This window comes from Streptomyces sp. NPDC021562 (assembly GCF_040640875.1).
GTDB lineage: Bacteria > Actinomycetota > Actinomycetes > Streptomycetales > Streptomycetaceae > Streptomyces.
The window spans coordinates 1-46,884 of record NZ_JBFACN010000043.1; the positions used below are offsets into that span (position 1 = coordinate 1).

The window sequence follows — 46,884 nt, forward strand, 5'->3', positions numbered from 1 at the left end:
GGGGGGGCGCGCGCCGGCGCGGCCCCCCCCTCCGTGCCCCCCCCGGGGGGGGGGGGCCCGGGGGGGGGGGGGGGGGCGCCCCCCCCGCCCCCCCCCCCGCCCCCCCCCCCCGCCGCCGTTGGCGGCGGGGCTGTCAGGTGAGGGTGAAGTCGTCGGCGTCGACGGCGGACTGGCCGTACCAGCCGTGGACGAAGACGGTGACCGTGCCGCTGCCACCGGTCGTGAAACGCACCGTCAGCTGGTTCCAGCTCGTGCCGTTCGACCAGGTGCTCGCGGTGGCACCACCGCTGACACCGATGTACGCGTACGGCCCCTGCACCCAACCGGTCAGCGCGTAGGCGGTGTTGGGGGACAGGGTGACCGTCTGGTCGCACTCGCCGGTGCCGCTGGAGCTGGGGGTGACCTGCAGAGCGTGGCTCCCGCTGTGGACCGGAGCGGCCACCACCGAGCTGCCGCCCGTGCAGGTCCAGGGGGAGAGGGAGCCGGTCTCGAAGCCCGCGTTGGTGAGCGAGCCGCCACCGCCGCCACCGCCGCCGGTGGTGACCGTGAGCGTGTAGGTCGCGCTGTGGCTGCCGCTCGCGGCGGTGCCGGTGACGGTGATCGGATAGCTGCCCGCGGCCACGGACGAGCCGACGGCCGCGGTCAGCGTCGAACCGCCGCCGGACGTCACGGACGCGGGGCTGAAGGAGACGCTGACACCGGAGGGCGCGCCGGAGGCCGAGAGGGCGACGGACTCGGCGCCGCCGGAGGTGACGGCGGTGGTGACGGTCGCGGTCGCCGAACCGCCCCGCACCACCGAGGCATTGGCGGGGGACAGGGCGAGCGAGAAGTCGGTGGTGGTGCCTCCGCCGCCCGAGCCGCCCTGGTAGGGCACGAACGCGTCGGTGAACGCGAGACTGTTCTGGCTGATCTCGCTGCACGTGGGCAGCGAGTTGGCGGTGCCGCCGCAGGGCTGGTCCCGGTTGGCCGACCAGAACGACAGCCGCCCGACGCGGTTCTGCGCGGCGAAGCTCTCCACCGTCCGGGCGTCCGCGAGCGTGAAGGTGGACCCGTCGTCGTTCTTGCCGATCATCGGAGTGATGCCGAGGTCGGCGTAGGTGTAGCCCGGGTCGACGGACTGCATCTGCGCCAGGGTGGCCCGGGCCGCGGAGACGGCGGCCTGGCCCATCTCGGTGCCGGTGCCCGCGTAGTAGTCCATGGTCATGATGTTGACCACGTCGATCCTGAGGCCCGCGTTCTTCGCGGCCTTGAGGACGTTGACGCCGTCCGCGGTCAGCCCGCTGGTCAGCACCGGCAGGGTCATGGAGAACCGCAGGTTCGGGTTGGCCGCCTTCAGGTCCTTCATCGCCTGCATCTGCCGGGCCGCGGCGGCGGTGTCGGCGATCGCCGCGCCCTCGACGTCGAAGTCGAGCTGGGTGACGCCGTAGTCGTCGATGATCGCCTGGTATCCGGCGTCGATGCTGCTCTGGGTGGCGCAGGTCCAGGCGAGCGGTTCGCCGCTCGCCCCGCCGGAGGAGACGATGACGGACGCCCCCTCGGACCGCGCCCGGGCGATCTCGGGGTCGGTGTACGGGTCGTTGCCGACGGGGAGCGTGTCTCCCCAAATCTGGGTGCAGCCCTCGCCGAGCACGAAGGCCGCCGTGTAGGCCTTGAGCCCGTGGCCGGTGACGGCCGTGTCGAGCAGTCCTTCCTGACCGTTCGACATGTCGACGTAGGGAGCCACGGAGTAGACGCTGTTCGCCGCGGCGCTGCCGGCGGGGGCCAGCGCCACGGTGACGCCGGTGGCCGCGAGTGCGAGCGCACACGCGGAGGCCGCTAGTTTTGCCAGGTGCATGACATTGGCCCTTTCGGGATGCCCATCGGGGCGGAGGGGTGGGGGTGGGCCGGAGCGGTTTGGTACATACCAAAGCGCCGGGAGCCCCCTCCGTCAAGAGGACTAGACCAACGAGAGCCCGGCTCTGCCCGCCGATCGGTCGCCAGGCTCCGCCCGCCGAACGGCCGCCCCGTCTCTCAGGCGGACCGCTCCGGCACGGCCGCCTCGCCCCGGCGGAACATCACCAGGGCCGCCCATGCCATGGCGACCAAGGGGATGACACCCGAGACGATCACCTGGCCTCGGCTGGAGACCAGGGAGTTCGGGGTGCCGAGCAGATAGCCGAGGCCGATGCAGCTGCGGGACAGTGCCTGGAAGCAGGCCCAGGCGCTGCCGTGCACCTCGGCCGGCACCCGGGAGTGCACCGCGTTGCGCAGGCCGACGTTGCAGGCGCCGTTGCCGAAGCCCGCCAGCAGGAACAGCGGGAAGATCACCGCGGCGACCGGGAGGAGGCCGGCGAAGAGCAGGCCGAGCCCCATGCCCATGATGCCGCCGACGATCAACAGGGTGTGCCGGTCCGACCAGCCCGCGCGGCCCGCCAGCAGCGCTCCCGGCACGGAGCCCAGGGCCCAGGTGGCCAGGAAGAGGCCGAACACGGTGTCGTTGCCGTGGACGACGTCCCGCAGGTAGTAGACGCCCGCGACGTTCTCGATGCTGGTGGCCAGGATCGCCGCGGCCAGGGCCGGCATCAGCGTGCCCACCACCGGTGCGTCGCGCAGCGCCCGGTAGCCGTCCGCGAGCCTGGTGGCGGGGCGGCGGCCGATCGCCACGTCCACGGTGTCCGGGACGGCCAGCACGGTGCAGCCGGCCAGGACGAGGAAGGAGGCCGCGTCCACCGCGAGCAGCACGGGCGTGCCCCACAGGGAGTTCAGGAAGCCGGCCAGGGGCGGGCCCGCCAGTCCGGCGACGGACAGGCCCGCCGTCAACAGGCTGTTGGCCCGGCCCGTGTGCTCCTCGCCGGCCACGGCGGGCAGCATCTTGAACCCGGCGGCCACCGAGGCCACTCCGGCCAGGCACGACAGCGCGATCAGCGCCACCTTCACGTGGAACCCGCCGACCCCGGTGGCCGCGCCGAGGGCCAGCGCCTGGACCAGCAACGCCCACAGGCACACCGCTCGCGCACTGAACCGGTCCACCACGGAACCGATCAACGGCGCCGCGAGCACCGTGGGAATGAGCTCGGCGAGCATCACCTCGGTCACGCCGAACCGGATGTCCCGGTCCGCCGCGTGCAGCACCAGGCCCAGGGAGGCGAGTGTGTCACCCAGACGGGAGAACAGCGTTCCCGCGATGAGCACCTGTGCGGCGACCGGCATCCCGGCACCCGGGCGCAGCGCGGCGAACGGCGCTCTCCGCGTCTTTTCCGTGTCCAATCCAGTCCAATCCGTCCGCCTGCCGGTTCTATTCATCCCGCTCCCGCATCAGATTAGGCCCGCTCTCCCGCCGGGAGAGCGTTCACCGGCCACCGGCACGGGCCACTTCCCGGCCTTTGCGTGCCCGCCGTGACCGTGGCGGGGTCCTAATTTCTCAGCCCAGAACGGCACTTCACGGAAGGTCCACACATGTTCCACACCAACTCCCGCAGGTCCCGGGCCGGGAAGAGGTGCCCTGCTGTCCCGTGGAGAGCTGTAAAGCATGGTTTCCGGCCAATCGCAGCAGTTGCGGCGGCCTTGACCGCCGAAGCGGAAAGCGCCTTCTGTGTACGCGGAGTTGTGGGCATCGGCCGGACGAATGTCCGGAAAGGGTCGGGGAAATGAGCCGTGCAATTCCCTGAGGGTGGAGAAAAGGAACGAAACCGGTGTCTCGGCTCGAAAGCGAGGTGCCGTGAAAGGACTCGGTGCGCGGGTGTGAGTCCGGGACCCGCTCCTGGTCCCTGCGGACAGCCCGAACGGTCCTGGCGTCCGCCGGACGCGAACGGTCCTGGCGTCCGCCGGACGCGAACGGTCCTGGCGTCCGCCGGACGCGAACCGCGACCTGCCTGCCTGTGTCACGTCGAGACCCAACCGTTGCGAACGGCGTCCCACCGCCGCTGTGCCCGAATCGGGCCGCTTCGGCCCAGGTCACACCCCCGGGCGCCGCCGGCCTCCGCCCCGAAACCGGCTGTTCCCCCGGCCGCCCGCGTCGGCGCCCGTGCCGGATCTCTTGACGCGCCCCTGATCCGCGTATTAACTCACGTCCTAAATTAAGCCGTGAGGGGCTTCGGGGCCGACCTGTGTGAAGCCCTCTCGGGGTTCTCCACTCCCGGAAAGGCACAGCTGGAGCCATGCGCAGCATCCGAGCCGCGGCCGTAGGCGCCGTCACCCTGTCTCTCGCCCTCGCGGCCACGGCCTGCGGTGGCGGTTCGTCCACGGGGGGCGGGTCGAACGACTCCCCGAAGACGCTCACCTACTGGGCCTCCAACCAGGGCGCCAGCATCGAGGTGGACAAGAAGGTGCTCCAGCCGGAGCTCGACAAATTCCAGAAGCAGACCGGCATCAAGGTCAAGCTGGAGGTCGTGCCCTGGTCGGACCTGCTCAACCGGATCCTGACCGCGACCACCTCGGGCCAGGGCCCCGACGTGCTGAACATCGGCAACACCTGGAGCGCCTCGCTGCAGGCGACGGGCGCGCTGCTGCCCTGGGACGCGAAGAACTTCGCGAAGATCGGCGGCCGGGACCGCTTCGTCGACTCCGCCCTCGGCTCCACCGGCGCCGAGGGCAAGGACCCGGCCGCGGTACCGCTGTACTCGATGGCGTACGCGCTCTACTACAACAAGAAGATCTTCGCCGACGCCGGCATCGCCAAGCCCCCGGCCACCTGGGACGAGTTGATCGCCGACGGGAAGAAGATATCGGCGAAGGGCAAGTCGGTGCTCGGCGCCGAGGGCGGCAACGTCTCGGAGAACATCCATCACGTCTTCGTCTTCGCCAAGCAGCACGGCGCCGACTTCTTCACCTCCGACGGCAAACCGGACTTCACCAACGACAAGATCGTGGCCGCGGTGCAGCAGTACGTCGACCTGATGGCCAAGGACAAGGTCATCCCGACCGGCGACGCCGAGTACGCGCAGAACCAGTCGGTGAGCGACTTCGCCAAGGGCAAGCAGGCCATGCTGCTGTGGCAGTCGGCGTCCTCCAACCTCTCGTCGCAGGGCATGAGCGACAGCGACTACGGCATCGCCCCGGTGCCCGTGCAGTCCGGCACCCCCGGCACCGGCACCCAGGTCAACTCGATGGTCGCCGGCATCAACCTTGCGGTCTTCAAGAACACCAAGAACCTCGACGGCGCCACCAAGTTCGTCAAGTTCATGACGAGCGACGACGAGCAGAAGATCCTCAACACCGCCTACAGCTCCATCCCGCCGGTCAAGACGGCGCAGGAGGACGCGGCCTTCAACACCCCGGCCAACTCCGTCCTGAAGAACACCCTCGCCACCAGCGCCGCGGCGCTGCCCCAGGTGGCGGCGGAGTCACAGTTCGAGACCACCGTCGGTACGGCCGTGAAGAACCTGTTCGCCGACGCCGCCGCCGGCCGCGCCGTCACCACCGACTCCGTCAAGGCCGAGCTGGAGAAGGCCCAGCAGCAGATGCCGGCGGCCTGAGCACCATGACGACCACCACCACCGCTGTGCACGAACCGGCGCGGGTGAACTCCCCCGGGGCGGCGGGCGGCTCGGGCCGCCGCCCCGGGCGGATCCGCCGCATCGGACTGCCCTACCTGCTGCTCCTGCCCGCCCTGCTCCTCGAACTCCTCGTCCACCTCGTCCCGATGGTCATCGGCGTCGTGATGAGCTTCAAGGAGCTCACCCAGTTCTACATCCGCGACTGGACCACCGCCCCCTGGGCCGGATTCGACAACTACAAGCTGTCGGTCGAGTTCGACGCCCCCATCGGCAAGGCCCTGCTGCACTCGTTCTTCGTCACCGTCGCCTTCACCCTGCTCTCCGTCGGCCTGTGCTGGCTGATCGGCACCGCGGCCGCGGTCTTCATGCAGGACACCTTCAGGGGCCGCGGCCTGCTGCGCGCCCTGTTCCTGGTGCCGTACGCGCTGCCCGTCTACGCGGCCGTCATCACCTGGGTGTTCATGTTCCAGCACGACAACGGCCTGGTGAACCACGTGCTGCACGACCAGTTGCACCTCACCGACAAGCCGTCCTTCTGGCTGATCGGCGACAACAGCTTCTACGCCCTGCTGATCGTGTCGGTGTGGAAGGGCTGGCCGTTCGCCTTCCTGATCGTGATGGCCGGCCTCCAGAACATCCCCCGGGAGCTGTACGAGGCGGCCGCCCTGGACGGCGCGGGCCTGTGGCAGCAGATCCGCCGGATCACCCTGCCGTCGCTGCGCCCGGTCAACCAGGTCCTCGTCCTGGTCCTGTTCCTGTGGACGTTCAACGACTTCAACACCCCGTACGTGCTGTTCGGGAAGTCCGCGCCGGAGGCCGCCGACCTCATCTCGGTCCACATCTACCAGGCCTCCTTCGTCACCTGGAACTTCGGCACCGGCTCGGCCATGTCCGTGCTCCTGCTGCTCTTCCTGCTGGTGGTGACCGGCGTGTACCTGGTGTTCACCTCGCGCGGACGGAGGACCTCGGATGTCTAGCTCGCCCATGGCCCCGCCGCGGTCCTTCCTCTGGTCCCGGCGGATCTTCCTCACGCTGCTCACCGGGTTCGTGCTGATCCCCGTGTACGTGATGATCTCCAGCTCGCTCAAGCCGCTCTCGGACGTCACCGGCAAGTTCCGCTGGCTGCCGAGCGGGCTGACGATCCGCCCGTACATCGACATCTGGTCGACGATCCCGCTCGCCCGGTACTTCGTGAACTCGCTGGTCGTGTCGGTCGCGGCCACCGTCTGCTCGGTCGTCGTCGCGGTGTTCGCCGCCTACGCGGTGAGCCGTTACGAGTTCCGCGGCAAGCGCGTCTTCACGGTCACCGTGCTGTCCACGCAGATGTTCCCGGGCATCCTCTTCCTGCTGCCCCTGTTCCTGCTGTACGTCAACATCGGCAACGCCACCGGCATCGCCCTGTTCGGCTCCCGGGGCGGGCTGATCCTCACCTACCTGACGTTCTCGCTGCCGTTCTCGATCTGGATGCTGATCGGGTACTTCGACTCGGTCCCGCGGGACCTGGACGAGGCGGCGCTGGTGGACGGCTGCGGGCCGCTCGGCGCGCTGCTGCGGATCGTCGTCCCGGCCGCGATCCCCGGCATCGTCGCGGTCGCCGTCTACGCCTTCATGACCGCCTGGGGCGAGGTGCTGTTCGCGTCGGTGATGACCAACGACACCACCCGCACCCTGGCCGTCGGCCTCCAGGGCTACTCCACGCTCAACAACGTGTACTGGAACCAGATCATGGCCGCCTCGCTCGTGGTGAGCGTCCCCGTCGTGGCCGGCTTCCTGCTGCTCCAGCGCTACCTCGTCGCCGGGCTGACCGCCGGCGCCGTCAAGTGACCCCGCCCAGTTCCGAGAGGACCCACGTGACCATCGACCTCGCCGCACTCCCGCACGACTTCCTGTGGGGCACGGCAACCGCGGCGTACCAGATCGAGGGAGCCGCCGCCGAGGACGGCCGTGCCCCCTCCATCTGGGACACCTTCTCGCACACCCCGGGGAAGATCGCGGGCGACGACAACGGCGACGTCGCCTGCGACCACTACCACCGCTGGCGCGAGGACATCGGCCTGATGCGGCAACTGGGCGCCAACGCCTACCGGCTGTCGGTCGCCTGGCCGCGCGTGCTGCCCGGCGGGGACGGCCCGGTCAACGCCAAGGGCCTCGACTTCTACGACGAGTTGGTCGACGGTCTGCTGGAGGCGGGCATCACCCCGTCCGTCACCCTCTACCACTGGGACCTGCCGCAGGCCCTCCAGGACCGGGGCGGCTGGCCCGAACGCGCGACCGCCGAGCACCTCGCCTCCTACGCCTCCGTCGTCGCGGGCCGCCTCGGCGACCGCGTCCACCACTGGACCACCCTCAACGAACCGTCGTGCTCCGCCTGGATCGGCCACCTGGAGGGCACGATGGCCCCCGGCTGGACCGACCTCACGGCCGCCGTCCGGGCCTCCTACCACCTGCTCCTCGGCCACGGCCTGGCCGCGCAGGCGATCCGCGCCGCCGCCCCCGGCGCCCAGGTCGGCATCGTCAACAACCTCTCCACCGTGTTCGCCGCCACCGACCGCCCCGAGGACGCGGCCGCCGCGCGCCGCCATGACGGGCACGTCAACCGCTGGTGGCTGGACCCGGTGCACGGCCGTGGCTTCCCGGCCGACATGATCGAGACCTACGGCGTCGAACTCCCCGAACACCCGGGTGACCTGGAGACCATCGCCACCCCGCTCGACTGGCTGGGCCTGAACTACTACTTCCCGGCGTACGTCGAGGACGACCCGGACGGCCCCGCGCCCTACGCCCGTTCGGTCCACCGTCCCGGCGTCCCGCGCACCGGCATGGACTGGGAGATCGACGCGAGCGGCATCGAGACGCTGCTGCTGCGCCTCACCGAGGAGTACGGCGCCCGCAAGATCTACGTGACCGAGAACGGCTCGGCCTACCCGGACGTGGTCCGCCCCGACGGCACGATCGACGACCCCGAGCGCCAGGAGTACCTGGTCGGCCACCTCGCGGCCTGCGCCTCCGCGGCACGCAAGGGCGCCCCGCTGGCCGGGTACTTCGCCTGGTCGCTGCTGGACAACTTCGAGTGGGCGTACGGCTACGACAAGCGCTTCGGGTTGGTCCACGTCGACTACGACACCCAGATCCGCACCATCAAGGGCAGCGGCCACCGGTACGCGGACATCATCCGCGCCCACCGGGGACAGGCCCGCCGGGCGGCCTGACACACACCGCGGTGGGCGCGGACGAGGGGAGTACCGCGCCCACCGCACCTACGACCGTCATGCGTAAGAGCAACAACAGGCACCGGCACAGAGCTTGAACTGTCATGCCCACAACATCATCGCTCGGGAGACCCGCATGCCATCCCGTATTCCCCGCACCCTCCTCGCCGCCCTCGCGGCGGCCGCCCTGCTGACCTCCGGCACCGTCCTGGCCGCCCCGGCGTCTGCGGCGGCCACCGCCGCGACCTGGGACACCGACCGCGCGAACACCGCGTACGCGGCCAACCCGAACGCCGTCACCGCCTCCGGCTACGAGAACGCCGGCACCACCCCGGCCATGGCCTTCGACGGCAACGGCGCTACCCGCTGGTCCAGCAACTTCGCCGACAACGCGTGGATCGAGATCGACCTCGGCACCACGATCCGCATCGACAGCGTGGTCCTCGACTGGGAGGCCGCGTACGGCAAGAGGTACGTCCTGGAGGCCTCGAAGAACGGCTCGGACTGGACGCCCTTCTACACCGAGACCGCGGGCACCGGCGGCTCGGTCACCGCGCACACCTACCCGCAGGAGGTCACCGGCCGCTACGTCCGGATGCGCGGCATCGAGCGCGCCACCCCCTACGGCTACTCGCTCTGGAACTTCAAGGTCTACGGCGGCGAACCGGCCCCCGCCTCCCCGACCCTCACCAACCTCGCCCTGAACCACCCGGCGTACTCCAACTACTACCAGAACGCGGGCACCTCACCGGCATTCGTCACCGACGGCGGCTGGCCGGCGGCCCTGAAGGGCGACTCCACCCGCTGGTCCAGCGACTGGAACGCCGACCGCTGGATCTCGGTCGACCTCGGCGCCACCTCCACGATCTCCTCCGTGGACCTCTTCTGGGAGTCGGCGTACGCCGTCGACTACCTGCTCCAGGTCTCCGACGACAACGTCAACTGGCGCACGGTGTACGAGCCGTCGGCCGCCGACGTAGCCGCCCGCCGCGCCAACGTCGTGTCCCCCTCTGACGCCTCCGGCCTGCACGACAAGGTCACCCTCTCCTCCCCGACGACCGGCCGCTACGTCCGCATGCTCGGCAAGGAGCGCCGCAGCTTCTACAACCCGGCCCCCGCTACCGCCCAGTTCGGCTACTCCCTCTACGAGTTCCAGGTCTGGGGCACCGGCGGCAGCGCCTCGGCCGCCTACCCCGCCCCGCCCGCCGACCAGTCCGGCACCTACCAGACGACGTTCTTCGACGACTTCACCGGCAGCTCGCTCGACCGCTCCAAGTGGCGGGTCGTGCGCACCGGCACCGAGATGGGCTCGGTCAACGGCGAGGCGCAGGCGTACGTCGACTCGCCCGACAACATCAAGACCCAGAACGGCGAGCTGATCCTCAAGGCGAAGTACTGCAAGGGCTGCACCCAGGCGGGCGGCGGCACCTACGACTTCACCTCGGGCCGCATCGACACCAACACCCACTTCGACTTCACCTACGGCAAGGTCAGCGCCCGCATGAAGCTCCCGGTGGGCGACGGCTTCTGGCCCGCCTTCTGGCTGCTCGGCAGCAACGTCGACGACCCGTCCGTCTCCTGGCCGGCCTCTGGCGAGACCGACATCATGGAGAACATCGGCTACCCGACCTGGACCAGCACCGCCCTGCACGGCCCCGGCTACTCCGCCGACGGCAACATCGGCGCCCGCCAGACCTTCCCGGGCGGCGGCACCGTCGACCAGTGGCACACCTACGCGGTCGAGTGGACGCCGACGGCGATGCGGTTCTACGTCGACGACACCCTGGTCCAGGAGACGACCCGCAACGTCCTGGAGTCGACCCGCGGCCAGTGGGTCTACGACCACAACCAGTACGTCATCCTCAACCTCGCCCTCGGCGGCGCCTACCCGGCCGGCTGGAACCAGGTCACCACCCCCTACTGGGGCCTCCCGCAGTCCAGCGTGGACAAGATCGCGGCCGGGGGCGTCCAGGCGGAGGTGGACTGGGTGCGGGTGGAGCAGAAGAAGTAGCCGGCATTCATGTGCGCGGCCGCCGAACCGTTGTCACGTGCGGCGCGGCGGCAGTCACCGGTTGTGGATATTGTGTGTGCGGGAGAACACTAGCAACCGGGGGGACGGCATGGGCCTGGCGAACGAACAGATCATTTCTCAGGTCGAGGACCTGCTGCACGGCAGGGTGGTCATCCCCTCCATCCAGCGTGACTTCGTCTGGATGCGGCCTGACGTACGTGACCTCTTCGACTCGCTCTACCGCGGTTACCCGGTGGGCGCGCTGCTGCTCTGGAAGACGAACCTGACGGTTCCGTTCAAGACGGCTGCGGTCGTCCAGGCCGCCAAGTCGACGCACCAGCCCCTCTATCTCCTTGACGGCCAGCAGAGGCTGACATCCCTCGCATGGGTGTACCAACCGAAGTCCAAGGCCGATGGTCGCCTCATTGATCTGCGCTTCGACGTGCGTACAGAGGAGTTCGTCAACCCGAGCGCAGTCCAGAGCAGGGACCCGATGCTGTTCCGCGTTTCGACGCTCCTGCAGGAGAACGTGCAGTATCACGAGGTTCTCAACACCGCGGGTGTGCCCTACTCCGATCCGAACTTCGGTGAATGGATGCAGCGTCTGCAGAAGGTGCACGGCATCCGCAAGCATCAGATGGCTGTGATCACCTACGAGTCGGATGATTACGAAGAGGTCGCCGAACTGTTCGCCCGGCTGAACAAGGGAGGGCGGCGCCTGTCCAAGGGCGACCTCGTCTACAGTGCCATCGCGGCTCGTTGGGCGGATGGCCTGGCAACCATGGACGCCTTCCATCAGGAACTGCGGGACAGTCACTTCTCCCTGGACCGGGAGGCCGTACTCCGCCTGATGAGCCTCCTCGCGGGAACCGGTGCTCGTCATATCAAGCTCATCGGCTCCGGCGTCGACGAAGCCGCTCTGAAGGAAGCCTGGCAGTCGACTGAGACAGCTCTCCGGTACGCCATCGACTTCCTGCGGGAAGAGTGCGCGATTCCCCGCTCCGAGATTCTGACGTCACCGAACGTCACGGTCGTTCCGGCTCTCCTTCTGCATCAGCGGAACGGGAAGCTAGAGCCTGGCGAGGCGGCTCTGCTGCGTCGTTGGGTTTACACCGCGATGGCGTTCAGTCACTACTCGCTGCAGGTGGAAACCAAGCTCGACGCAGAAGCCAGGTTGCTCAGAGCCCGGCACGGCGAGGAACTGTTCGCCGAACTCATTCGCCGAGCCTCGGGCAGCCGTTCCGCGGACACCCCTCTGCATCCGAGGGACTTGGAGCAGAAATATTCCACCCACGCCTTCTTCCGATTGCTCTACATCGCCGCGCTGCGAGACAAGGCCCGGGACTGGGTGACCAACATGGCCATCAGCGACCAGCCGATGAGCAGTGGTGCCAAGATCGAGTTTCACCACGTGTTTCCGCGGGCACGTGTCCAGCCCGTGTACGCCAAGGAGGAATGGAACAGCCTGGCCAACCTCGCCTTCGTGACAGGTCAGACCAACAAGATGATCAGCTCGAAGCTGCCCGCCGAGTACATGGCAGGAATCGCGCCGGAGCGCCTGCTTGAACAGTGGATTCCCGAAGCACCGGAGCTGCGGTCCCTGGACCGGTTCCCTGACTTCCTGGCAGCACGCCGGCGTTTGCTCGCCAACGTTCTCAACCGACTCCTGGGACTTCCGGCCTACGCCGGACAGGACACCCACCGTGACTTCGACGAGCCCCCCGCCGATGAGGAGGTGATCGCCGAGGACATCACCGCACCCACCCTTGTCGGCCCCGCTGTTCAGGAGCTTCGTACCGAACAGGGCGTCGAGATTCACGCGATCTACGAAGGCCGACGCACCAGTGCCTACTACGACCCTTCATCGCGAACCGTGACCATCCCCTCCGGTCCCGGTCGAGGCGAATACGAGAGTCCCAGCGGAGCGGCAGTCGCTGTAGTACAGGCCCTCAACCCGCGGGTGAATCCGAACCGCAACGGATGGTCCTTCTGGACCGTCACAGCTACCGGCCAGCTGTTGCAGACCATCCGCTAGCCCGCCGGAACGGCGGGCGGCACATCTGGCCCGGCGGCGGACGCCGTCGGCGGCGTGCCTGCGGTACCGGCGCGTGAGCGGGGCGCGTACGGGCGCCGGAAGATCCCTGTCGGGACGGGTGCCCCCCGCGAGCCCCGCCTCCTGCGGCGTCGGCTCCTCACCGGGCGCGGGCAGCAAGGGCCGCAACCGCTCGTACACCTCCTGCACGTCCGCCGGACGCGCCTCGGGCGCCTTGTGGAGCAGGTGCAGGACCAGGGTCTCCAGCTCTGCCGGCACCTCGGCCCGCAGCTGGCGCAGGGGTGTCGGGGTGGCGTTCACGTGCTGCGTCATCAGCTGCCACTCGCTGGCCCCGGCGAACAGCGGCGGCCCGCACAGCGGCTCGTGCAGCACGCACCCCAGCGCGTACAGGTCGGTGCGCGGCGTAACCCGTCCGCCGCGCACCTGCTCCGGCGCCATGTACTGGTGCGTCCCGATGGGGCTGCCGGTCGCGGTCAGCTTGGTGACGTCGGTCTGGAGGATGGCGGCGACACCGAAGTCGAGCACCTTCACGGTGCCGTCCCGCGCGACGAGGATGGTGCCCGGCTTGAGGTCCCGGTGCACCACGGGCACGTCGTGCGCGTACGACAGCACCGTCGCGACCTGCGCCGCGACGGCCACCGCCCAGCTGACGGGGAGCGGCTGTTCCGGGTGCACATACACGGTCAGCGGCACGCCGTCGACCAGCTCCATCACCAGGAACAACTGCTCGTACGACTTGTCGAGCACCGCGTCGTACACCTGCGGTACGCCGGGGTGCTGGATCCGTGCGGTGATCCGCGCCTCGCGCCGGAATCGCTTCTCGAACTCCTCTGCCATGTGCGGGGACGTCACCGCCTGCGGGCGGATCAGCTTCACGGCGACCGGCCGGTCCAGTACGCCGTCGTACCCCCGCCACACGTCCCCCATGCCGCCGTGGCTGAACTGCTCCAACAGCTCGTAGCGCCCCGCGATCCGTCATACGTCCGGCACCTGGTTCGCGCCCCGCCCCGTCACGCGACCGAAGTGGTCCTCGTTCTTCCTTGTGGTGGGAACCAGTTTCGCGGCTGCGGGTTCCGCGCGTCCAGCCAGGCGCGGGGCGGGCACCGGCCTGCTGACGCGCCAACTCGCCACGCAGGGACGCCCTGTTATTGGTGCAGACTTATTGACGCTGCTTATTGGCGATGATTCACTCCGTGGCTGAGAGCGCTCTCTCGCGGTTGGGGACCAGCCGCGTCCCGTTTGCCCACCACCTTCAGGGAGAGCCGTGTCCGTGATTCCCTCTCGCCGTGCCGTGCTCCGTGGGGCCGCGGCCGCTGCCGCAGCGGTGCCGCTGGCCGACGCAACCGCAGGATCCGCCTTCGCGTCGTCCTCCGTCTCCGCCGGGGCGGGCGGCCACGGCGACGCCGGCCACGGTACGGTCGGTCTGGGGCCGAACGTCCTGGTCTTCGACACGTCGATGGGTGACGAGGCGATCCAGGCACAGATCGACGCCGTGTTCGCCGTCCAGCAGTCCAACCAGTTCGGCACCGAGCGGTACGCCCTGGCGTTCAAGCCGGGCACGTACAACGTCGAGATCAACGTCGGCTTCTACACCCACGTACTGGGGCTCGGCGCCAGCCCCGAGGACGTCGTCATCAACGGCCATGTCACCGTCGACGCCCAGTGGTTCGGCGGCAATGGCACCCAGGACTTCTGGCGGGCCGCCGAGAACCTGACCATCGTCCCGACCGACGGGCTGGAGCGCTGGGCCGTCGCCCAGGCCGGCCCGATGCGCCGCGTCCACGTCAAGGGCAACATGGTCCTCATGCCGAGCCCGCCCGGCAACGGCTGGTCCAGCGGCGGCTTCCTGGCCGACAGCGTGGTGGACGGTCAGATCAACTCCGGCTCGCAGCAGCAGTGGCTGTCCCGCAACGACACCATCGGCAGCTGGACCGGCGCCAACTGGAACATGGTCTTCGTCGGCGTCCAGGGCGCACCCGCCACTTCCTTCCCGACCCCGCCGTACACGACCGTCGACCGCACCCCGGTGGTCCGGGAGAAGCCGTTCCTGACCGTCGACCGACGCGGGGCCTACCACGTCTTCGTGCCCGCGCTGCGCCGCGACAGCACCGGCACCTCCTGGGCCGCCGGGCCGGCCGCCGGCCACAGCATCCCGCTGACCGAGTTCCACGTCGCCCGGCCGGGAGACTCCGCCGCGAGCATCAACGCGGCGCTCGCCCATGGCAAGCACCTCCTGCTCACCCCGGGCATCTACCCGCTGTCCGCACCTCTGCGGATGTCCCGGCCCGGCACCGTCGTGCTCGGCCTCGGCCTGCCCACCCTCCAGGCCGTCAAGGGCAACTCGCTCATCGAGGTCGCCGACATCGGTGACGTCTCCGTGGCCGGCGTGATCCTCGAGGCCGCCTCCGCCGATTCCCCCGTGCTGCTGCGCGTAGGCGACGGCCACAGCCGCAGGAACCACGCGCACCGCCCCACCGCGCTCTTCGACGTCTTCCCGCGCATCGGCGGCGCCGTCCCCGGCGGCACCCGGGTCAGCATCCAGATCGACAGCAACGACGTGATCGTCGACCACGTCTGGGCCTGGCGCGCCGACCACGGCCTCGACGGCACGGTCGGCTGGTCGGTCAACCCTGCGGGCGTCGGCTTCCTCGTCAACGGCGACCGGGTCACCACCTACGGCCTGTTCGTCGAGCACCACCAGAACTACGAGGTGCTCTGGAACGGCAACCACGGCCGCACCTACTTCTTCCAGAACGAGCACCCGTACGACGTCCCGACGCAGTCGGCCTGGAGACACGGCAACACCAACGGCTTCGCCGCCTACAAGGTCGGCGACCACGTCACCGAGCACCACGCCTGGGGCCTGGGCAGCTACGCCTACTTCGACCTCAACGCGAACATCTACACCGACCGCGCCTACGAGGTCCCCGACACCCCAGGCGTCGTCTTCACCTCGCTGATGACCGTCTGCCTCAACGGCGCGGGCGGCGGCGGCATCCTGCACTGCGTCAACAACGCCGGCGATCCCGTGGAGAACGGCTTCGGAATCTACAACATGAAGTCGTACTCGAACGGCGTCGGCATGGTCTGACCTGCGCCGCAGGCAGCGACGCTCACACGGCGCACTCCGCCCACACCGTCTTGCCGGGACCGCCGTCGGCGCGAGGACTCCAGCCCCACCGGTCGGCCAGGGCATCGACGAGGAGGAGTCCGCGCCCGCCGTCCCGTGCGGTGTCATCCGCTGCGGGGGTGGGCAGGCGGGGGAGACGTCCGGCGACCCGCACCAGCTTGCTCAGCGGCACCGGCTGGGGTGAGAAGCACCAGTAGTAGGCCCGTTTGCCGGTGGCACGGTTACGGCGGATCAGCAGCTGGTGGTGACCCGGGTCGGTGCCGGCCAGATCGATGACCGCCCAGTCGTAGAAGCGGTGCCCCTTCGCTCCGTGTCCGGCCGACAGCTTCTGCCAGGCCCGCTTAGGTAGCCGCTTGACCAGGACGTCTGCCCGGAACTTACCTCCTTGAGTCGCGACTTCGGCCGAGCACGCCACCGCGAGGACATAGCCGATGCCGCGTTCCTCCAAAGCCGCCCGCAGTGCCGGGTTGCTGCCGTAGACCTCGTCCCCGGTCACCCAGCCCACGCGGTGTCCGGTGTCCAGGAACCGTTCGATCATCGTGCGGGCCAGATCCGGCTTGGTCGCGAAGGCGGTGTCCCCGCCGAGCCCGGCGGCCCGGGAGCGTTCCGGGTCGCACGTCCAGGACCGTGGGAGGTACAGCTCCCGGTCCACCGCTGCGTGCGCCCGCTCGCCCGCGTAGACGAGGTAGACCGCGACCTGGGCGTTCTCGATCCGTCCGGCCGTGCCGGTGTACTGGCGCTGGACCCCGACGGTGCGGGTGCCCTTCCTCACGTCGCCGGTCTCGTCGACGACCAGCACCGCGGCCTCGTCACGGAGGTGCTCGACGACGTACTCGCGCACGTCGTCACGGATGGCATCGGCGTCCCAGACCGCCCGGCACAGCAGGTGCTGCATGCCGCGCAGGCTGGCCTCCCCGGCCCACTCCGCGATGGTCCAGCAGTTCTTGCGAGGCAGGTCCGACAGCGGGCCCAACACCAACCGCCCGGCTCGCAGGCGGGGTTCAACCCGGGCGAACCGTCCCGCGATCCGCCCCATCAGGCCCTCGAACGCCTCCCGCCATCGGGCCGGATCTATGCTGTGACCTGCGGCCACCGTCTCGTCGTTAGTCCACACAACTCACGATGATCATCGGTGGCCGCACGCGTTTCCGTACCGGCGCCACTGTGGCTGAGGGCCCTACTTAGCCCGTTCGACAACCGCAACGCCCAACAGCAGAGGCCTACGGTGCCGACAGGGCTGTGCGCTCGGCTTTCTCCAGCCAGTCGGTGTACCAGCGGGCGAACGTCACCGGCGCACCGTCGTCATCGAGCAGCGGGGCGAGGTCTACGTCGTCCACCCGGCAGTCCGACCAGATCATGCCACGGTGGCTGCCGCTGGTGATCAGCCATTCTCTCTGGGCGCAACCCAGGTGGGAGATCACGATGGCGCCGACGGTGCGCTCCGGCGCGAACATGACGGCTTCCCACCGCTCGTCCCACGCCTCGATGGCGCCGTCGAAGTCCTCGATGTCGTCGAAGTCCTCTTCCTCGGGGCGTTGGGCAAGAAGGTCGTCGAGCAGCTTCGGGTCCGGGCCCTGGTCGGGAAACGGCTCGGCAAGCCTCGACAGGTCGGCCAGGTCCGCGCCGTCGCCTTCCCAACGCCAGCGGCCTTGCACGCGCCGAACCGGGAAAAGGCCGTACGCGGGGCCGGCGCCGCCCGCGCCGACGTGGAGCAGGAAGGCCCGGTACTCCTCTGGCAGCCGCACGCCCGTCTGAGCCTCAAGTTCGGCAAGCTCGCCCTGGGTAAGCGGGTCCTCCACGATCCATCGGTGTCCCAATGCCCCGAACACCTTGCTGCCAAAAGGCCCAGCACCCGCCGCCTCGACCCGCTCACGCACGCCCACCCACCACTGATCAGTCATGCGCAGACCGTACGTGTAGCCACCGACACCTGGGGCGCGGGGCCCACTGCTGCCGTCCCGACGGACTCAAGAACGGCCCGACGCCCCAGGCCCCTCGGCACAACACGCACATCGGCCAGCTGAGCCCCCCAGTAGCCAGCCAGCGCACTCAGTCACGCCCGTCAACAAGGTCACGATCTACAGCTGGAGTATTTAAGGATGCGACCTGTGTACGTGACGAGGTGACCGGTGGTCGGGAACCCTGCCATCCCAACTTCGGTCTACACCCTGGCTCCAGTCTTGACGCCGATCCCACGGCGTCAATGCCACGACCGCGGGAGTGGAAATCCAGCAGTTCTTTGATCTGCTTGGCCAAGAGCTTGCGCTATTGGAGGGCGGTCGCCCTCGGGATGATGAGCGCGGAACGGCAGCGGTAGTTGCTGGGCGTCGTGGCGGCTGCTCTCGGTGCGCGTGACGGCCAGCGGGACGCAGTGCCGGTCGACGATCACAATTGGAGCCACGATGGCCGCTGTCGACGGGCGGGGGAGACGACATGGTCCCTCCTGCAGGGCCCGGACACGTGGGCCGTCGACGGCGCAGTCATCCAGATCCAACAGGTTCGCTCGCCGCAACTCGGTGTGCAGGCTTCCCGGGAAGCGTTGACGGCGCTCGGGAGTGGGTGGCAGCAACGGAGTCACCCGCTCCCAGAGACCGTCGGGAACAAGATCAACGGTCACTCGCACGGCCTGCCGACCAAGATCGCTCATTGCAGGAGCATGGGCTCAACTCCTAGTGAAACGATCGGTTAATGCATATGATGTGCAGGTGCATGGCATCAGCATCAGGGTGGCGGCCCCCGATGACCTCGACGGCGCGCGGGCCGTCATGCTCGACACCGTCTACCGGGACTTCGGGACCGGCTACGTGCCCCGGTGGCACGGGGACATCGTCGATCCCGAAGCGGCCTACCTCGCCTCCCCTCGGCACGCGCTGCTGGTAGCCGTCGACGGCGGCGGGCGGGTGGTCGGTACCGGGGCGCTCGACTCGCGGGGCCCCGCCCATCCGCCCAACCCGCGGGAGCTGGCCGAGCGGTACCCGTCGGGGGAGACCGCTCAGCTGCGGCGGGTGTACGTGCGGCCGGAGTTCCGGCGGCACGGAATCGCCCGTCGACTGGTCGCCGAACTGGTCGAGTTCGCCGTCGCCGACGGCGGGTACCGGGCCGTGTACCTGCACACCGACCCCGCCGTGCCCGGCGCCGAGGCGTTCTGGCGGTCGCTCGGGAAGGTCGTGCTCGACGAGCGCGAGGAGCCGGGCGGCGGGCAGGGGATCGTGCACGTCGAGGTGCCGATGGCGCGAGTGGGCGTGAGCGGTCACGCGTCGGCGTAATGAAAATGATTGTCATGTAGTGTGGTGATCGTCTTCGTCCGCGCCCCCTCTCGCACCGAACCGAGGAACATGTCGCTCCCGCGCCCCACGCGCCGTCCCCGGCTGCTCATCGTCCTGTTGCTCACCCCGCTGCTCACCGGCTGCTTCGCCGAATCCGGCGCCGGTCCGACCGAAGGCAAGGCGGGCGGCGACGGCACCCGGCTCCGGGTCGCCCTCGCCTTCCCGCCCGCCGAACGCCTCTCGCCGTACGGTGCCGACGCCACGATCCTCACCCGCCTCGGCGTCACCGAAGGGCTGACCTCGCTCGACGCCAACGGCACCGCCGCACCCGCCCTCGCCGAGTCCTGGCGCAGGGAGGGGCCCCGGAGGTGGGTGTTCACCCTGCGCGAGGCCGAGTTCCAGGACGGCACCGACGTCACCCCGGCCGCCGTCGCCGCCGCCCTCACCCACGCCACCCGGGCGAAGCCCGCCCCGGCCGCCCTGACCGGCGTCACCCTCACCGCCGAGGCCGAGGGCGACCACGCGGTGCGCGTCACCACCCGGGCGCCCGACCCCGTACTCCCGCTGCGGCTGTCCAGCCCCGGCCTCGCCGTCCTCGCCCCGAAGGCCTACCGGGCGAAGGGCGGCGTCGACCCGGTCGGCACCGGCACCGGCCCCTTCGAACTCACCAAGGTCACCGGCTCCACCGCCGCCACCCTCGACCGGTACGACGACCACTGGGGCGGCCGCGCCCAGGCCGCCGGCCTCGACGTCCGCTTCGTCGCCGACGGCACCGCCCGCGCCAACGCCCTGCGCACCGGCGACGCCGACATCGCCGAGGCGATCCCGGTGGCCCAGGCCGCCACCCTGGACGCGGACACCCGGCGCGAGACCGCCACCACCCGCACCACCAGCCTCCTCCTCAACTCCGCATCCGGTCCCTTCGCGAGCGCCGGACTGCGGGCCGCCGCCCGCGCCGCCGTCGACACCTCCGCACTCGCCAAGGGCGTGTACGAGGGACACGCCGACGCCGGATCCGGGATCTACGGGCCCGCCGTGACCTGGGCCGCGGCGGGGCGCGTCCAGCCTGTGGGGCGCGCGGAGGCGAAGCGGCCCGACGGCACCGCCGTCACCCTCGCCACCTACGACAACCGGCCCGAACTCCCCGAGGTGGCCCAGGTGCTGAAGCAGCAGCTGGAGAAGGCGGGGTTCGCCGTCAGGCTCGTCGTACGCGACTACTCACGGCTGGAGGGCGACGCCCTCGCCGGGAAGTTCGACGCGTTCGTCCTCGCCCGCAACACCCTCGTGGACACCGGCGACCCGGTCGCCGTCCTCGCCTCCGACCACACCTGCGACGGCGGATACAACATCGCCCGGCTCTGCGACACCGGGGTCGACCGGGCCGTGGCCGAGGCGGAGGCCACCGCCGACACCGGGAAGCGGCAGCACGCGGCGCTGGCCGCCGAGGCGCGGATCCTCGGGACCGACGCCGTCGTCCCGCTGGTCCACCAGCGTATGATCACCGGCGTCGGCGCCGGGGTCAAGGGTGTGCGCCTCGACCCGTACGAGCGGGTCCTCGTCGGGACCGGGACGCGGCGCTGACCCATGCCCACCCTGCTGTGGCGGGCCGCGCTCGCGATCGCCCTGGTGTGCGGGATCGGGGTACTGCCCTGGCTCGCGGGCAGCGACCCGGCGCTCACCGTCCTCAAGGCGCGCTCCCAGGACCGCGACCCCACGCCCGAGGTGCTCGCCGACATCCGTACCCGACTCGGCCTGGACAAAGGCCCGTTCCACCTCCTCGCCGGCTGGGCGGGCGGGCTGGCGCACGGTGACGCCGGACGGTCGTGGATCTCCGGCGGGGAGGTGACACCGGCCGTCCTCCAGGCGCTCGGCGCCTCCCTGCTGCTGATGACGGTCGCCCTCGCGATCGCCGTCTGCACCGCCTCCCTGGTGTGCGCCCGCACGCTGCGGACCGGCGGCACCCGGCGCTCCGGCGGCACCGGCTCCGCCGTGCTCGCCACGCTGCCCGAGTTCCTCACCGCCTCCGTCCTCGCCACCGTCGTCGGCGTCCAGCTCGGCTGGCTGCCCGCCCTCGGCTGGTACGGCCCCCGGTGGACGCTGCTGCCCGCCCTGGCCCTCGGCCTGCCCGCGGGCGCCGTCCTCGGCCGGCTCCTCGACGACCTGCTGCCAGGCGCCCTCGCCGAACCCTGGGCCAGGGCCGCGGCCGCCCGCGGCATACCCCGGCACCGCGTCGCACGCCAGGCGCTGCGGCGCTCCCTGCCCGGACTCCTGCCCAACCTCGGCCTGTTCGTCGTCGGCCTCACCGGCGGAGCCGTCGCCGTGGAGCAGGTCTTCGACATCCCGGGACTCGGCCGCACCACCCTCCAGGCCGCCCTCGCCCAGGACCTGCCCGTCCTCCAGGCCGGCACCCTGGCCCTCCTGCTGCTCGCCACGGCCACCGCGCTCGCCATCCGTCCCCTGGTACGCCTGCTCGTCGGACCCGCCCTGCGCGACGGAGCGCTGCCCGCCCTGCACCGGCCCGTGCCACCCGCCCGCCGGGCCGCCCCGGTCACCCTGGCCGCCGTACTCCTCGCGGTCGTCGTCACCGGACTGCCCCGCGACCCCCTGGCCCTCGACACCGCCGAACGGCTCCGACCCCCTTCCCCCGGGCACCCGTTCGGGACCGACGCGCTCGGCCGCGACCTGCTGGCCCGGGTGGCGCACGGCGCCCTCGACACCCTGCTGCTCGCCCTGGCGATCAGCGCCGCCGCCCTGCTCACCGGAGTGCTCCTCGGGCTGCTGCCCAGGTTCTCGGGACCGCTCGTCGACACCGTCAACGCCGTCCCGCCCGTCCTGGCCGCACTGCTGGTCACGGCGGTCGCCGGCGGCGGACCCGGCACCGCTGCCCTCGCCGTCGCCGCCGTCGCCTGGGCGCCGCTCGCCGCCCACACCGCCGCGCTGCTCCGGCAGGAACGCGCCACCCTGCACGTCACCGCCACCGCGGCCCTCGGCGCGAGCCGCCGGTACCTGCTCCGCCGTGGCCTGCTGCCCGCCGTCCTGCCGCCCGTCCTCCGGCACGCACTGCTCCGGCTCCCCGGCGTCGCCCTCGCCCTCGCCTCGCTCGGCTTCCTCGGCCTCGGCGCCCAGCCGCCGTCCCCGGAATGGGGCCGGCTCCTCGCCGAGAACCAGCCGTACGCCGAGCGCGCCCCCTGGGCGGTCCTCGCCCCCGCCGCCGTACTCGCCCTGCTGGGCGCGCTGGCCGTGGCCGCGGCCGCGTCCGCCGAAGGCGCCCGCACGGCACGGAAATCCGCGTGAGCCCGCTGCCCCGCCGCCCTGCTGGTCGTCCTGCTCACCCTCGGCCAGATGCTCGTCGCCCCCGTCGCCCGCGCCTGGGTGCCCGACCTCGCCGAGGACGGCCGCCTCGGCCTCTGCACCGGTGCGCTCTCCTCGGTATCGGGGTTGATCGTCCTGCTCGGCAGCGCGGGGACCGGCACGCTTCTGGACGCGGCGTGGCTGCCGCCGGCGGTGCCGTGGGTGGTGCTGGCCGGGGTGACCGCTGTGGCGGTGGTGCTGTTGCCGAGGGCGGGAGGGGTGGCGACGGCCCGGTCCCGGGTGCGGGTGCGCGGGGGCTGGTCGCGCAGTTCCCCGCGCCCCTAAGGGGCGCCACCACTCCCGCGCGCCTGAGGGACGCCGCCACCCGTGCGCGCGTGAGGGGCGCCGTCCCTGCGCGCCTGAGGGGTGCCGCCATCCCTGCGCGCCTGAGGGGTGCCGCCATCCCTGCGCGCCTCAGGGGTGCCGTCCCTGCGAATCTGAGGGGCGCCGTCCCTTCCGCGTCTGAGGGGTGCCGACCCCCCGCGCGCCTGAGGGGCGCCGCCCCTCACGTTGTCTTGGGGCTGAACGGGGTGTGTGCGCCGTGCGTATCACCCTGGCGTGGGAGGATCGCTCACCATGAGTGCGTCGCCGGCGGTACGGAGCCTGCGTGCCGCGGTGTTCGCCGCGGTGTGCGTACTCCTGGCCGCCGCCGGTCACGGCCTCGCCATGGGAGACATGCCGCCGCTCTGGGCCGACCTCGCGGCCTTCGGCACGGTCTTCGCCGTCGGCCGCGCCCTCGCCGGACGGGAGCGCGGACTGCCCGAGATCGGCGCCGGCATGCTCCTGACCCAGGGCGGTCTGCACGTCGGCTTCGACGCGGCGCACCCCGCCCCCATGGCCGGCATGCCCATGAGCATGCCGCCGCACGGTCACGCCATGGCCGCCACGACGGCGCAGCACGCGCACCTCCTGACCGCGCACGCCACTCTCGCCCACGTGCTCGCCGCGCTGGCCGCCTCCTGGTGGCTGCGGCGGGGCGAGGCCGCCCTGTGGTCGCTGCTGCGCCGCACGGCCGCCCTCGTCCCCGGCCTCGTGGCCTGGTGGCACGACGCCCCGCTGCCCGCGCCGGCCGGCGGCCCCCTGCCCGCTCCCGCCCGTCCCGTCCGCCCCCGGCTGCTCACCCTGCGGCACGCGGTGAGCCGGCGTGGGCCGCCGAGCGCGATCCCGTACGCGGTCTGACACCGCACCAGCCGCCCCTTCGCTTCCTTTTCCCTTCCTTCGTACGGAGATCCACTCACTCATGTCCACACCCCGCGCCGCCCTGCGCCGTGCCGCCACCGTCACCGCACTCACGGCCGCCTCGGTCCTCGCCGCCGCCGGTGCCGCGTCCGCGCACGTCACCGTCCACCCCGAGAGCTACGCCAAGGGCGCCACCGACGGCGTCCTGACCTTCCGGGTGCCCAACGAGGAGGACACCGCCTCCACCACCAAGGTCGAGGTCGTCCTGCCCACCGACCATCCGGTGCTCGGCGTCCTCGTGACCCCGCAGGCCGGCTGGACCGCCAAGGTCACCACCGCCAAGCTCAAGAACCCCGTCAAGACCGACGACGGCACCATCACCGAGGCCGCCTCCGAGATCACCTGGACCGGCGGCAAGATCGGACCCGGCCAGTACCAGGACTTCGACGTCGCGTTCGGCCAACTGCCCGAGGACACCGACCAGCTGACCTTCAAGACCCTGCAGACCTACTCCGACGGCAAGGTCGTCCGCTGGATCGAGGTGCCCCAGAACGGCGGTGACGAGCCGGAGAACCCCGCGCCCACCCTCAAGCTGACGGCCGCCGACGACGCGGCGGCCTCGGCGGCGCCCGCGGCGAAGAGCGGCAGCGCCAAGGCGACCACCGCGTCCGCCGACGCCAGTGACTCCACCGCCCGCGGCCTCGGCATCGCGGGCCTGGTCGTAGGCGCCCTGGGCCTGGCGGCCGCGGCGTTCACGTTCGTACGGACGCGCGGCGCCCGCTCGTAACCCACGGGCGCGAGAAGGGGCCCGGACCATCCCCCGGTCCGGGCCCCTCCGTCGTGCCGCGCGACTACCGCACCGCCAGCTCCAGCAGCTCCCGCTCCAGCGCCGCCACCGTCGTGTCGGTCTCCTCGGCCCCGGCCGCCGCCTCGGCCGCCGTACGCCGCTCGTTGCGCCACAGCCAGGCCACGTCGCGGCCGAAGGACCACACCAGGGAGCCCAGCGCCAGCAGCACCACGGCCAGGTCGCCCGCGTACGGCAGCAGGTCCGCGCCCGCCAGCAGCAGGCATATGCCCTGCATCGCGGCGACCGTCTTGCGGGCCATCGACGGCGGCAGCGGCGCGTTCAGCCAGGGGGCGAGTTTCGCCGCCGCGACGAACACGTAGCGCATGGCGCCGATCAGCAGCACCCAGGGACCGAGCCGCGTGGAGACGTACACGCTCAGCACCAGGATCAGGAACGCGTCGACCTCCATGTCGAAGCGGGCGCCCAGCGCGGTCGACGTGCCGGTGCGGCGGGCCACCTTGCCGTCGACGCCGTCGAGGATCAACGCCACGGCGGTCAGGCCGACAAGGAGGGTGACCGGCGGGGAGCTCTCGAAGGAGTCGGCGACCAGAGCCGTCACCCCGCCCACAAGGATCGCGCGGCCGAGGGTGACCCGATTGGCGGGGCCGAAGGAACGCGGCCGGGTGCGGTGCAGGGCCCGGGAGAGGACCGCCCAGGTGGCCGTCGCGAACGCGAGGCCCGTCAGCCAGCCCGCCGGCCCCATGCCGATCGCGGAGCCCAGCAGCGCCAGCAACAGGATCTGCACGCCCGCTCCCACCGCGGTCTCCTGCTGGACCAGCCTGGCTTCGTAAGTGTTGTTCAGGGCCACCGCACGTCCTCCGGCCGAGTGACAGAGTCGATCAACGCCGCGTACTGTGCGCGGCCTGTGCACGTGTTAGCTGTGCACACCTCGGTACGTGAACAACTTCCCGATCGTTCAGGAGGATGCCGATGAACCGCTCGGCCCGCGCGTTCTGGCTCCGCTCTCCGGGCCACGGAGAGCTGCGTGACGTCACCCTCGCGGCGCCCTCCGAGGGCGAGGTGCTGGTCCGCGCGCTGTACTCCGGAGTCAGCAGGGGCACCGAGACCCTGGTGTTCCGCGGGGGTGTCCCGGAGAGCCAACGCGCGGTGATGCGGGCGCCCTTCCAGGAGGGCGAGTTCCCCGGGCCGGTGAAGTACGGCTACCTCAGCGTCGGCGTCGTGGAGGAGGGCCCCGCTCCGCTGATCGGGCGTACGGTGTTCTGCCTGTACCCGCATCAGACGCGTTACGTCGTACCGGTGAGCGCGGTGACGGTGGTACCGGAGCACGTACCACCGGCGCGTGCGGTGCTCGCGGGCACGATCGAGACCGCCGTGAACGCCCTCTGGGACGCCGCGCCCCTGGTCGGCGACCGGATCGCGGTGGTCGGCGGCGGCATGATCGGCTGCTCGGTCGCCGCCCTGCTCGCCCGCTTCCCCGGCGTACGGCTCCAACTGGTCGACGCCGATCCGGCCCGCGCCGGGACGGCCGAGGCGCTCGGCGTCGGCTTCGCGGCCCCCGAGGACGCCCTCGGCGACTGCGACCTGGTCGTGCACGCCAGCGCCACCGAACAGGGCCTCACCCGCGCCCTGGAACTCCTCGCCCCGGAGGGCACGGTCATCGAACTGAGCTGGTACGGCGACCGGCGCGTCGCCCTGCCGCTCGGCGAGGCCTTCCACTCCCGCCGCCTCACCGTGCGCAGCAGCCAGGTCGGCACCGTCTCCCCGGCCGCGCGGGCCGGCCGCGGCTACGCCGACCGCCTCGCCCTCGCCCTGGACCTGCTGGGCGACCCGGCCCTGGACGCCCTCATCACCGGCGAAAGCGCGTTCGAGGAGCTGCCCGAGGTGCTCCCGAGGCTCGCCTCCGGCGAGATCCCGGCCCTCTGTCACCGGGTCAGCTACGGCGAGGCAGGCTGACGCGGTGTCCAATGCGGCCCCCAAGAGGTCCTGACCTGAGAAAAGAGTGAGAGTGGACTGAACACGGGGAAGTCGAGAGCCGTATTAGTGGGTCCCCCGGCAGGGTTCCGCCGGGGGACCAGACGCGCCGCACCTGGAGGGTCGTCCGTTGTTCAGCATCACCGTCCGCGATCACATCATGATCGCTCACAGTTTCCACGGCGAGGTGTTCGGGCCCGCGCAGCGACTGCACGGTGCCACGTTCCTCGTGGACGCCACCTTCCGCCGTGAACAGCTGGACGACGACAACATCGTCGTCGACATCGGTCTCGCCACCCAGGAACTGGGCGCCGTGGTCAGTGAGCTGAACTACAGAAACCTCGACAACGAGCCGGACTTCGCCGGGATCAACACCTCCACGGAGTTCCTCGCCAAGGTCATCGCGGACCGGCTCGCCGAACGCATCGAGAAGGGCGCCCTCGGCGAGGGCGCCAAGGGCCTCGCCGGACTGACCGTCACCCTCCACGAGTCCCACGTCGCCTGGGCGAGTTACGAGCGTGCCCTGTGACCGACATGGCCATCGGCCGCCCGCCGGCCCTCACCTACGTGCCCGCGCAGCGCGCGGCCACCGCCGACCTCCCGGGCCAGACCGCCCCCGCGAACATCGGGATCCTCCCCATGTCCCTGCGCACCGTGCACTTCCTCATGCCGGGCGGCGTCGACGACCCGGCCCAGCCGAGCGGCGGCAACGCCTACGACCGGCGGGTCTGCCTGGACCTGCCCGGCTTCGGCTGGCAGGTCACCCGGCACGCGGTGGCCGGCTCCTGGCCCCGCCCCGAGCAGGCCGCCCGCGACGGCCTCGCCCGCACCCTGCGGGAACTGCCCGACGGCGCGGTCGTCCTGCTGGACGGCCTGGTCGCCTGCGGCGTACCGGAGATCGTCGTCCCCGAGGCGGACCGGCTGCGGCTCGCCGTCCTGGTGCACCTGCCGCTCGGTGACGAGACCGGCCTCGACCGGGCGGTGGCCGCCGACCTGGACGCCCGGGAACGCGCGGTGCTGCGCGCCGTACCGGCGGTGATCGCGACCAGCGACTGGGCGGTACGACGGCTGGTCTCGCACCACGGGCTGGCCCCCGACCGCGTCCACGTCGCCGCGCCGGGCGCCGACATCGCCCCCCTGGCCGGCGGCACCGACGGCGTCTCGCACCTGGTGTGCGTCGCCGCCGTCACCCCCCGCAAGGGCCAGCACCGGCTGGTGGAGGCCCTCGCCGCGGTCCGGGACCTGCCGTGGACCTGCACCTGCGTCGGCGGCCTCAACCAGGACCCCGAGTACGTCGCCCACCTGCGGTCCCTCATCGCGCGGCACGGGCTGACGGACCGGCTGCACCTGGCGGGCCCGCGCTCCGGCGCCGACCTGGACGCCAGCTACGCGGCCGCGGACCTGATGGTCCTCACCTCGTACGCCGAGACCTACGGCATGGCGGTCACCGAGGCCCTCGCCCGGGGCATCCCGGTGCTCGCCACCGACGTCGGCGGCCTGCCCGAGGCGGTCGGCCGCGCCCCCGACGGCGGGGTGCCCGGCATCCTGGTGCCGCCGGAGGACCCCGCCGCGCTCGCCGCCGAACTGCGCGGCTGGTTCGGCGAGGCGGACGTGCGGCGCCGCCTGAAGGCCGCCGCGCGCGGCCGGCGGGCGGCCCTCGACGGCTGGGCGACCACCGCCCGCAGCCTGGCCGGAGTCCTGCTGCGGCTCCCCGACGAACCCCGGAGGGCGGCATGACCACCGGCGAGACCACGACCACTACCCCGGTCGGCGCGATCCCCGCGCAGCCGGGGCCCGCGGATGTCACGGATGCAGGGGTGGGACGAGAGCGAATGGACGCGGCTGCCTCCGAGGACCCCGTGCGTGCCGAGGTGATCCCGGGCGCCGGCCCCGTCACCCGGCCGGGCGAGCGGGCCACCCTGCGACTGCGCGAGACCGACCCCGAGGAGCCGCCGCGGTACGCGCCCGAGTGGCTTCAGCTGCGGGAGGGCGCCGACGCGGCGGCCCGGGCGCACGATCTGCTGGACCCGTTGCGGATCCGCCTGGCCAACCTCCCCGGCAGGACGGGCGGGATCGTCGTGCACGACCTGGGCTGCGGCACCGGCTCGATGGGCCGCTGGCTGGCGCCCCGCCTGGACGGCGCCCAGCACTGGATCCTGCACGACCGCGACCCCTACCTGCTGCACTTCGCCGCCGTCGCCTCGCCCCGGGCCGCCGCCGACGGCAGCCGGGTCACCGTGGAGACCCGGCGCGGCGACGTCGCCCGGCTCACCCCCGACGCCCTCAGGGGCGCCTCGCTGGTGACCGCCTCCGCCCTGCTCGACGTGCTCACCCGCGAGGAGGTCGACATCCTCGCCGAGGCCTGTGCCGGGGCCGGCTGCCCCGCGCTGCTGACCCTGTCCGTCGCCGGACGCGTCGACCTCACCCCGTCCCACCCGCTGGACAAGGAGATCGCGGAGGCGTTCAACGCCCACCAGCGGCGCGGCGGAATGCTCGGCCCGGACGCGGTCACCGCCGCCTGCGAGGCGTTCGCCGACCGCGGCGCCACCGTGAAGGTGCACCCCAGCCCCTGGCGGCTCGGTGCCGCCGAGAAGGCGCTGACCGAGCAGTGGCTGCGCGGCTGGGTCGGCGCCGCCGTCGAGGAGCGCCCCGAACTCGCCGAGCGCGCCGACGCCTACCTGGCCGACCGGCTCGCCGCGAACGCGGCCGGTGAACTGCGGGTGCTCCTGCACCACAGCGACCTGCTCGCCCTCGCCCGCCCGACCGGAGGCACCGCATGACCACCCCCGCCCTGGTCCGCGAGAGCGCGCCGGTCGCCCCGGTGACCGTGCCCCGCCGTCCGGACCTGCGTGCCGTGCGCACCCACCTGGGCACCCTCGGCGGGGTCGCCATCCTCGCGGTGCTGCTGTGGCGGCTCGGCACCGGGGTCTTCGTCGACGGACTGCGCCGCATCGACACGCCGACCCTGCTCATGGGCCTGGCGATCGGCGCGGTCACGACCGTGCTGAGCGCCTGGCGCTGGCAGTTGGTGGCCCGCAGCCTCGGTCTGCGGCTGCCGCTCGGACCCGCCGTCGGCGACTACTACCGGGCGCTGTTCCTCAACGCGGCCCTGCCCGGCGGGGTGCTCGGCGACGTGCACCGGGCGGTGCGGCACGGACAGAGCGAGGGCGACATCGGGCGTGGCGTCCGCGCGGTCGTCCTGGAACGGGCCGCGGGACAGCTCGCGTTGGCCGTCTTCGGCGCGGGCGCCCTGCTGATCCTGCCCTCACCGGTCCGCGACGACGTCCGCAGCTTCGCCCCGCTGGCGGCGGCCGGCGTGGCCGGCGCGTGCGCGATCGTCGTCGCCCTGCGGATGAACCGGGCCCCGGGCAAGCGCGTCGGCGCCCTGCGCTCGACCCTCGCGGAAGCCCGCCGCGCCCTGCTGTCCCCGCAGAACGGGCCGGGCGTCGCCCTGTCCTCGGCGGTCATCCTCGCCGGGCACGTCGGGATGTTCGTGGTCTCCGCGCGGGTGGCCGGCTCCCACGCCTCCGTCGCGGCGCTGGTCCCGATCTGCGTACTCGCCCTGGTCGCCATGGGCCTGCCACTGAACGTCGGCGGCTGGGGCCCCCGCGAGGGCGTCACCGCCTGGGCGTTCGCGGCGGCCGGCCTCGGCGCGGACAGCGGGCTCGCCACCGCCGTCGTCTACGGTGTCCTCAGCTTCGTGGCCGCCCTGCCGGGCCTCGTGGTCCTGGTCCTCCGCTGGTACACCGGGCTGCGCTATTCCCGTCCCGGGGCGAGCAGTTCGAAAACCGCCCCGAAGGAGTCGACGAGGCCCGCGAGGAGTTCCTTCCCCTTTTCCGCCGATCCCAGGGAAGGGCGGCCGATGACGCCCGACTCGGTATAGGCGGACATTCCCAGGGTGAGGAGATGACGACGGTCGTCAGCGATGAAATCGGCGGACTCGTGACCAGGGCGGACCAATTCGGGATGAGCGTGCAGCAGAATGGACGTCTCGATTTCCCCGGCATGCATGTCGGTGAGCGCCGAGGTCTCCACTCCGGCGCGGCTGAGCGCTGTCTCCCAGTCCTCCGCGGCCGGGTACAGCGCCAGCCGTTCGCCGCGTGCGGACGCCTCCTGCACGACGTTGCCCAGCACGTAGTTGCCGCCGTGGCCGTTGACCACGACCAGCGCCTCGACACCGGAGCGGCGCAGCGAGGCGGCGATGTCGTTCACCACCGCGTGCAGGGTGACCGAGGAGATGCTGACGGTCCCGGGCCAGGCCGCGTGCTCGTGCGAGCAGGAGATGGTCACCGGAGGAAGGAGGTGCACCGGGTACGCGGCGGCGATCTCCCGGGCCACGGCACAGGCGACCAGCGTGTCGGTGGCGAGCGGGAGGTAGGGGCCGTGCTGTTCGAAGCTCCCCACGGGAAGGACGGCGACCTGTGTTGAAACGCCCGCCCCCCTGGTCCGTACCTCCTCCGTAGTGTCCGCCGGCAACAGACCGTTCGCCGCCGTACGCGCGCCCGAACCACTCATCTTTTCACGGCCTTTCGTCTCTGCTTAGGAATCAGATCATGACAGAAAACATCGGCGTACTCGGCACGAAGTCCCCACGGCGTTCGGGCGTGGAACGCGTCGTCAATGCACCGCTGCCCACCGTGTACGGGAAATTCCAGGCGATCGGCTACCTGGACCACGACCGCGGTGACGAGCAAGTGGCCCTGGTCTACGGAGACATCGGCGGCGAGCGGGTGCTGACCCGGCTGCACTCGGAATGCCTCACCGGGGACGCCTTCGGCTCCCAGCACTGCGAGTGCGGCGACCAGTTGGCCGCCGCGCTGCGCGCGGTCGTCTCCGAGGGCAGCGGGATCGTCGTCTACCTGCGCGGGCACGAGGGCCGCGGCATCGGACTGCTCGCCAAGCTGCGCGCGATGGCCCTGCAGGCGGAGGGCCTGGACACCGTCGAGGCGAACCTCGCGCTCGGCCTGCCGGTCGACGCCCGGGACTACGGCGTCGCCGCCGGCATGCTCCGGGACCTCGGGGTGCGTTCGGTACGCCTGATGTCCAACAACCCGCGCAAGCGTGAGTCCCTGGTACGGCACGGCATAGAGGTCGCCGAGACGGTCCCGCTGCTGATCGAGCCGTGCGAGAACAACATCACGTACCTGCGCACCAAGCGGGAGCGGCTGGACCACGTGCTGCCCCACCTCGACGCGGTGGCGCACTGGTCCTGAGGTACCGGGTGGCCCCGGGCCCAGCCAGTGATCAGTCCATGATCGTCTCGTGGGCCAGCCGCCGCAGCTCCGGGAAGACCTTCAGCGTCTTCGGCCGCAGCTGGGTGTGGAACTGCACGGTCAGGTCGTGCGCCGGGTCGACCCAGAAGGCGGTGGTGGCGGCCCCCGTCCAGCCGTAGGCGCCGGGGCTGCTCGGCGAGAGGGTGCGGGCGGGGTCGATCACGACCGAGACGCCGAGGCCGAAGCCCAGGCCGTCGTTGCCGGGTTCCTGGTGCGCGGGGGCGCCGAAGGCACGCAGGTCGGCGCCGCCGGGCAGGTGGTTGCGGGAGAGCAGCGCGACCGAGGCGGGGGAGAGCAGGCGGACGCCGTCCAGCTCGCCGCCCCGGCGCAGCATCTCCATGAAACGGTGGTAGTCGTACGCCGTCGCCGCGAGGCCGCCGCTGCCGGACAGCATCCGGGGGCGGCCGCGCAACGGCAGCCCGGGAACCGGCTCGATGCCGCCGTCGCCCGTCTCCCCGTACAACTCCGAGAGCCGGTGCGCCTGTTCGGGGACGATGTGCAGGCCCGCGTCCGGCATGCCGAGCGGGCGGAAGAGCCGGTCCGCGAAGAACTCGTCGAGCCGCTGCCCGGAGACCACCTCGACGACCCGGCTGAGCACGTTGAAGCCGACCGAGTAGTTCCACTGCGTGCCCGGCTCGAACTGGAGGGGCATGCGCGCGTACACGGCGGTCGTCTCGGCGAGGTCCGCGCCCGCCGGCACCGAGAACTCCAGGCCCGCCTCCCGGTAGCGGGCGTCCACCGGGTGCGCGTGGTAGAAGGCGAAGGTGAACCCGGCGGTGTGGGTGAGCAGATGACGGATCCGGATCGGCCCGTCGGCGGGCCTGGTCACCATGTCCGCACCCGAACCGCTCACGTACACGCGAGGGTTGGCGAACTCTGGCAGGTAGCGGTCGACCGGGTCGTCCAGCGACAGCAGGCCGTCCTCGACCAGCAGCAGGACCGCGACCGCCGTGACCGGCTTGGTCATGGAGTACACCCGCCAGATGGTGTCCGGCTCGACCGGCAGCCCCGCGGCGCGGTCCCGGAAACCGTGGGTGGTGAGGTGGGCGACCCGGCCGCCGCGCGCCACGGCCACCAGGTAGCCGGGCAGGCGCCCTTCGTCGACGTAGTGGGCGAAGTGCTGGTCGAGGCGGTCCAGCGCCTTCGCGTCCAGCCCGACCTCACCGGGGTCGACTTCCTGTCGCAGCTGTGCCATCGCTCTCCTCCGGTCGTGTCGTCCGCGGTGCGGTCCGACCTGGACCTCATCGTCGCGCAGGAAGAGGGGAACGGTCGCGCTCATCCGCGTGCGGTGTGACGGACGCTATAGAAGGGACACCGGGTGGCCGACGTGCGGGCGCCCCGAACGCGTGTGCCCCGGGTGACGGCGGGAATGCCGGACCGGAGCACCGCGGTTGCCCCTGTCATGACCCAGGACACACTTCTGAAGCTGCTCGCCGAAGGCCACGCCGGGGTGCTCGTCACCCTCAAGCGCGACGGCCGCCCCCAGCTGTCCAACGTCAGCCACGCCTATTACCCCGACGAACGGACCGTGCGCGTGTCGATCACCGACGACCGCGCGAAGACCCGCAACCTGCGCCGCGACCCCCGCGCCTCCTACCACGTCACCAGCACCGACCGCTGGGCCTACACGGTCGCCGAGGGCACCGCCGACCTGTCACCGGTCGCCCAGGACCCCCACGACGAGACGGTGGAGGAGCTCGTCCGGCTCTACCGCGACGTCCAGGGCGAACACCCCGACTGGGACGACTACCGCGCCGCGATGGTCCGCGACCGCCGCCTGGTGCTCCGACTCCGCGTGGAACGGGCGTACGGCATCCCGCGCACGTAGGGAGCGCGGCCGCGGCACGCCGGGTGCGGGTTTCTTACGGCTTCCATGACCGATCCTCACGAACATCCTGCATGTTCCTTGACATTCCGGACGTGACGTCCCCCGGCATCCAGTCGTCCTACAGGCCGTAGCAGTCCAGGGCGCTCCGGGAGCCCTGGATACGGGAGTCCTGGAGGCCGTCCGCGATGCCGAGCCCTGTCAGCGCCGAGCCGCTCGTCCCTGTCGAGGGACCGCCACCGCGGCCGGCCCCGGCGCGCAGCCGCACCCAGCGCTACGAGCGCCCGATCCTCGCGGGCATCGCCACCGTCGCCGCACTGCTCTTCTTCTGGGGCATCTGGCACAGCGCCTACCACTCCTTCTACGCGAGCGCCGTACGCAGCATGACCGACAACCCGGTCGCCTTCCTCTACGGCTCCTTCGACCCGGCGGGCTCCATCACCCTGGACAAACTGCCCGGCTTCCTGTGGCCGCAGGCCCTGTCGGCCATGGTCCTCGGCTTCCACCCGTGGGCCCTGGTGGTCCCGCAGGCCCTGGAGGGCGTGGCCTCGGTGGTCCTGCTGCACGTGGTGGTACGACGCTGGGCCGGCGTACCGGCCGGGCTGCTGGCCGCCGCCTTCCTCACGCTCACCCCGGTGACCGTGGGCCTGGGCCGGTCGGTCACCGAGGACGCGCCGTTCGTCCTGCTGTTGCTGCTGGCCGCCGAGGCCACCCAGCGGGCCACCGCCCGCGCCCGGCTGCGCACCCTCGTGCTGGCCGGCGTCTGGGTCGGGGTGGCCTTCCAGTGCAAGATGCTGGAGGCCTGGGCGGTGCTGCCCGCGCTGTCCGTGACCTATCTGGTGGCCGCGCCCACCACGCTGCGCCGCCGGATCCGGGACCTCGCCGTGGCCGGCACGGTCATGCTGGCCGTCTCCCTGTCCTGGATGCTGGCCGCCGGTCTCACCCCCGCCGCCGCCCGCCCGTACCTGGACGGCACGACCGACAACTCGCCGGTCGCCCTGGTCGTCGGCTACAACTTCCTGACCCGCTTCCACGCGCTGGGCGTCGACGCGGCCGGCACCGGCAGCATCGTCGCCGACCAGGCGCACAGCAGGGCGCCGGTGGGGATGGGCAACAGCGTCTGGAAGATGTTCAGCCCCGGGCTCGCCAGCCAGACGGGCTGGCTGTACCCGCTGGCGGCGCTGGGCCTGGCCACCGGTGCCTACGCGGTGTGGCGCCGCAGGCCCGGGCGCACCGACCCGTTCCTGGCCGGCTACCTGCTGTGGGGCGTCTGGCTGGTGACGTTCTTCCTGGTCTTCAGTCTCGGCAGCGTGACCGGCCACACCTACTACATGGGCGTGGTGGCGGTCGCCCTGTCGGCCATGGCCGCGGTGGCCGTGACCCGGGTGCGGCGCCGGAGCGTGCTGGGCGCGGTCCTGGCGGTGAACGTCGGCTGGTGCGCGGCCCTCACCCTGTACTACCCGCGGTTCTTCGCCTGGTCGGTCGCCGTCGCCGTGGTCCTGGCGCTGCCCGCGCTGGCCCTGTTCACCGTCGGCGGGTCGCGTCGGCGCCGGGTCGCCCTGGCCGTCGCGCTGGCCGCGGTCCTGGTCGTGCCCACCGTGTGGTCCGCGTCCGCGACGTCCCTGCGCTACAACCAGCCCGGCGGCTTCGGCCGGATCGGTCCCGGATCCATCGCCACCCGCAACGGCGCCCTCGCCCTGGACCCGGCCCAGCAGCGCGTCTACGCCTACCTCACCGCCCACCGCGACGGCGCCCGCTACCTCGCCGCGGTGCCCCGCTGGCAGATGGCGGCGCCGTACATCCTCTCGGACAACGCCTCCGTCCTCCCGCTCGGCGGCTTCACCGCCCGGGTGCCGTACCCCACGGCCGCCGCCTTCCACCACCTGATCGACACCGGCCGGCTCCACTACGTCCTGCTCACCAAGGCGGACCTCACCCACCGCGCACTGGCCGGGAAGACCCCCGGCCGGGCTCTGGTCCGCTGGGCCGTCGAGCACTGCTCGCCCGTCCGTGTCCCGCGCTACGTCCTGTACCGGTGCGGGGCCGCCGGGCACGGCTCTTGAGCGGGACGGCACCGGTCAGCCGATGTCCGTGAACACGAAGGAGAACGCGGCCGGTTCGGCGTGCAGCCGGTACCGCGGCAGCACGCCGGGGCCGCAGGACGCGGAACCGATGCCGTGCTGGGCGTGGTCGAGGTTGACCCACACCGTGCCGGACGGCGTCAGGTCGGTGCGGTGGGCGGCCGCGTCCAGGTGCTCGGTGGTCCAGCGGCGGGCGGTCAACCAGAACTCCGGGTCGCCGTCGATCCGCAGGCCGCCGAGCTCCGCCCAGCGGACGTCGGCGCGGGCGCCGTTCTCCTGCGGACGGACGTACGGAGTCTGGAGCTCGTCGACCGTCGACTCCCAACGGCTCACCAGCGACGCCGACCTGGTGTCAGGGTAGGCCTCCTCGGGCCCGCCGCCGAACCACCGCACCCGGTCGGTGGCGGGCAGTCCGAAGCGGATGCCGAGCCGGGGCAGCGGAACCGTCCAGTCACCGTCCGGGGTGACGGAGACGGTGAGCCCGAGGCGGTCCCCGTCCGAGCTCCAGCGGTAGACGGTCGTGAGACCGAACTCCCGGCCGGCCGGCGCCACCCGGGTCCGCACGGTCAGCGCGTCGCCCGCCTGCTCCACCGCGTCCAGGCGGTGCCGCATGCGGTGCAGCCCGAATCCGCGCCACAGCTCGGCGTAGCGCGGATCGCTCTGCCAGGCGGCACCGGCGTCGTTGTCGGTCGTCGCCCGCCACACGTCCAGGCGCAGCCCGGTCACCTCGACCGAGCCGATGCGCCGCGGCGCGCCGGTGCGGGCGTCGAAGACCGCCGGACCGAGGGCGATCAACCCCTGGCCGGACGCCACCGGCCCACCGGACGCGACGAGTGCCGGTGCCCGCCGCGCACGCGGAACGGACTGCCCCCAGGCCACGACATGTCCCTTCGGCGCCCAGGCGGTGTCGGCGGCCAGCAGGGCCCGTACCGTCCACTGCGTCTCGCCGCCGTCCGTCGCGGGCGGCTCCGGCAGCCTCAGCTCCGTCGACTCACCCGCCGCCAGCGCCGGTACGGCCAGGCTGCCCGACTCCATGGTCTCGCCGTCGACCTGGTACGACCACGCGAAGGCCAGTGCCGACAGATCGGCGAAGTCCTGCTTGTTGGTGACGCGAACGGCGGTGCCGTCGCCGTCGCCGTCGGTGCCGACGTCGATGCCGACCGGCTCGATCACCTTCTTGTACTCCAGCAGGCCGGGAGAGGGCCGCCGGTCGGGGAAGACCAGGCCGTCGCAGACGAAGTTCCCGTCGTGCAGCTCCTCGCCGAAGTCGCCGCCGTACGCGTAGCCGAACCGCTCGTCCTCGATGCCGTGGTCGATCCACTCCCAGACGAAACCGCCCTGGAGCCGGTCGTGCGACTCGAAGAGGCGCTGGTAGTCGGCGAGTCCACCGGGCCCGTTGCCCATGGCGTGGGCGTACTCGCAGAGGATGAGGGGAAGCGCACGGCGTTTGCGGGTGCCGCCGTCGAGGCCCCGGCCGATCCGCTCGACCTCGGCGTGCTCGGGGTACATCCGCGAGTACACGTCCGTGTCCCGGCAGTCGATGTCACCCTCGTAGTGCACGAGACGCGAGGCGTCCCGGCCGTGGATCCACTCGGCCATCGCGGTCAGACCCCGCCCGGTGCCCGCCTCGTTGCCCAGCGACCAGATCACCACCGACGGGTGGTTCTTGTCGCGTTCGACCATCCGGGCGGCCCGGTCCAGCAGGGCCGGGGTCCAGCGGTCGTCGTCGACCGGGTTGTCCCGCCATGCCTGCTCGGTGAAGCCGTGGGTCTCCAGGTCGCATTCGTCGATCACCCACAGGCCGTACTCGTCGCACAGGTCGAGGAAGGCCGGGTGGGGCGGGTAGTGGGAGGTGCGGACGGCGTTGACGTTGTGCCGCTTCATCAGCAGCACGTCCGCCCGCATGGTCTCCAGGTCGAGGGCGCGCCCGTGCTCCGGGTGCCACTCGTGCCGGTTGACGCCCTTGAAGAGGACCGCCTTCCCGTTGACCTTGATCAGTCCGTCGGCCAGTTCGACGGTCCGGAAGCCGATCCGCAACGGCACCCGCTCGCCCTCGGTGGCCAGCAGCCCGTCGTACAGCGTCGGCGTCTCGGCCGTCCACGGTTCGACCGGGACGGTCGCCGACCCGCCGGTGGCGATGTCGATGCCGAGGCCGGGCACGGTGACCCGGCCGTCCACGTCGGAGTCGACCCGCAGGGTGCCGGTGCCGGCGGCGTGGTCGTAGGAGGCGTGCACGAAGAAGTCGAGGACGCCGCCCGCCGGGCGGTGCAGCAGCGTCACGTCCCGGAAGATGCCGGGCAGCCACCACTGGTCCTGGTCCTCCAGGTAGGAGCCGGCCGACCACTGGTGGACCCGGACGGCGAGGACGTTGCCGGCCGGTTTCAGCAGATGGCCGACCGCGAACTCGTGCGGCAACCGGGAGCCCTTGAACTCGCCGATGTCCGTGCCGTTCAGCCAGACCCGGGCGCAGGACTCGACGCCGTCGAAGCGCAGGACCGCCCCGCCGTCGGTGACGTCCCAGCCCGCCGGCAGGTCGAAGAACCGCAGGTGGTCACCGGTGGGGTTCTCGGTCGGCACGTGGGGCGGGTCGACCGGGAACGGGTAGAGGTGGTTCGTGTAGATCGGCGAGCCGTGGCCCTGGAGCACCCAGTGCCCCGGGACCGAGACCTCCGCCCAGCCGCCGGCGTCGTACCCCGGCTCGGCGAACGCGTCGTCCTCGGCGTCGGCGGCCGGCGACAGCCGGAAGCGCCACCTGCCGTTCAGCGAGAGCGACGCGGCGTCCGAGCGCGGGTACCGGGCACGGGGCGGCAGGGCACCCGAGCCCGGGGAGACGTCCTCGACGTAGTCGGTGGCGGAGGTACGCGATGACATCGGTCTCCAGGTCGTGAGAGTGCGGTGTCAGCCCTTGATGCCGGTCTGCGCGATCCCCTGCACCAGCCACCGCTGAAGGAAGAGGAAGACGAACACCAGGGGCAGGATGGAGATGGCGGTGGCCATGAAGATCGTGTGGAAGACGACCGTCTGGTTGGTCATGTACGACGAGAGCACCACCTGGACGGTCCACGACCCGGGGTCCTGACCGATGACCAGGGGCCACAGGAAGGCGTTCCAGGCGCCGATGAAGGTGATGGTGGCGATCGCCGCGAAGAAGTTCAGCGAGTTGGGCACGACGACCCGCCAGTACGAGCCCCAGTAACCCAGCCCGTCCACCCGCGCCGCCTCCTCCAGCTCCTTCGGGAACCCCAGGAAGTACTGCCGGAACAGGAAGCAGGTGAAACCACTGAACAAGCCCGGGACGATCAGTCCTCGGTACGTGTCCACCCAGCCGAGCGAGGAGACCAGCACGAAGCTGGGCACGAAGGTCACCGAGGTGGGAACCATGAGGGTGCCCAGGACGAGGTAGAAGACCTTGTTGGCGTGCTTGTAGGGAATGCGGGCCAGCGCGTACCCGGCCAGCGAGCACACCACCAGGATGCCGATGGTCATGGAGACGGCGACGACCAGCGAGTTCCACATGGACTGGGCGAAGTCCACCTGCGGGTCGTCGAACAGCTCCTTGACGTTGCCCCACTGAAGGTGCGTGGGGAAGAACTGCCAGCTCGGCCCAGTGATGGCGGTGTCCGTGGTGAGGGCGTTGCGAAGCAGGATGTAGAACGGGACCAGGAAGAGGAAGGTGGCGACACCGGTGGCGATGTACAGGCCGGTGTTGCCCATCACTGAGCCGCCGCGTCGGCGCCTGGCCTTCGTGGGCGCGGTCTTGTTCATGTCGGGCGTGGTGGTGGTCACTTGGACTCGTCCCCCCTTCCGAAGCCCATGATCTTGCCCTGGAACAGGGTGACGATGATGATCAGCAGGGTCAGGATGACGGCTCCCGCGCTGCCGGCGCCGTAATCCTGTGACGTGCCGAGAGCGGTGGCGTACAGCTCGACCAGCGGGGGCCGGCCCCAGGTGGTCTTGTCGAGCAGGTTGAAGAACTCGTCGAAGGCCTGGTAGGCGGCGATCAGCAGCAGCAGAACCACCGCGGTCGAGGTGGCCCGAAGCTGCGGCAGGGTGATGTACCGGAAGGTCTGCCAGCCCCGCTTGGCGCCGTCGATGGCGGCAGCCTCGTACAACTCGCCCGGGATGTTCTGCAGGGCCGCCAGGAACAGAATCATGTAGAAGCCGGACTGCAGCCACAACCGGAGCGTCACGATGACGAGCCAGTACCAGGGCGGACTGGGAGAGGCCAGCCAGGCGACGCTGTCGACCCCGAACCAGCCGAGGACCGTGTTCAGCAGGCCGAAGCGGACCCCGCTGAAGATGGACATCTTCCAGATCAGGGACGCGGCGACGTAGCTGCACGCGGTCGGCAGGAAGAACACCGACCGGAAGAACGCCCGCATGAACCGGATCCGGTTGACCAGCAGCGCGAGCCCGAGCGACACCGCCCAGGTGGTCGGCACGATGAAAGCGGCGAACACGGTGAAGGTGCCGAGCGAACCGACGAACTTGGGGTCCGTCAGCATGTACGTGTAGTTGTCGAAGCCGACGAACTTGTCCGGCGTGACGGTGAACCGTGCGTCGAAGAAGCTGAGGTAGACACTCCAGCCGATCGGCACGTAGACGAAGATGATCAGCCCGATGAGGAAGGGGCTGATGAAGAGCCAGAAGTTGAGGGTGCGGCTGCCCCGCAGGCCCCGCCGCGGCTTGGCCGGACTGGCCTGCGCCGGGGCGGGGTTCGCGAGGTCGCGCGTGGTGGTCGTCGACATGGGTCCGGTCCGTCCGCGACTTATCCGAAGAGCTTCTTCAGCTCGCGGTTGACGGTCGTGTCGCACTGGTCGAGCGCCTTCTCCGGGTCGCCGGCCTTGCGGACGCAGTTGGCGAGCACGTCCCACGACGCCTGGATCATCGCCTGGGTCCAGCCGATGTTGTCGAAGTGCCCGAACTGATTGAAGAGCTTCACGCCCTCAGCGGGGAGACCGGTCTTGAGCTTGGTGGCCGATGCGGCGATCGACGTGCGCGGCGGGATGTGGAAGCCGTACGACGTCGCGAAGTCCTCCTGGTCCTTCTTCTGGTCGATCCACAGCCACTTGACGTACTCCTTGGCCGCGTCGACGTGGTCGCTCTTCGCGTTGACGAACATCGACCAGCCGCCGTTGTAGACGGACTGCTTGCCGGAGTCGACGGTCTTCGGGAAGGGGAAGATCCCGATGTCGTCGCCGAGCGCCTTCTGGAACTGCGGCATCGCCCACATACCGCAGAACTGGATGGCGCACAGGCCCTGGTTCAGCGCGGACGGGTCCCAGTAGTCGGTCGGGGCGCCGAGGAGCAGGTCGCCGCTGGTGAACAGCTTGCGCATCTTCTTCAGACCCTCGACGACGCCGGGCGTGTGGTAGGCGATCTGGTTCTTGTCGTCGAGGGTGTCCGCGCCCGCGGACCAGATCAGCGGGCTGATGATGGCATGCAGGTCGTTGCCGAGGTACAGGCCCTTCATCTTGCTCGTGGTGAGCTTGGCCGAGATCTCGATCAGCTCGTCGAGGGTCTCCGGGACCTTCACGCCTGCCTTCTCGAAGAGCGAGGGCCGGTAGAAGAAGAACTGCGGGTCGTCGATCATCCGGACGCCGTAGATCTTCCCGTCGACCGTGTGCGACTTGATGTCGGCCGGGTTGAAGTCGTCCTTGACCGGGTCGATGATGTCGCTCAGGTCGGCGACCTGACCGCTCTTGACCATCTGGATCTGCGGGTGGAACTCGAAGACGTCGGGGGCGGACTTGGTGAGCAGCGTGGCGAAGAGCTTGCTCTCGTAGTCCGAGCTGGTGATCCACTGCGTGGTCACGTTGGCGGACTTGTAGGCGGTGGGGTACCTCTTGACCGCCTGCTCGACGCCCGCCTCGCCGTAGGCGTGGAACATCTGCGTCAGCTGGGTGCCCGACCCGCTGCCGCCGCCTCGGCCGTTGTTGCTGCCGCACGCGGCGAGGGTGCCGGCGGCGGCCATGCCCGCGGCCGCCCGGAACAGAGACCGGCGGGACCAGTTGTTGTTGCTCAGTGCCGACATGCTGACGTCCTTGTCTGTCGAGAGCGGCCGTGGTGCTACGGCCGTGCGGGGCCTGGAACACCTCGCGGGCCAGATGGCCGAAATTGCGGTGCGGAGCGGGACGTTAACCTTCGGCTAATGCTTCGGCAAGAGGTTGGACGAAGTCTGCGCGAAACGTTGTACCTCGTTCGGCATGACGAACAGGAGGGAAGGCAGGGAGAGTTGAGGGCCGCCGGTCAGGGAGGGGCCGGCGGCCCTCGGTTCGCGGGAGCGGTGTCCGCTACTGCCTGGTCCAGGCCTCGTTGGTGCCGCCGTTGCAGCTGTAGAGGATCACCTTGCTGCCGTCGGCGGTGGCCTGCCCGCTCACGTCCAGGCACTTGCCCGACGCCTCGCTCAGGATCTGCCCGTCGGCGTTCAGGAGCCAGCGCTGGCTCGCGTCACCGGTGGCTTCGGCGGTGGCGGTCAGGGCCGAACCGGAGGCCGTCAGATAGCCGTTCGCGCCCTTCAGGGTGCCGTCCGCGTCGTACGACCAGGACTGGCCGCCCGCGCCCGTGCAGGCGGCGAGCGCGGCCCCCGACGCGTCGGCGGTGAGGCACTTGCCGGACTGCCTGCCGGCCAGCGCGCCGGTGACGGCGGAACCGCCGTGGCCCTTCTGGTCGAAGACGTACGTCGTGATCGAGCGGGCGGCCAGGGTCGCGGAGACCGTGCCCGAACCCACCGTCGGCCTCGCGACGTCGGCCCAGTCCTCGGTGGCCGAGGTCCGCACCGCCTGCCTGGCCCGTACCGGCACCTTGCTGTTGAAGTGCAGACTCAGCGGTGTGTCCGTGGCGTTGTGGTTGTTGACCACGACCACCCAGGTGCCGTTCCGGTCGTAGGAGGACACCTCCACCCCGTCCGGCGCCCCGGTCACGTTGTGCGCCACCGAGCCCGGCCGGACGAACTTGCTGTACTGGCCGAGCGCGTAGTACCGCTTGGTGAAGTACAGCGTCTGGTTGCCGTTCGTGGCGTAGTCGGGGTCGTAGTAGATCAGGCCGTCGTTCCAGCCGACGTCGTTCTTCTCGGTGGGGGAGGTGCCGTACCCGCTGGCCAGGGCCACCCACCACTGGAAGGCGGAGTCGTGGGCGCTCGCGAAGTCCTTGTAGATGATGCGGGACATCAGCAGGGCGTTGTCGATGGTCGGGTCGTACTCCTGGTTCCAGCCCGTCGAGCCCTTGCCGAAGCAGCAGATCTCCGAGGCCCAGGACTTCTTGCCGACCGACCGCGACGTCTCGTAGACGTTGCCGAGCTGGCCGTCGTTCGGGTTGTTGTACGTGTGGTGGGCCAGCGCCGACACGTACTGGGCGGTGCCGGGCTGCGAGATCCACTGCGGGAGCTCGGAGACGAACTGGGTGGTCTGACTGGACTCGTCCGCGATGATCGAGGTCTTCTGCTTGCGGGCCCGCTGCTCGGCGCCGAGCGCCCGCACGATGTCGTCGCGTTGGTCGACGGTGACCCGCATGCCCTCCTGCCCGCAGGAACCGAAGTCGTTGTCGGGCTCGTTGAAGGGGCTGATGTAGTCCAGCCGCACGCCCTGCCGGGCGAAGTGCCGGGTCACGTCGGCGACGTACGTGGCGTAGTCGCCCACGTGCTCCGCCTTCAACTGGCCGCCGCAGCTCTGCCCGTTGGTGGTCCACCGGGCGGGCGCGCTGTTCACGAAGCCGATCAGGTCCTTGACCCCGTACTTCGCGGCGTACCGCAGGAACGTCCGGCCACCCTTGTCCCTGCTCCAGTCATAGGAGCCGTCGGGCTTCAGGAAGTCCTCGGCGGCCCGCGCCGGGGTGGTGACCCCGGCTCCGCCCCCGCCGATGTTGTAGCGGTAGGAGGACATCGCCAGGCCCTGCTTCGAGAACAGCAGCCTCGCCACCCTGGCCTGCACCGTGGGGTCGAAGTGCTGGAGGTCGTTCACCCACCAGGCGCCCGAGGCGCCGATGTCGTCGATGGTCTGGGCCGCGTGCGGCGAGACCTCGGCGGCAGCGGGGGCGCTGCCGGCCGCGTTCGCCGCCGGGGAGCTGATCAGGGCGCCGGCCACGGCCAGTGCGGCCGCGGCCGTGGCGAGAACCGGTCTGTTGGTGCGGGTCAAAACGGCATCCCTTCCGTCGTCATGCGGATCGTGCGGTACGGCTCCTCACGGGGGTGGTGCGTCCGGGGGGCCGCTGTCCCACCGACTGCAGGGCGCCCTCCAGCGCGAACGTGGCCGCGCCCAGGCACACCGGATCGGTGGGGATGGGGGAGAGGACGACCTCGGTGGCCGCGAACGGCCTTCTGAGCGCGTGCCGCCGGACGGCCTCGCGGACCTCGTCGAGCAGGGGCGCGCCCAGCTTCCTGGCGACCCAGCTGCTGAGCACGACCACTTCGGGGTTGTACAGGTTCACCAGGTCCGAGACGCCGGCGCCCAGGTAGCGGGCGGTGTCCCGGACCACCCTGACGGCCACCGGATCGCCCGCGGCGACCCCGTGGGACAGGGCGTCGATGGTCGCCGTCTGGTCCTCGGGGTGCAACAGGGCGCTACGGGGGCTGAGTTCGCGCAGGTTGAGCATGATGCCGGGGGCGCCGACGTACGTCTCGACGCAGCCGTGGTTGCCGCAGTGGCACAGCCGCCCGTCCAGCACGAGGGTGGTGTGCCCCCACTCCCCGGCGCTGTTGCTCACCCCCCGGTACAGCCCGCCGGCCAGGACGAGTCCGGCCCCCACCCCGGTCCCGAGGTTCACCACCACGGCGTCCTCGCGTCCGCGCGCGGCCCCGAACCACAGCTCGGCCACCGCGCTCGCCCGCAACGGGTTGTCCAGGTACAGGGGGTAGGCGATGTGCTCGGCGAGCAGGTCGAGCAAAGGGACGTCGTGCCAGTCCCAGTTGGGCGCGTACTCGGCGATGCCGGTGTCCCGGTCCACCTGACCCGGCACGCTCACCCCGACACCGAGCACCCGCGCGCCCTCGACCCCGGCCTGGGCCACCACCGAGCCGACGGCCGTGGCGACCTGGCCGACCGCCTGCTCTGGCCGGTGCTCACCGGGGCGCATGTCCTCCTCGGCCCGGACCAGCACGTTCAGCCCCAGGTCGAACAGCTCCACCCGGACGTAGGTCTCCGCCATGTCGACGCCGATCAGCGCGCCGCCCGCCGCGTTGACGGCCACCAGCCCGCGGGGGCGGCCGCCCGCGGAGTCCTCGAAGCCGACCTCCGTGATCATCCGCAGGTCGAGCAGCTCCCCGACGAGCGTGGCGACCGTGGCCACGCTCAGTCCGGTGGCGGCGGCCAGTGTCTGCCGGGAGGTGGGGGACTGGGCGATGATCTGGCGCAGCACCTCGTAGCGGTTCGCGGTGCGGATGTCACGCGATGTGCGCTTCACGCGGCTGCCCCTCCCATCCCGTCACGACCGGGCCGGGTCGGACGACGGCACCGGCGCGGCGCAAGGCTATGGGCTCGGCAGGACTTTCGACAAGGGGTTAGGAAAGGGGCCGTAGAAACTCGGCCCACCGCTCCGCCGCACCGGTCGGCACACCGGTCGGCGTACCGGTCGGCTTTCAAGGCATGGGAAAGGCCCGCCAGTTGTCACTGGCGGGCCGCTCAGGCGTCGATCAGGGCGTCCGGTTCCACTCGGTGATCACGGGCCACCCGTGCTCCGTGGAGAGCCGGCTGACCGTCCCGGTCGCCAGCTGGAACAACCGGCCCTCGGCGGGCGGCAGCCCCAGTCGGCGGGCCGTCAGCACGCGCAGGAAGTGCGCGTGGGCCACCAGGACCACATCGCCGCCGTCCCCGGCGAGCGCCGCGTCCAGCTCGGCGAGCACCCGGTCGGCGCGGGCGCCGACCTGCTCGGGCGACTCACCGGGGTGCCCCTGCGGGCCCGGCGGTACGCCGTCGGTCCACAGGTACCAGTCGGGGCGGGAGCGGTGGATCTCCGCCGTGGTGATTCCCTCGTAGCCCCCGTAGTCCCACTCGTGCAGGTCGGGGTCGGGCACGATCCCGGTGAGGCCGGCCAGTTCGGCCGTGCGTATCGCGCGGTCCAGCGGGCTGGCCAGTACGCGTGCGTAGGTCCGGTCGGCGAGCAGCGGGGCGAGCGACTTGGCCTGTTCCTCACCGTGCTGGGTGAGGGGCAGGTCGGTCCAGCTGGTGTGCTGGCCCGACACGCTCCACTCGGTCTCACCGTGGCGGACCAGAAGGAGGTCCCCCACGGCGTCCTACTCCTTCGACTCGACGGCGTGGCCGCCGAACTGGTTGCGCAGCGCCGCGACCATCTTCATCTGCGGGGAGTCGTCCTGCCGCGAGGCGAACCGGGCGAACAGGGAGGCGGTGATCGCCGGGAGTGGCACCGCGTTGTCGATGGCGGCCTCCACGGTCCAGCGGCCCTCGCCGGAGTCCTGCGCGAAGCCCTTCAGCTTGTCCAGGTGCTCGTCGTCGTCCAGCGCGTTGACCGCGAGGTCGAGCAGCCAGGAACGGATGACCGTGCCCTCCTGCCAGGAGCGGAAGACCTCACGGACGTTGTCCACCGACTTGACCTTCTCCAGCAGCTCCCAGCCCTCGGCGTACGCCTGCATCATGGCGTACTCGATGCCGTTGTGGACCATCTTGGAGAAGTGCCCCGCGCCCACCTTGCCGGCGTGCACGTAGCCGTAGGGGCCCTCCGGCTTGAGCGCCTCGAAGATCGGCTCCAGCCGCTCGACGTGCTCCTTGTGGCCGCCGACCATCAGGGCGTAGCCGTTCTGGAGGCCCCACACACCGCCGGAGACACCCGCGTCCACGAAGCCGATGCCCTTGACACCGAGTTCGGCGGCGTGCTTCTCGTCGTCCGTCCAGCGGGAGTTCCCGCCGTCGACCACCGTGTCGCCCTCGGACAGCAGGTCCTTGAGCTCGTCCACGACGGACTGGGTGGCGTGGCCGGCCGGAACCATCACCCACACCGTGCGCGGCGCGTCGAGCTTCTCGACCAGTTCTTCGAGGGACTTCACGTCGGAGACGTCCGGATTGCGGTCGTAGCCGATGACGGTGTGGCCCGCGCGGCGGATGCGCTCGCGCATGTTGCCGCCCATCTTGCCGAGGCCGATGAGTCCGAGCTGCATGTCAGTTCACTTCCTGAGGGTGCGGTACGTCGAGACGAGGGCGGTGGTGGACGCGTCGAGGCCGGGGACGTCGGCGCCCTCGGTCAGGGCGGGCTCGATGCGCTTGGCGAGGACCTTGCCGAGTTCCACGCCCCACTGGTCGAAGGAGT

General features: G+C 71.2%; 35 protein-coding genes and 3 pseudogenes. 21 read left to right on the forward strand and 17 right to left on the reverse strand.

What is annotated here, in order from left to right:
* Positions 1-133: 133 nt before the first annotated feature.
* On the reverse strand, positions 134-1,834 hold the full coding sequence (locus tag AB0G52_RS38470) for a carbohydrate binding domain-containing protein (protein ID WP_132887099.1): 1,701 nt from the start codon (positions 1,832-1,834) through the stop codon (positions 134-136).
* 176 nt (positions 1,835-2,010) lie between these two features.
* Positions 2,011-3,189 (reverse strand): MFS transporter, encoded by a 1,179-nt coding sequence (locus AB0G52_RS38475; protein ID WP_165939258.1) that lies wholly within the window; start codon positions 3,187-3,189, stop codon positions 2,011-2,013.
* 947 nt (positions 3,190-4,136) lie between these two features.
* Between AB0G52_RS38475 and AB0G52_RS38480 the strand changes: the two genes are divergently transcribed.
* The 6 genes from AB0G52_RS38480 to AB0G52_RS38505 all read left to right on the forward strand — a co-directional run bounded on the left by AB0G52_RS38480 (position 4,137) and on the right by AB0G52_RS38505 (position 12,729).
* The gene (locus AB0G52_RS38480; RefSeq protein WP_132887101.1) at positions 4,137-5,453 is read left to right on the forward strand and encodes a sugar ABC transporter substrate-binding protein; all 1,317 of its coding nucleotides are present in this window, start codon (positions 4,137-4,139) and stop codon (positions 5,451-5,453) included.
* A 5-nt stretch (positions 5,454-5,458) separates the two neighbouring features.
* Complete coding sequence (locus AB0G52_RS38485; protein ID WP_132887102.1) at positions 5,459-6,451, forward strand: sugar ABC transporter permease; 993 nt, start codon at positions 5,459-5,461, stop codon at positions 6,449-6,451.
* A gap of 7 nt (positions 6,452-6,458) precedes the next feature.
* Positions 6,459-7,298: a carbohydrate ABC transporter permease gene (locus tag AB0G52_RS38490; RefSeq protein WP_132887656.1), complete on the forward strand. Its 840-nt coding sequence runs from the start codon at positions 6,459-6,461 to the stop codon at positions 7,296-7,298.
* 26 nt (positions 7,299-7,324) lie between these two features.
* Positions 7,325-8,683, forward strand: coding sequence for a GH1 family beta-glucosidase (locus AB0G52_RS38495; RefSeq protein ID WP_361343562.1), 1,359 nt, complete (start codon positions 7,325-7,327; stop codon positions 8,681-8,683).
* 136 nt (positions 8,684-8,819) lie between these two features.
* On the forward strand, positions 8,820-10,694 hold the full coding sequence (locus AB0G52_RS38500; RefSeq protein ID WP_361343565.1) for a discoidin domain-containing protein: 1,875 nt from the start codon (positions 8,820-8,822) through the stop codon (positions 10,692-10,694).
* A 109-nt stretch (positions 10,695-10,803) separates the two neighbouring features.
* Positions 10,804-12,729 carry a DUF262 domain-containing protein gene (locus tag AB0G52_RS38505; RefSeq protein WP_361343568.1) on the forward strand — a complete coding sequence of 642 codons (1,926 nt, stop codon included), beginning with the start codon at positions 10,804-10,806 and terminating at the stop codon, positions 12,727-12,729.
* Between the two features lie 65 nt (positions 12,730-12,794).
* On the opposite strand, the pseudogene AB0G52_RS38510 reads toward AB0G52_RS38505, so the two are convergent.
* Positions 12,795-13,674: pseudogene (locus AB0G52_RS38510) on the reverse strand (serine/threonine-protein kinase); the annotation flags it as partial.
* Between the two features lie 343 nt (positions 13,675-14,017).
* Here AB0G52_RS38510 and AB0G52_RS38515 point away from each other — a divergent pair.
* Positions 14,018-15,838, forward strand: a complete 1,821-nt coding sequence (locus tag AB0G52_RS38515) for an adenylyl cyclase (protein WP_361343571.1) — start codon at positions 14,018-14,020, stop codon at positions 15,836-15,838.
* 178 nt (positions 15,839-16,016) lie between these two features.
* Here the strand turns inward: AB0G52_RS38515 and AB0G52_RS38520 are convergent.
* Together AB0G52_RS38520 and AB0G52_RS38525 are read right to left on the reverse strand one after the other, a co-directional pair.
* Positions 16,017-16,913 (reverse strand): annotated as a pseudogene (locus AB0G52_RS38520) (IS701 family transposase); the annotation flags it as partial.
* Positions 16,914-17,097: 184 nt separating this feature from the next.
* Positions 17,098-17,778: an SMI1/KNR4 family protein gene (locus AB0G52_RS38525; protein WP_132887106.1), complete on the reverse strand. Its 681-nt coding sequence runs from the start codon at positions 17,776-17,778 to the stop codon at positions 17,098-17,100.
* An 804-nt stretch (positions 17,779-18,582) separates the two neighbouring features.
* Between AB0G52_RS38525 and AB0G52_RS38530 the strand changes: the two genes are divergently transcribed.
* From AB0G52_RS38530 to AB0G52_RS38555, 6 genes are all read left to right on the forward strand, one after another.
* Entirely contained in the window at positions 18,583-19,143 is a 561-nt protein-coding gene (locus tag AB0G52_RS38530; protein ID WP_361343574.1) for a GNAT family N-acetyltransferase, read from the forward strand.
* Between the two features lie 69 nt (positions 19,144-19,212).
* Positions 19,213-20,724, forward strand: a complete 1,512-nt coding sequence (locus AB0G52_RS38535; RefSeq protein ID WP_361343577.1) for an ABC transporter substrate-binding protein — start codon at positions 19,213-19,215, stop codon at positions 20,722-20,724.
* A 3-nt stretch (positions 20,725-20,727) separates the two neighbouring features.
* Positions 20,728-22,437 carry an ABC transporter permease subunit gene (locus AB0G52_RS38540; protein WP_361343580.1) on the forward strand — a complete coding sequence of 570 codons (1,710 nt, stop codon included), beginning with the start codon at positions 20,728-20,730 and terminating at the stop codon, positions 22,435-22,437.
* Positions 22,438-22,485: 48 nt separating this feature from the next.
* Positions 22,486-22,779: a hypothetical protein gene (locus tag AB0G52_RS38545; RefSeq protein WP_361343583.1), complete on the forward strand. Its 294-nt coding sequence runs from the start codon at positions 22,486-22,488 to the stop codon at positions 22,777-22,779.
* Between the two features lie 291 nt (positions 22,780-23,070).
* A complete protein-coding gene (locus tag AB0G52_RS38550; protein WP_361343586.1) occupies positions 23,071-23,673 on the forward strand; it encodes a hypothetical protein in 603 nt (200 codons plus the stop codon).
* A 61-nt stretch (positions 23,674-23,734) separates the two neighbouring features.
* Entirely contained in the window at positions 23,735-24,460 is a 726-nt protein-coding gene (locus tag AB0G52_RS38555) for a YcnI family protein (protein WP_361343588.1), read from the forward strand.
* A 64-nt stretch (positions 24,461-24,524) separates the two neighbouring features.
* On the opposite strand, the gene AB0G52_RS38560 is transcribed toward AB0G52_RS38555, so the two are convergent.
* A complete protein-coding gene (locus tag AB0G52_RS38560; RefSeq protein ID WP_132887110.1) occupies positions 24,525-25,328 on the reverse strand; it encodes a CDP-alcohol phosphatidyltransferase family protein in 804 nt (267 codons plus the stop codon).
* 122 nt (positions 25,329-25,450) lie between these two features.
* Between AB0G52_RS38560 and AB0G52_RS38565 the strand changes: the two genes are divergently transcribed.
* The 5 genes and pseudogenes from AB0G52_RS38565 to AB0G52_RS38585 form a co-directional block, all read left to right on the forward strand.
* Entirely contained in the window at positions 25,451-26,434 is a 984-nt protein-coding gene (locus tag AB0G52_RS38565) for a zinc-binding alcohol dehydrogenase (protein ID WP_361343591.1), read from the forward strand.
* A 148-nt stretch (positions 26,435-26,582) separates the two neighbouring features.
* Positions 26,583-26,981 (forward strand): 6-carboxytetrahydropterin synthase, encoded by a 399-nt coding sequence (locus tag AB0G52_RS38570; RefSeq protein ID WP_132887112.1) that lies wholly within the window; start codon positions 26,583-26,585, stop codon positions 26,979-26,981.
* Complete coding sequence (locus AB0G52_RS38575) at positions 26,978-28,189, forward strand: glycosyltransferase family 4 protein (RefSeq protein ID WP_132887113.1); 1,212 nt, start codon at positions 26,978-26,980, stop codon at positions 28,187-28,189. The genes AB0G52_RS38570 and AB0G52_RS38575 overlap by 4 nt, the downstream gene beginning before the upstream one ends.
* Before the next feature lie 95 nt (positions 28,190-28,284).
* Positions 28,285-29,232, forward strand: coding sequence for an SAM-dependent methyltransferase (locus tag AB0G52_RS38580; RefSeq protein ID WP_361343619.1), 948 nt, complete (start codon positions 28,285-28,287; stop codon positions 29,230-29,232).
* A pseudogene (locus AB0G52_RS38585) lies at positions 29,229-30,158 on the forward strand (lysylphosphatidylglycerol synthase transmembrane domain-containing protein); the annotation flags it as partial. The gene AB0G52_RS38580 and the pseudogene AB0G52_RS38585, both read left to right, overlap by 4 nt.
* Before the next feature lie 50 nt (positions 30,159-30,208).
* Here AB0G52_RS38585 and AB0G52_RS38590 read toward each other — a convergent pair.
* On the reverse strand, positions 30,209-30,967 hold the full coding sequence (locus AB0G52_RS38590; RefSeq protein WP_132887116.1) for a creatininase family protein: 759 nt from the start codon (positions 30,965-30,967) through the stop codon (positions 30,209-30,211).
* A gap of 38 nt (positions 30,968-31,005) precedes the next feature.
* On the opposite strand from AB0G52_RS38590, the gene ribA reads away from it, so the two are divergent.
* Positions 31,006-31,665 (forward strand): GTP cyclohydrolase II, encoded by a 660-nt coding sequence (gene ribA / locus AB0G52_RS38595; RefSeq protein ID WP_361343596.1) that lies wholly within the window; start codon positions 31,006-31,008, stop codon positions 31,663-31,665.
* 31 nt (positions 31,666-31,696) lie between these two features.
* On the opposite strand, the gene AB0G52_RS38600 is transcribed toward ribA, so the two are convergent.
* The gene (locus AB0G52_RS38600; RefSeq protein WP_361343599.1) at positions 31,697-32,920 is read right to left on the reverse strand and encodes a serine hydrolase domain-containing protein; all 1,224 of its coding nucleotides are present in this window, start codon (positions 32,918-32,920) and stop codon (positions 31,697-31,699) included.
* Positions 32,921-33,127: 207 nt separating this feature from the next.
* On the opposite strand from AB0G52_RS38600, the gene AB0G52_RS38605 reads away from it, so the two are divergent.
* The gene (locus AB0G52_RS38605) at positions 33,128-33,553 is read left to right on the forward strand and encodes a PPOX class F420-dependent oxidoreductase (RefSeq protein ID WP_132887119.1); all 426 of its coding nucleotides are present in this window, start codon (positions 33,128-33,130) and stop codon (positions 33,551-33,553) included.
* 185 nt (positions 33,554-33,738) lie between these two features.
* Positions 33,739-35,613 carry a glycosyltransferase family 39 protein gene (locus tag AB0G52_RS38610; protein ID WP_361343602.1) on the forward strand — a complete coding sequence of 625 codons (1,875 nt, stop codon included), beginning with the start codon at positions 33,739-33,741 and terminating at the stop codon, positions 35,611-35,613.
* A gap of 15 nt (positions 35,614-35,628) precedes the next feature.
* Here the strand turns inward: AB0G52_RS38610 and AB0G52_RS38615 are convergent, their stop codons facing one another.
* The 9 genes from AB0G52_RS38615 to AB0G52_RS38655 all read right to left on the reverse strand — a co-directional run.
* The gene (locus AB0G52_RS38615; RefSeq protein ID WP_132887121.1) at positions 35,629-38,502 is read right to left on the reverse strand and encodes a glycoside hydrolase family 2 TIM barrel-domain containing protein; all 2,874 of its coding nucleotides are present in this window, start codon (positions 38,500-38,502) and stop codon (positions 35,629-35,631) included.
* A gap of 27 nt (positions 38,503-38,529) precedes the next feature.
* Positions 38,530-39,396 (reverse strand): carbohydrate ABC transporter permease, encoded by an 867-nt coding sequence (locus AB0G52_RS38620; RefSeq protein WP_361343622.1) that lies wholly within the window; start codon positions 39,394-39,396, stop codon positions 38,530-38,532.
* A gap of 17 nt (positions 39,397-39,413) precedes the next feature.
* Positions 39,414-40,379, reverse strand: a complete 966-nt coding sequence (locus AB0G52_RS38625; RefSeq protein ID WP_361343605.1) for a sugar ABC transporter permease — start codon at positions 40,377-40,379, stop codon at positions 39,414-39,416.
* A gap of 20 nt (positions 40,380-40,399) precedes the next feature.
* Complete coding sequence (locus tag AB0G52_RS38630; protein WP_361343608.1) at positions 40,400-41,665, reverse strand: sugar ABC transporter substrate-binding protein; 1,266 nt, start codon at positions 41,663-41,665, stop codon at positions 40,400-40,402.
* 259 nt (positions 41,666-41,924) lie between these two features.
* Complete coding sequence (locus AB0G52_RS38635; RefSeq protein ID WP_361343611.1) at positions 41,925-43,763, reverse strand: glycoside hydrolase; 1,839 nt, start codon at positions 43,761-43,763, stop codon at positions 41,925-41,927.
* 19 nt (positions 43,764-43,782) lie between these two features.
* Positions 43,783-45,027, reverse strand: a complete 1,245-nt coding sequence (locus AB0G52_RS38640) for an ROK family protein (protein ID WP_361343614.1) — start codon at positions 45,025-45,027, stop codon at positions 43,783-43,785.
* A 229-nt stretch (positions 45,028-45,256) separates the two neighbouring features.
* The gene (locus tag AB0G52_RS38645) at positions 45,257-45,850 is read right to left on the reverse strand and encodes a histidine phosphatase family protein (RefSeq protein WP_132887127.1); all 594 of its coding nucleotides are present in this window, start codon (positions 45,848-45,850) and stop codon (positions 45,257-45,259) included.
* Between the two features lie 6 nt (positions 45,851-45,856).
* Positions 45,857-46,735: a phosphogluconate dehydrogenase (NAD(+)-dependent, decarboxylating) gene (gene gnd, locus AB0G52_RS38650; protein ID WP_132887128.1), complete on the reverse strand. Its 879-nt coding sequence runs from the start codon at positions 46,733-46,735 to the stop codon at positions 45,857-45,859.
* 6 nt (positions 46,736-46,741) lie between these two features.
* Positions 46,742-46,884 (reverse strand): hypothetical protein (locus AB0G52_RS38655; protein WP_361343625.1); only part of this gene is annotated, 143 nt, incomplete at its 5' end.

Coding starts and splice junctions, on each gene's coding strand:
- AB0G52_RS38525 (WP_132887106.1), bottom strand. CDS start 17,778: ATGACTGATCAGTGGTGGGTGGGCGTGCGTGAGCGGGTCGAGGCGGCG.
- AB0G52_RS38630 (WP_361343608.1), bottom strand. CDS start 41,665: ATGTCGGCACTGAGCAACAACAACTGGTCCCGCCGGTCTCTGTTCCGG.
- AB0G52_RS38475 (WP_165939258.1), bottom strand. CDS start 3,189: ATGCCGGTCGCCGCACAGGTGCTCATCGCGGGAACGCTGTTCTCCCGT.
- AB0G52_RS38625 (WP_361343605.1), bottom strand. CDS start 40,379: ATGTCGACGACCACCACGCGCGACCTCGCGAACCCCGCCCCGGCGCAG.
- AB0G52_RS38470 (WP_132887099.1), bottom strand. CDS start 1,834: ATGCACCTGGCAAAACTAGCGGCCTCCGCGTGTGCGCTCGCACTCGCG.
- AB0G52_RS38590 (WP_132887116.1), bottom strand. CDS start 30,967: ATGAGTGGTTCGGGCGCGCGTACGGCGGCGAACGGTCTGTTGCCGGCG.
- AB0G52_RS38565 (WP_361343591.1), top strand. CDS start 25,451: ATGAACCGCTCGGCCCGCGCGTTCTGGCTCCGCTCTCCGGGCCACGGA.
- AB0G52_RS38605 (WP_132887119.1), top strand. CDS start 33,128: ATGACCCAGGACACACTTCTGAAGCTGCTCGCCGAAGGCCACGCCGGG.
- AB0G52_RS38480 (WP_132887101.1), top strand. CDS start 4,137: ATGCGCAGCATCCGAGCCGCGGCCGTAGGCGCCGTCACCCTGTCTCTC.
- AB0G52_RS38620 (WP_361343622.1), bottom strand. CDS start 39,396: ATGAACAAGACCGCGCCCACGAAGGCCAGGCGCCGACGCGGCGGCTCA.
- AB0G52_RS38500 (WP_361343565.1), top strand. CDS start 8,820: ATGCCATCCCGTATTCCCCGCACCCTCCTCGCCGCCCTCGCGGCGGCC.
- gnd (WP_132887128.1), bottom strand. CDS start 46,735: ATGCAGCTCGGACTCATCGGCCTCGGCAAGATGGGCGGCAACATGCGC.
- AB0G52_RS38610 (WP_361343602.1), top strand. CDS start 33,739: ATGCCGAGCCCTGTCAGCGCCGAGCCGCTCGTCCCTGTCGAGGGACCG.
- ribA (WP_361343596.1), top strand. CDS start 31,006: ATGACAGAAAACATCGGCGTACTCGGCACGAAGTCCCCACGGCGTTCG.
- AB0G52_RS38550 (WP_361343586.1), top strand. CDS start 23,071: ATGAGTGCGTCGCCGGCGGTACGGAGCCTGCGTGCCGCGGTGTTCGCC.
- AB0G52_RS38505 (WP_361343568.1), top strand. CDS start 10,804: ATGGGCCTGGCGAACGAACAGATCATTTCTCAGGTCGAGGACCTGCTG.
- AB0G52_RS38485 (WP_132887102.1), top strand. CDS start 5,459: ATGACGACCACCACCACCGCTGTGCACGAACCGGCGCGGGTGAACTCC.
- AB0G52_RS38545 (WP_361343583.1), top strand. CDS start 22,486: ATGCTCGTCGCCCCCGTCGCCCGCGCCTGGGTGCCCGACCTCGCCGAG.
- AB0G52_RS38555 (WP_361343588.1), top strand. CDS start 23,735: ATGTCCACACCCCGCGCCGCCCTGCGCCGTGCCGCCACCGTCACCGCA.
- AB0G52_RS38535 (WP_361343577.1), top strand. CDS start 19,213: ATGTCGCTCCCGCGCCCCACGCGCCGTCCCCGGCTGCTCATCGTCCTG.
- AB0G52_RS38580 (WP_361343619.1), top strand. CDS start 28,285: ATGGACGCGGCTGCCTCCGAGGACCCCGTGCGTGCCGAGGTGATCCCG.
- AB0G52_RS38540 (WP_361343580.1), top strand. CDS start 20,728: ATGCCCACCCTGCTGTGGCGGGCCGCGCTCGCGATCGCCCTGGTGTGC.
- AB0G52_RS38615 (WP_132887121.1), bottom strand. CDS start 38,502: ATGTCATCGCGTACCTCCGCCACCGACTACGTCGAGGACGTCTCCCCG.
- AB0G52_RS38600 (WP_361343599.1), bottom strand. CDS start 32,920: ATGGCACAGCTGCGACAGGAAGTCGACCCCGGTGAGGTCGGGCTGGAC.
- AB0G52_RS38490 (WP_132887656.1), top strand. CDS start 6,459: ATGGCCCCGCCGCGGTCCTTCCTCTGGTCCCGGCGGATCTTCCTCACG.